At 68.8% G+C, this 56829-nt stretch carries 47 protein-coding genes and 2 tRNA genes (1 of these 49 only partly in view); 27 read left to right on the top strand and 22 right to left on the bottom strand.

Features of this window, described 5'->3' with window-relative positions; all coding sequences use genetic code 11:
• The 11 genes from ACTHN1_RS01875 to ACTHN1_RS01825 all read left to right on the top strand — a co-directional run.
• On the top strand, window positions 1-459 hold the end of the coding sequence (locus tag ACTHN1_RS01875) for a TonB-dependent receptor (RefSeq protein WP_440469276.1). Its footprint begins 2130 nt before the window's first position; 459 of the gene's 2589 nt are visible here — the last part of the coding sequence; the start codon falls outside the window, past its left edge; it ends in the stop codon at window positions 457-459.
• A 123-nt stretch (window positions 460-582) separates the two neighbouring features.
• The gene (locus tag ACTHN1_RS01870) at window positions 583-1086 is read left to right on the top strand and encodes a CinA family protein (RefSeq protein WP_440469275.1); all 504 of its coding nucleotides are present in this window, start codon (window positions 583-585) and stop codon (window positions 1084-1086) included.
• A gap of 31 nt (window positions 1087-1117) precedes the next feature.
• A complete protein-coding gene (locus ACTHN1_RS01865; RefSeq protein ID WP_440469274.1) occupies window positions 1118-2803 on the top strand; it encodes an ABC1 kinase family protein in 1686 nt (561 codons plus the stop codon).
• 108 nt (window positions 2804-2911) lie between these two features.
• Window positions 2912-3553 carry a transcriptional repressor LexA gene (gene lexA, locus ACTHN1_RS01860; RefSeq protein ID WP_440469273.1) on the top strand — a complete coding sequence of 214 codons (642 nt, stop codon included), beginning with the start codon at window positions 2912-2914 and terminating at the stop codon, window positions 3551-3553.
• A 168-nt stretch (window positions 3554-3721) separates the two neighbouring features.
• Window positions 3722-4759: a recombinase RecA gene (gene recA / locus ACTHN1_RS01855; RefSeq protein ID WP_440469272.1), complete on the top strand. Its 1038-nt coding sequence runs from the start codon at window positions 3722-3724 to the stop codon at window positions 4757-4759.
• Window positions 4760-4821: 62 nt separating this feature from the next.
• Window positions 4822-5316, top strand: coding sequence for a recombination regulator RecX (recX, locus tag ACTHN1_RS01850; RefSeq protein WP_440469271.1), 495 nt, complete (start codon window positions 4822-4824; stop codon window positions 5314-5316).
• Window positions 5317-5423: 107 nt separating this feature from the next.
• Window positions 5424-8072, top strand: a complete 2649-nt coding sequence (alaS, locus tag ACTHN1_RS01845; protein ID WP_440469270.1) for an alanine--tRNA ligase — start codon at window positions 5424-5426, stop codon at window positions 8070-8072.
• A 148-nt stretch (window positions 8073-8220) separates the two neighbouring features.
• Complete coding sequence (csrA, locus tag ACTHN1_RS01840) at window positions 8221-8430, top strand: carbon storage regulator CsrA (protein ID WP_141453448.1); 210 nt, start codon at window positions 8221-8223, stop codon at window positions 8428-8430.
• A gap of 75 nt (window positions 8431-8505) precedes the next feature.
• Window positions 8506-8598 (top strand) — tRNA-Ser (locus ACTHN1_RS01835).
• 324 nt (window positions 8599-8922) lie between these two features.
• Entirely contained in the window at window positions 8923-9309 is a 387-nt protein-coding gene (locus tag ACTHN1_RS01830; protein WP_440469269.1) for a BlaI/MecI/CopY family transcriptional regulator, read from the top strand.
• A 3-nt stretch (window positions 9310-9312) separates the two neighbouring features.
• Complete coding sequence (locus tag ACTHN1_RS01825; protein ID WP_440469268.1) at window positions 9313-11172, top strand: M56 family metallopeptidase; 1860 nt, start codon at window positions 9313-9315, stop codon at window positions 11170-11172.
• A gap of 223 nt (window positions 11173-11395) precedes the next feature.
• Here ACTHN1_RS01825 and ACTHN1_RS01820 read toward each other — a convergent pair.
• Window positions 11396-11472 (bottom strand) — tRNA-Arg (locus tag ACTHN1_RS01820).
• Between the two features lie 256 nt (window positions 11473-11728).
• On the opposite strand from ACTHN1_RS01820, the gene ACTHN1_RS01815 reads away from it, so the two are divergent.
• Both ACTHN1_RS01815 and ACTHN1_RS01810 read left to right on the top strand, forming a co-directional pair.
• The gene (locus ACTHN1_RS01815; RefSeq protein ID WP_440469267.1) at window positions 11729-13279 is read left to right on the top strand and encodes a hypothetical protein; all 1551 of its coding nucleotides are present in this window, start codon (window positions 11729-11731) and stop codon (window positions 13277-13279) included.
• A 364-nt stretch (window positions 13280-13643) separates the two neighbouring features.
• Window positions 13644-15041 (top strand): TIGR03013 family XrtA/PEP-CTERM system glycosyltransferase, encoded by a 1398-nt coding sequence (locus tag ACTHN1_RS01810; RefSeq protein WP_440469266.1) that lies wholly within the window; start codon window positions 13644-13646, stop codon window positions 15039-15041.
• 28 nt (window positions 15042-15069) lie between these two features.
• On the opposite strand, the gene ACTHN1_RS01805 is transcribed toward ACTHN1_RS01810, so the two are convergent.
• Window positions 15070-15984 carry a glycosyltransferase gene (locus ACTHN1_RS01805; RefSeq protein WP_440469265.1) on the bottom strand — a complete coding sequence of 305 codons (915 nt, stop codon included), beginning with the start codon at window positions 15982-15984 and terminating at the stop codon, window positions 15070-15072.
• Here ACTHN1_RS01805 and ACTHN1_RS01800 point away from each other — a divergent pair.
• On the top strand, window positions 15983-17005 hold the full coding sequence (locus ACTHN1_RS01800) for a polysaccharide deacetylase family protein (RefSeq protein ID WP_440469264.1): 1023 nt from the start codon (window positions 15983-15985) through the stop codon (window positions 17003-17005). The two genes, ACTHN1_RS01805 and ACTHN1_RS01800, sit on opposite strands and share 2 nt — an antisense overlap.
• A 16-nt stretch (window positions 17006-17021) precedes the next feature.
• Here the strand turns inward: ACTHN1_RS01800 and ACTHN1_RS01795 are convergent, their stop codons facing one another.
• The 4 genes from ACTHN1_RS01795 to ACTHN1_RS01780 are packed head-to-tail and all read right to left on the bottom strand — an operon-like array spanning window position 17022 to window position 20822.
• Window positions 17022-18074 (bottom strand): hypothetical protein, encoded by a 1053-nt coding sequence (locus ACTHN1_RS01795; protein WP_440469263.1) that lies wholly within the window; start codon window positions 18072-18074, stop codon window positions 17022-17024.
• A gap of 3 nt (window positions 18075-18077) precedes the next feature.
• Window positions 18078-19058 carry an NAD(+) synthase gene (nadE, locus tag ACTHN1_RS01790; protein ID WP_440469262.1) on the bottom strand — a complete coding sequence of 327 codons (981 nt, stop codon included), beginning with the start codon at window positions 19056-19058 and terminating at the stop codon, window positions 18078-18080.
• The gene (locus ACTHN1_RS01785) at window positions 19055-20563 is read right to left on the bottom strand and encodes a class I adenylate-forming enzyme family protein (RefSeq protein WP_440469261.1); all 1509 of its coding nucleotides are present in this window, start codon (window positions 20561-20563) and stop codon (window positions 19055-19057) included. The genes nadE and ACTHN1_RS01785 overlap by 4 nt, the downstream gene beginning before the upstream one ends.
• A 10-nt stretch (window positions 20564-20573) precedes the next feature.
• Window positions 20574-20822, bottom strand: a complete 249-nt coding sequence (locus ACTHN1_RS01780; RefSeq protein WP_440469260.1) for an acyl carrier protein — start codon at window positions 20820-20822, stop codon at window positions 20574-20576.
• A gap of 139 nt (window positions 20823-20961) precedes the next feature.
• On the opposite strand from ACTHN1_RS01780, the gene ACTHN1_RS01775 reads away from it, so the two are divergent.
• Window positions 20962-22155 carry a PQQ-dependent sugar dehydrogenase gene (locus ACTHN1_RS01775; protein ID WP_440469259.1) on the top strand — a complete coding sequence of 398 codons (1194 nt, stop codon included), beginning with the start codon at window positions 20962-20964 and terminating at the stop codon, window positions 22153-22155.
• Here the strand turns inward: ACTHN1_RS01775 and ACTHN1_RS01770 are convergent.
• From ACTHN1_RS01770 to ACTHN1_RS01760, 3 genes are read right to left on the bottom strand one after another with little or no spacing between them, the layout of a single operon-like run.
• Entirely contained in the window at window positions 22152-23114 is a 963-nt protein-coding gene (locus ACTHN1_RS01770) for a class I SAM-dependent methyltransferase (RefSeq protein ID WP_440469258.1), read from the bottom strand. The genes ACTHN1_RS01775 and ACTHN1_RS01770 overlap by 4 nt on opposite strands.
• Window positions 23115-23141: 27 nt before the next feature.
• Window positions 23142-25136, bottom strand: coding sequence for an asparagine synthase (glutamine-hydrolyzing) (gene asnB / locus ACTHN1_RS01765; protein ID WP_440469257.1), 1995 nt, complete (start codon window positions 25134-25136; stop codon window positions 23142-23144).
• A 24-nt stretch (window positions 25137-25160) separates the two neighbouring features.
• Window positions 25161-26345 (bottom strand): glycosyltransferase, encoded by a 1185-nt coding sequence (locus tag ACTHN1_RS01760; protein ID WP_440469256.1) that lies wholly within the window; start codon window positions 26343-26345, stop codon window positions 25161-25163.
• A gap of 94 nt (window positions 26346-26439) precedes the next feature.
• On the opposite strand from ACTHN1_RS01760, the gene ACTHN1_RS01755 reads away from it, so the two are divergent.
• From ACTHN1_RS01755 to ACTHN1_RS01745, 3 genes are all read left to right on the top strand, one after another.
• Window positions 26440-27471: an acyltransferase family protein gene (locus tag ACTHN1_RS01755; protein ID WP_440469255.1), complete on the top strand. Its 1032-nt coding sequence runs from the start codon at window positions 26440-26442 to the stop codon at window positions 27469-27471.
• A gap of 43 nt (window positions 27472-27514) precedes the next feature.
• A complete protein-coding gene (locus tag ACTHN1_RS01750; protein ID WP_440469254.1) occupies window positions 27515-28987 on the top strand; it encodes an oligosaccharide flippase family protein in 1473 nt (490 codons plus the stop codon).
• 80 nt (window positions 28988-29067) lie between these two features.
• Entirely contained in the window at window positions 29068-29697 is a 630-nt protein-coding gene (locus ACTHN1_RS01745; RefSeq protein WP_440469253.1) for a hypothetical protein, read from the top strand.
• 53 nt (window positions 29698-29750) lie between these two features.
• On the opposite strand, the gene ACTHN1_RS01740 is transcribed toward ACTHN1_RS01745, so the two are convergent.
• The 6 genes from ACTHN1_RS01740 to ACTHN1_RS01715 form a co-directional block, all read right to left on the bottom strand.
• Window positions 29751-30851: a GNAT family N-acetyltransferase gene (locus ACTHN1_RS01740; RefSeq protein WP_440469252.1), complete on the bottom strand. Its 1101-nt coding sequence runs from the start codon at window positions 30849-30851 to the stop codon at window positions 29751-29753.
• The gene (locus ACTHN1_RS01735; protein ID WP_440469251.1) at window positions 30848-31975 is read right to left on the bottom strand and encodes a GNAT family N-acetyltransferase; all 1128 of its coding nucleotides are present in this window, start codon (window positions 31973-31975) and stop codon (window positions 30848-30850) included. Before ACTHN1_RS01735 ends, ACTHN1_RS01740 begins: the two co-directional genes overlap by 4 nt.
• Before the next feature lie 135 nt (window positions 31976-32110).
• Entirely contained in the window at window positions 32111-34171 is a 2061-nt protein-coding gene (locus ACTHN1_RS01730; protein WP_440469250.1) for an NAD-dependent epimerase/dehydratase family protein, read from the bottom strand.
• 17 nt (window positions 34172-34188) lie between these two features.
• Window positions 34189-35376, bottom strand: a complete 1188-nt coding sequence (locus ACTHN1_RS01725) for a glycosyltransferase (RefSeq protein WP_440469249.1) — start codon at window positions 35374-35376, stop codon at window positions 34189-34191.
• Window positions 35369-35980 carry a class I SAM-dependent methyltransferase gene (locus tag ACTHN1_RS01720; RefSeq protein ID WP_440469248.1) on the bottom strand — a complete coding sequence of 204 codons (612 nt, stop codon included), beginning with the start codon at window positions 35978-35980 and terminating at the stop codon, window positions 35369-35371. The genes ACTHN1_RS01725 and ACTHN1_RS01720 overlap by 8 nt, the downstream gene beginning before the upstream one ends.
• Window positions 35981-36007: 27 nt before the next feature.
• Window positions 36008-36757: a hypothetical protein gene (locus ACTHN1_RS01715; RefSeq protein WP_440469247.1), complete on the bottom strand. Its 750-nt coding sequence runs from the start codon at window positions 36755-36757 to the stop codon at window positions 36008-36010.
• A gap of 168 nt (window positions 36758-36925) precedes the next feature.
• Here ACTHN1_RS01715 and ACTHN1_RS01710 point away from each other — a divergent pair, with 168 nt between their 5' ends.
• The 9 genes from ACTHN1_RS01710 (at window position 36926) to ACTHN1_RS01670 (ending at window position 47116) form a co-directional block, all read left to right on the top strand.
• Window positions 36926-38008: a polysaccharide deacetylase family protein gene (locus ACTHN1_RS01710; protein ID WP_440469246.1), complete on the top strand. Its 1083-nt coding sequence runs from the start codon at window positions 36926-36928 to the stop codon at window positions 38006-38008.
• A gap of 22 nt (window positions 38009-38030) precedes the next feature.
• The gene (locus ACTHN1_RS01705; RefSeq protein ID WP_440469245.1) at window positions 38031-39326 is read left to right on the top strand and encodes an O-antigen ligase family protein; all 1296 of its coding nucleotides are present in this window, start codon (window positions 38031-38033) and stop codon (window positions 39324-39326) included.
• Window positions 39323-40876 carry an oligosaccharide flippase family protein gene (locus ACTHN1_RS01700; RefSeq protein WP_440469244.1) on the top strand — a complete coding sequence of 518 codons (1554 nt, stop codon included), beginning with the start codon at window positions 39323-39325 and terminating at the stop codon, window positions 40874-40876. The genes ACTHN1_RS01705 and ACTHN1_RS01700 overlap by 4 nt, the downstream gene beginning before the upstream one ends.
• On the top strand, window positions 40873-42216 hold the full coding sequence (locus tag ACTHN1_RS01695) for a phenylacetate--CoA ligase family protein (protein ID WP_440469243.1): 1344 nt from the start codon (window positions 40873-40875) through the stop codon (window positions 42214-42216). The genes ACTHN1_RS01700 and ACTHN1_RS01695 overlap by 4 nt, the downstream gene beginning before the upstream one ends.
• A complete protein-coding gene (locus ACTHN1_RS01690; protein WP_440469242.1) occupies window positions 42213-43367 on the top strand; it encodes a glycosyltransferase in 1155 nt (384 codons plus the stop codon). Before ACTHN1_RS01695 ends, ACTHN1_RS01690 begins: the two co-directional genes overlap by 4 nt.
• 115 nt (window positions 43368-43482) lie before the next feature.
• Window positions 43483-44121, top strand: coding sequence for a polysaccharide deacetylase family protein (locus tag ACTHN1_RS01685; RefSeq protein ID WP_440469241.1), 639 nt, complete (start codon window positions 43483-43485; stop codon window positions 44119-44121).
• Between the two features lie 121 nt (window positions 44122-44242).
• Complete coding sequence (locus ACTHN1_RS01680) at window positions 44243-45424, top strand: hypothetical protein (protein WP_440469240.1); 1182 nt, start codon at window positions 44243-44245, stop codon at window positions 45422-45424.
• Entirely contained in the window at window positions 45421-46209 is a 789-nt protein-coding gene (locus ACTHN1_RS01675) for a glycosyltransferase family 2 protein (RefSeq protein WP_440469239.1), read from the top strand. The genes ACTHN1_RS01680 and ACTHN1_RS01675 overlap by 4 nt, the downstream gene beginning before the upstream one ends.
• Before the next feature lie 7 nt (window positions 46210-46216).
• Window positions 46217-47116 carry a glycosyltransferase family 2 protein gene (locus ACTHN1_RS01670; protein ID WP_440469238.1) on the top strand — a complete coding sequence of 300 codons (900 nt, stop codon included), beginning with the start codon at window positions 46217-46219 and terminating at the stop codon, window positions 47114-47116.
• A gap of 30 nt (window positions 47117-47146) precedes the next feature.
• Here ACTHN1_RS01670 and ACTHN1_RS01665 read toward each other — a convergent pair whose 3' ends face one another.
• From ACTHN1_RS01665 to ACTHN1_RS01635, 7 genes are all read right to left on the bottom strand, one after another.
• Window positions 47147-49114, bottom strand: a complete 1968-nt coding sequence (locus ACTHN1_RS01665; protein ID WP_440469237.1) for a hypothetical protein — start codon at window positions 49112-49114, stop codon at window positions 47147-47149.
• 251 nt (window positions 49115-49365) lie between these two features.
• Window positions 49366-51234: a hypothetical protein gene (locus ACTHN1_RS01660; RefSeq protein ID WP_440469236.1), complete on the bottom strand. Its 1869-nt coding sequence runs from the start codon at window positions 51232-51234 to the stop codon at window positions 49366-49368.
• Between the two features lie 16 nt (window positions 51235-51250).
• Complete coding sequence (locus ACTHN1_RS01655; protein ID WP_440469235.1) at window positions 51251-52558, bottom strand: hypothetical protein; 1308 nt, start codon at window positions 52556-52558, stop codon at window positions 51251-51253.
• An 18-nt stretch (window positions 52559-52576) separates the two neighbouring features.
• A complete protein-coding gene (locus tag ACTHN1_RS01650) occupies window positions 52577-53341 on the bottom strand; it encodes a polysaccharide biosynthesis protein (protein ID WP_440469234.1) in 765 nt (254 codons plus the stop codon).
• A 10-nt stretch (window positions 53342-53351) separates the two neighbouring features.
• Window positions 53352-54947 carry an XrtA system polysaccharide chain length determinant gene (locus ACTHN1_RS01645; RefSeq protein WP_440469233.1) on the bottom strand — a complete coding sequence of 532 codons (1596 nt, stop codon included), beginning with the start codon at window positions 54945-54947 and terminating at the stop codon, window positions 53352-53354.
• Entirely contained in the window at window positions 54947-55570 is a 624-nt protein-coding gene (locus ACTHN1_RS01640) for an XrtA/PEP-CTERM system exopolysaccharide export protein (protein ID WP_440469232.1), read from the bottom strand. Before ACTHN1_RS01640 ends, ACTHN1_RS01645 begins: the two co-directional genes overlap by 1 nt.
• Before the next feature lie 73 nt (window positions 55571-55643).
• Window positions 55644-56651 carry an NAD-dependent epimerase gene (locus ACTHN1_RS01635; protein WP_440469231.1) on the bottom strand — a complete coding sequence of 336 codons (1008 nt, stop codon included), beginning with the start codon at window positions 56649-56651 and terminating at the stop codon, window positions 55644-55646.
• Between the last annotated feature and the right edge of the window lie 178 nt (window positions 56652-56829).

Below are 56829 nucleotides of genomic sequence, written 5' to 3'. Positions count from 1 at the left end.
TACGCCGACACCCGCTATGGCAACGACAAGCCGACATCCGAATTCGTGGCGCCCGGCGGCACGCTATACAAGCTGCCGGGCAACCACATCAGCTTCGCGCCGCTGTGGTCGGGTTCGGCATCGGTGACCTATCAGTGGGATTTCGGCAACAGCCTGATCGGTCGCTTCAACGTCGGCGCCAAATACATATCCGAACACAATACCGGTTCGGACATGGACATCGAGAAGACCCAGGAAGGGTACACGCTGGTCAACGCCCGGATCGGCTTCGGTGCGAAGAACAAGCGCTGGATGGTGGAGCTGTGGGGACAGAACCTGACCGACGAGACCTATCAGCAGGTCGGTTTCGACGCCCCGCTGCAGAACTTCTCGCCAACCCCGGGTGATCCGACCAACTCGTTCAACGCGTTCCTTGGCGCGCCGCGCACCTATGGCGTGACCTTCCGCGTGACGTACTGAGCCGCCGCACCACCGACGGCATGGCGCGTGCATCCGCCCCCTCGGGGGCGGATGACGCCGATGGCGGCAGACAGGAAGACCGAATTGGGCTAAAACGGGGACTCCTTCCCCCGAGCTGACCCGATGTCGACCGTGGCTGCGATTCCCTCCGATGCCGAACTGCGCGCGCAGGCCGAGCTGATCGGTACCCGTCTGCGCGCCGAGCATGATCACCTGGTGACCGCGGAAAGCTGTACCGGTGGCTGGATCGCCAAGACGGTGACCGACATCGCCGGTTCCTCGGACTGGTTCGACAGCGGCATGGTGGCCTACAGCTACGAAGCGAAACAGGCCCTGCTGGGGGTGCGTCCGCAGACCTTGGAAACCCACGGCGCGGTCAGCCGCGAGACCGTCATCGAAATGGTGTCCGGCGCGCTGGTGAATTCCGGTGCGAGCGTGGCCGTCGCGGTGACCGGCATCGCCGGCCCGGGCGGCGGCAGTGAGGGCAAGCCGGTCGGAACGGTCTGGATCGGCTGGAAGCGCCGCGGCGGCTATGCGCGCGCGGAAGTCTTCCTGTTCGATGGCGATCGCGACGCCGTCCGGCGCCAGACGGTGGCGGCCGCGCTGCACGGATTGGAACGGCTGTGACGATGCGGACCGGAAGCAAAGGGCGACGCTGATGTGGGAGACCCTGGGAGCGGTACGTGATCTGGGGCGACTGCAGGAAATCGCCTCGGTCCTGATCCGCAACGGCTTCGGTGACATGGTCCGGCGCATCGGCTTGGCCGGCGCGCTGGAACGGGCCGGCCGGCTCCTGCACTGGCAGCACGCGGAAGACGCGCTTCGGATGGAGCCGCCCGAGCGACTGCGGCGCGCGCTGGAAACGCTGGGACCGACCTTCGTCAAACTCGGCCAGGTGCTGGCCACGCGCATCGACCTGCTGCCGCCGGAATGGATCGCGGAGTTGAGCCGGCTGCAGAACGCGGTGCCGGCGGTGCCTTACGAGGTGATCCGCCCACAGCTGATCGAAGATCTCGGCGACCTTCCGGAGAACATCTTTGCCCGCTTGGACCCGGAACCGCTGGCCGCCGCTTCGCTGGCGCAGGCGCATCGCGCCTGGCTGGAAGACGGTCGCGCGGTGGTGCTGAAAGTGCGGCGGCCCGGAATCCGCGAAGTGGTCGAGGCGGACCTGCGCCTGCTGGCGCGATTGGCCGAAATCATCCAGACCCAGGTGCCGGATCTGCGCCGATACCATCCCATCGGCATCGCCCAGCAATTCGCCGCCTCGCTGCGCGCGGAACTGGATTTCGCCGGCGAGTGCCGCAACGCCGAACGCATCGCCTTCAATTTCCAGGACCATCCGGAAGTCCTGATTCCCGCCGTGCACTGGCAATGGACCAGCGAGCGCCTGAGCGTGCAGGACTGGGTGGATGGCATCCCCGGTTGCGATCTCGCGGCGGTGGATGCGGCGGGGCTGGATCGCCATGAACTGGCCCGGACCGGCGCGGCGATCGTGTTGAAGATGGTGCTGGTGGACGGCCTGTTCCACGCCGATCCGCATCCGGGCAACATCTTCTACCTGCGCGACGGGCGCATCGGCCTGATCGATTTCGGCATGGTCGGCGGCGTCTCCGAACAACGCCGCTTCCAGGTCGCCCGGCTGCTCAATGGCCTGGTCGGCGAGGATCCCGAGGCCGTCACCGACATCCTGCTCGATTGGACCGAAGGCGACACGTCGGTGGACGAAACGCGCCTGCAGGCTGACGTGGGGGTATTCACCGACCGCTATCGCGGGGTGCCGCTGAAACAGTTGCGGATGGGCGCCATGCTCACCGACGTGGCGGCGCTGCTGCGTCGGCACGGCCTCAGCCTGCCGCCGGATCTGGCGCTGATGATCAAGGCGTTCCTGACCCTGGAGGGACTGGGCCGGCAACTGGATCCGGACTTCGACATGGCCAGCGAGGCGCGGCCCTATCTGGAACGCGCGATTCTGGAACGCTATTCGCCGCGCGCGGTTGCCCGCCGCGGGCGCCGCAGCCTGTCAGGCGCGCTGGATCTGGTGGGGGACATGCCGCGCGATTTGCGCCGGCTGCTGCAGGCGGCGCGGCGCGGGCGCCTGCGCGGCCAGCTCGACATCACTTCCTTGAGGGCCTTCGGCGACCAGCTCAACAGCGCCGCCAACCGGCTCACCATCGGCGTGGTGACCGCCGCGCTGATCATCGGCTCGTCCATCGTGATGAACAGCGTCGGTGGCGGCATCTCCAATCGCTGGCTGATGGCGATGGGTGTGCTGGGTTTCGTGTTCGCCGCGATGACCGGGGTCTGGATCGTCCTGTCGATCTGGCGGAGCGGACGCAAGCGCTGAGCCGCCGGGACAGGGACGCAATCGCCTCCAGCGGGCGGCAATGCGGGAGGCGCGCCGCGGAGAGCCGGGTATTGCCAAACCGGTTTGTTAGTAGTAATACTACTAACCATGGACCTGACCGATACCCAGCAAGCCATCCTCGCCCTCATCGCCGAGCGCATCGAAACCGAGGGTGTTCCCCCGTCCCAGACCGAGATCGCCCGCGCTTTCGGCTTCAAGGGCGTGCGGGCGGCGCAGTACCACCTGGAGGCACTGGAGCAGGCCGGCGCCATCGAGCGGCTGCCGGGCCGGGCCCGGGGCATCCGCCTGCTGAAGGCGCCGGTGCAGGCCCAGCCCGAACTGGCGTTCCCGTCCGCCAACGACGATGGGCTGCGGGTGCCGGTGCTCGGGCAGGTGGCCGCGGGCGCGCCGATTGGCGCCGACGCCGGTCATCACGACTACGTCCTGCTGGATCGGGCCTTCTTCGCCCCGGCGCCGGATTACCTGCTGCGGGTCAAGGGAGACTCGATGCGGGACGAAGGCATCTTCGACGGTGATCTGATCGGCGTCCATCGCACCCGTGACGCGCTTTCGGGGCAGATCGTGGTGGCCCGCATCGACGACGAAATCACGGTCAAGCTGCTGAAGGTCGGCAAGGACCGGATCCGGCTTCTGCCGCGCAATCCGGACTATTCCCCCATCGAGGTGCAGCCCGATCAGGATTTCGCGATCGAAGGGCTGTACTGCGGCCTGGTGAGGCCGAACCGGTGACGGGCCGACGCGTTTCCGAGGGTTTGTCCGATGCGGTCATGCCGGATTTCCCGATGGTCGAGCCGTGGTCGCCGGCCTTAATTTCAGATTTCCCGGGACAGTCGCAGCCTGTGCGATCCGCCCCCCGTAGCCTTGCATTCAACGATTGATTCTTCTGAGGAACCGATGATGGACGAGAACAAGAAGCGCGCCCTTTCCGTGGCCCTGACCCAGATCGAGCGCCAGTTCGGCAAGGGCTCGGTGATGCGCATGGGTGACCGCGTGATCGAACCCGTGGAAGTGATTCCGACCGGCTCGCTGATGCTGGACATCGCCCTCGGCATCGGCGGCCTGCCCAAGGGCCGCGTGGTGGAAATCTACGGACCGGAATCCTCGGGCAAGACCACGTTGACCCTGCAGGCCATCGCCGAGTGCCAGAAACAGGGTGGCACCGCGGCCTTCATCGACGCCGAGCATGCGCTGGATCCCATCTACGCCGCCAAGCTGGGCGTCAACGTGGACGACCTGCTGGTGTCGCAGCCGGATACGGGCGAACAAGCGCTGGAAATCGCCGACATGCTGGTGCGCTCCGGTTCCATCGACATCGTCGTCATCGACTCGGTCGCGGCGCTGACCCCGAAGGCGGAAATCGAGGGCGAGATGGGCGATCAGCTGCCGGGTCTGCAGGCCCGCCTGATGAGCCAGGCGCTGCGCAAGCTGACCGGCAACATCAAGCGCTCCAACACCCTGGTGGTCTTCATCAACCAGTTGCGCATGAAGATCGGCGTGATGATGCCCGGCCAGAGCCCGGAAACGACCACTGGCGGCAACGCGCTCAAGTTCTACGCCTCCGTGCGCCTGGACATCCGCCGCATCGGCGCGATCAAGAAGGGTGACGAGATCATCGGCAACCAGACCAAGATCAAGGTGGTCAAGAACAAGTTGGCGCCTCCGTTCAAGCAGGTCGTCACCGAGATCCTTTACGGCGAAGGCATCAGCCGAGAGGGCGAGCTGATCGACATGGGCGTGGAAGCCAAGCTGGTCGAGAAGGCCGGTGCCTGGTACAGCTACGGCAGCGAGCGTATCGGTCAGGGCAAGGACAATTCGCGGACCTTCCTGCGCGAGAACCCGCAGATCGCCGCCAAGCTGGAGAGCGAACTGCGCGAGAAGTTCCAGCCGGCCGAGGCCTCGCGTGGCGAGGACGACAACGCGGATCAGGATGACTGAGCCATTGGGCACAGGGCATCGGCTGGAACGGAAGCCGGCCACCCGGTTCGGTGGATGGAACGATGAGCAGGGATGAGGAACCAGGCTCGCCGCGACGGCGGCGGCCCCGGGCCGAGCAGACCCCGGTCCAGCGGGCGCTGGGTCTGCTGACCCGCAGGGAGCACTCTCGGCGGGAGCTGGAACGCAAACTGACCTCCCGGGGTGTGGCCAGGGAAGAGGCCAGGGCGACAGTGGACAGGCTGGCCGGCGAAGGCTGGCAGGATGACCGACGGTTTGCCGAATTGCTGGTCCGCAGCCGGGCCGGCAGCGGTTATGGGCCGCTCCGCATACGCGCGGAGCTGGCTACCCATGGACTGGACCGCGAAGCCATCGCGGCGGCCATGGACACTTTTGATGGCGACTGGACCGAAACGGCGCGCGACCTCGTCCGCCGCCGTTTCGGTCCGGGCGGCTTGACTGACCTGGAGGGGCGGCGCAAGGCCGCCGACTTCCTCATCCGGCGGGGATTCGACGGCGGCAGCGTTCGAGCCGCGACCCGGCTGGACTGGGAGGACTGAACCCGTCGGGCCTGTTAATCTAGGGCATTGGGTTGCTTCGGCGAGCCCGCGCCCGCATTTGTGGGGGACGCGGCGTCCGGATGCGCCCGTCAGCCAATGCCAGCCAGATGACCAGCGCCCCCAAAATCAGCACCCGCCAGATCCGCCAGGATTTCCTCGATTTCTTCCACAGCAAGGGCCATACCATCGTGCCATCGGCGCCGCTGGTGCCGGGCAATGATCCGACCCTGCTGTTCACCAATTCGGGCATGGTCCAGTTCAAGGACGTGTTCCTGGGCGCGGAGAAGCGCAGCTACGTGCGCGCGGCGGACGTGCAGCGCTGCCTGCGGGCCGGCGGCAAGCACAACGACCTGGATTCGGTCGGCTATACCGCGCGTCACCACACCTTCTTCGAAATGCTGGGTAACTGGTCGTTCGGCGACTATTTCAAGAAGGACGCCATCGCCTGGGCCTGGGAACTGCTGACCGGGGTCTGGAAGCTGCCGAAAGATCGCCTGCTGGTCACGGTCTACCACACCGACGACGAAGCCTTCGAGATCTGGAACAAGGACATCGGCATTCCGGCCGAACGGATTGTCCGCATCGGCGACAACAAGGGCGCACCGTTCGCGTCGGACAATTTCTGGCAGATGGCCGATACCGGCCCCTGCGGGCCCTGCACCGAGATCTTCTACGACCATGGCGACCACATTGCCGGTGGTCCGCCGGGCTCGCCCGATGAGGACGGCGATCGCTTCATCGAGATCTGGAACCTGGTGTTCATGCAGTTCGATCGTCAGCCCGACGGCACCCTGGTACCGCTGCCGGCGCCATGCGTGGATACCGGCATGGGCCTGGAACGCCTGACCGCGATCCTGCAGCACGTCCACAGCAACTACGAGATCGATCTGTTCCAGGCCTTGATCGAGAAGGCCGCCGAACTGACCGGTACCGAGGACCGCGAGAACAAGTCGCTGCGCGTCATCGCCGATCACATCCGCGCCTGCAGCTTCCTGATCGTGGATGGCGTACTGCCTTCCAATGAAGGCCGCGGCTACGTGCTGCGCCGGATCATCCGCCGCGCCCTGCGCCATGGCTGGATGCTCGGCGTGCGCCAGCCGTTCTTCCACCGGATGGTGGGGACGCTCTCCGATCTGATGGGCGAGGCCTATCCCGAACTGCCCGCCGCGCGCGAGCTCGTCGAGCGCGCGCTGAAGGCCGAGGAAGAGCGCTTCGCCGAGACCCTGGATTCGGGCATGCGCATCTTCGATGACATTGCCGCGAAGGCACAGGGCGTGATTCCCGGCGTCGAGGCTTTCCGTCTGTACGACACCTATGGCTTCCCGGTGGATCTCACCGCCGACATCGCGCGCGAGCGCGGCCTGACCGTGGACATGGCCGGTTTCGAGGCGGCGATGGAGCAGCAGCGCGAAACCGCGCGCGCAGCCGGCAAATTCGCATCCAGCGCGAGCCTTCCTGCCGACCTGGTGGCGCAGCTGCAGCCGACCGGATTCCTGGGGTACGAGCAACTGGATGCGGGCGATCTGGCCGTCGTCGCGCTGTTGAAGGACGGCCGTCCGGTCGAGTCGGTTGGCCATGGCGATGAGGCGGTGGTCATCCTGGATCGCACGCCGTTCTACGCCGAATCCGGTGGCCAGGTCGGCGACGTCGGCCGGCTGAGCGGACCGCAGGCGGAATTCGCGGTGTCCGACACGCAGAAGCTTGCGGGCCAGTTCCATGGCCACGTGGGTCGGGTGACCCGCGGCAGCCTCAAGGTCGGTGACCGCCTTGCCGGATCCGTGGATGCGCAGCGTCGCGCCGCCACCATCCTCAATCACTCGGCGACCCACCTGCTGCACGCCGCCCTGCGCGAAGTGCTGGGCACCCATGTGCAGCAGAAGGGTTCGCTGGTGGCGCCGGATCGCCTGCGTTTCGACTTCTCGCATTTCCAGGCGATCACCGCGCAGGAACTGGCCGAGGTCGAGCGCCGGGTGAATGCGCAGGTTCGTGCCAACCACGAGGCCGAAGTGCATCATATGGGCATGCAGGAAGCGCTGGATTTTGGCGCGATGGCGCTGTTTGGCGAGAAGTACGGCGAAAACGTCCGCGTGCTGCGCATGGGTGATTATTCGACCGAACTGTGCGGCGGCACGCACGTGGGCCGGACCGGCGACATCGGACTGTTCAAGATCGTCAGCGAAGGTGGCGTGTCCGCCGGCGTGCGCCGGATCGAGGCGGTGACCGGGCAGGGCGCGCTGGATCATGTCGATGCCGAGGAGCGTCGACTGGAGCAGGCGGCCGAACTGCTGGGCGGCAACGCCCATGATGTGGTCGAGAAGATCCGCGCCCTTACCGAACGGCAGAAGAAGCTCGAGCGTGAAGTGGAAGCGCTCAAGGCCAAGGCGGCCTCGGGCGCCACCGCCGATCTGGCGGGCTCGGCGCAGGACGTCAATGGAGTCCGCGTGCTGGCGTCGCGGCTGGAGGGTTTCGACGCCAAGGCGTTGCGCGATGCGATCGATCGGCTCAAGCAGCAACTCGGCGACGCGGTGATCGTCCTGGCCGGCACCAGCGAAGGCAAGGCCACCCTGGTGGCGGGGGTAAGCGGCGCTGCCGCCGGCAAGGTCAAGGCCGGGGAACTTCTGTCCCACGTCGCCAGTCAGATCGGCGGCAAGGGCGGCGGTCGCCCGGATCTCGCCCAGGGTGGTGGCGAGGACGGGCCCGCCCTTGTGTCTGCCCTCAAGGGCGTGAACGACTGGGTCGCCCAGCGCCTGCAATGAACCGCCAGGCGGCGCGCCCGTGCTTGCGGGCGCGTGCTCCGGCCCGTACCATGATTCACGACGATGAACCTATCTGGAAGCTTCCTCGCGTCCAGCGCTGCAGGAACGCTGCCCCGGCTTTAATCTTGCCGGATTCAGGAGAAGAAACATGCTGATTTTGACCCGCCGAGTCGGCGAAACCTTGATGATCGGTGATTCGGTCACGGTGACTGTGCTCGGCGTGAAGGGCAACCAGGTGCGCATCGGCATCACCGCGCCGAAGGACGTTGCCGTGCATCGCGAAGAGATCTACCAGCGCATCCAGCGCGGCGAAGAAGCGGGCTCCGCTTCCCACAACGACGATTCGTCCTCGAGCTGATTTCCGTTTGCCGCGGAACCGGTCTGCCGTTATCCTATGCGGCCGCCGCGATTCCATCGCGGCGGAACATTTCCCGGAGTGATGCCCGAGAGGCCGAAGGGGCTCCCCTGCTAAGGGAGTATAGGGTCAAAAGCCTTATCGAGGGTTCGAATCCCTCTCACTCCGCCAGTCGTACCAGGACCCCGCTTCGGCGGGGTTTTTGGTTTCTGCGGTCCTCGTGGAGGAGGTTTTCGCGGAGGCGCCGGGCGGGTATCACGCGTCACCGTGCCGGCATCGATCATCGGGCGAATCGCCTGCGGCCCCTCCTTGCGATGGAGGTATCGACCCACTCCGCAGGGTCGTATCACCACGCCCACGAACGCCTTCCCCGCGCCGACCGCCTGGGACGCTCCCGAGGCTATCGCCAGCCCCCCCCTGCCATTGGTCAGGCTTGACTACAGGTGTAGTCAGATCTAGCTTGACTACATCTGTAGTCATCCCGTGGAGGGGACCATGGCACGCAAGAGCATCGGGGACCAGGAACTGGCCCTGCTTCAGTACGTCGGGCAGCAGGGGGACGCCTCGGTGGGCGAGGTGGCCTCGGGTTTTGGCGAGACGCAGGGACTGGCGCGTTCGACCGTGCTGACCATGATGGAACGGTTGCGCGCCAAGGGTTATCTGAAACGGCGCCATGCGGGCGGCGTCTACCGCTATTCGGCGACCGCCGGCGAGGACGACGTGGTGCAGGGAGCCGTGGGGGCGTTCGTGGAAAAGACCCTGCGCGGCTCGGTCAGTCCTTTCGTGGCCTGGATGTCCAAGCGCGGCGAGGTCAGCGACGAGGAACTGGCCGAACTGGAAGCGCTGGTCGCGCGCCTGCAGTCCAAGCGGCAGGAGGACTGAGCCATGGAGAGCTTCATCGCGTCGTGCCTCGAACGCCTGGTCGCGACCAGCGCGCAGACCGTGGTGCTGGTGGCCCTGGTCTGGGCGGTCTGCCGGCTGGTGCCGCGATTGCCGTCGGGCACGCAGTGCTGGCTGTGGTGGCTGGTGGCCCTGCAGGCGCTGCTGGGGCTGGTTGCGCCTCCGCTCGAACTGCCCTGGCTGGCGGCGCAGGTGTCCGCTCCGGTGACGATCATCGATGCCGGTCCGGTGGCGGCAACCGGCGCGACGGAGGCTCCGCTGCGCGTCGCTTCCTCGCCCGTCGTGACGGCGTTTTCCTGGCAGACGGGCCTGGTGGCGCTGTGGCTGGCCGGCGTGCTGGTCATGGCAGGCGTGACGTTTCGCGACTGGCGGCGCAGCCGTGAGCTCCTGAGCCAGGCCGCGCCCTGTACCGACGAAGCGCTGGCGCGGGCATTGGCGCTGGCGGCCGAGGCCCATGGTCTCCGTCGCGCTCCCCGGTTGCGGGTTTCCGATCGAATCGATTCCCCCCAACTGGTCGGGCCGTGGCGTCCCGTCCTGCTGCTGCCCGCGAACCGCGTGCTCAGCGGTGACGACCTGGACATGGCGCTGACGCATGAACTGGTGCACCTGCATCGCCGCGATCTGTGGTGGGGATGGGGGCCGACGCTGGCCCGACACCTGTTCTTCTTCCATCCACTGATCCATCTGGCGGTGCGCGAGTACGGCATCGCCCGCGAGGCCGCCTGCGATGCGGCGGTCGTGGCCGGGGATCGTCGCTGCCGCCACGACTACGGCCGGTTGCTGCTGCGGCTGGGCACGTCGTCCTCCCTTCGCACCGGCCTGGCCAGTGCTTCTCCCACCTTCCTCAGCCTCAAAAGGAGATTGACCATGCTGCAGAACACCGCATCCTTCCCGCGCGCCGGTTCCTTCGTGCTGCTGGCACTGGTCGCCGTCGCCGGCGTGGCGCCGGTGCGGCTGGTGGCCGCTTCCAGCGATGACGTCATCACCACGGCACCGGTCGCCGCGATGGTGGCCGCGCCCGCACCGGCTCCAGCACCCGCACCCGCATCCGCATCCGCATCCGCATCCGCGGCGGCGTCGGTGCCGGTGCCGGTGCCGGCGCCCGCGACGGCCGCCGTACCCGCCGCCGTGTCGACACCCGCGCCCGCGCTCGCCACCGTGGCCGAGCCAGTCGCGGCAAGTCCAGCCACCGTGGTCCAGACCACCACTTCGATGATCAGCATGGAAAGCGCGGACGACGGGGTTTCAGGGCAGATCCATGTGTCCGATTCCGGGCCGGACCAGGCCTACGTGCGTCTCCAGGGTGACGGCAAGCGCACGGTCATGAACGGTTCCACCCATGACCTGGAAGAGGCGCGCCGTGCCGTCGGCGGACAGGGGCAGGCGTTGTGGGTACGCCAGGGAAGCGCGCGCTATCTGATCCGGGATCCGGGGACATTGCAGCGCTTCGACGCATTGATTGATCCCATCCGTCAGCTGGGTGAGCAGCAAGGACAACTGGGAACGCGTCAGGGCCAATTGGGCCTGCAGCAGGGCAAGTTGGGACAGGAGCAGGGAGAACTGGGGCAGCGCCAGGCGCGCGTCGCGCTGGCGGCGGCGCAGCGTTCGTTGAACGGTGGCGGTGAATCCGCCAGCGAATCGCGCGAGCAGGCGGACCTGGACGCGCGGCAGAAGGATCTCGGGCGACGCCAGGAGGCCCTGAGCCGTCAGCAGGCTGCGCTGAGCGAGCAACAGGCCGCGCTTGCCGAACGCCAGGCGGAGGCGACCCGGCGCGCCGACGCCGGTTTGAAGCGGTTGCTGGACGGCGCGCTCTCCAGCCAGGTGGCGCAGCGCATCCAGCCCTGAGCAGGGTGGATGCCCGTGGCCGGGCGTCGAGAGAGACGCTCCGGCCCGTTGCGACCTCAAGCCAATGAACGCGCGCCGCTGGTGGGCGTGCATGACGCCAACGGGATCCTGAAACGCAAAAAGCCACCCGAGGGTGGCTTTTGCTTCCGTACCGAAGAGCAGGTCATCAGTGACGGGGAGTAATGTCGGCATCCATGCGATGTCTGCCAGCATTACCGCTAAGTGGCGCGCCCGGAGAGATTCGAACTCCCGACCGCCTGGTTCGTAGCCAGGTACTCTATCCAGCTGAGCTACGGGCGCGTTGCGTTAGAGGCGGAATTCTGCACGATTCGATTTCGGTCGTCAATCATTTTTCCGTAACGAATTTCCCGGGCCGATGCCGGACCGGTGCAGGCATCGGCGTCCGCGACCCGCACCGCGGACGGGGATGACAACCCGGTCGCAGTTCGGAACGATGCCCGGGGCACGGGTGGCGCGGTTAGCGGGACTTTCACGTCCCGCCCGCGACAATACCGGCCACAGGGGGAACAACCAGAATTCCGGGAGTTCCAAATCAATGCGTTTTTCCAAACCCCTGCTCGGCCTGGGGCTGCTTGCGGCTGTCCCGCTGAGCGCGGTGGCCGCCACCTACACGGTCGGTCCCTCCGGGCGGCAGTACACCCAGTTGTCCACGCTTTTCCGCAGCGTCAACCTGGCTCCTGGCGACATCGTCGAGGTGGACGGCAATGCCACCTACAGCGGCGACATCGTGATCGGGGACGATGACAGCGGCACCGAAGCCAATCCGGTCACCATCCGCTGGCGGCGGGTGGCCGGCGCCAGCCGTCCCATCCTCAGCGGGGGCACCCACACCCTCAAGTTCGAGCAGTCCAACCACGTGGTGCTGGAGGGTTTCGAAATCACCGGTGGTTCGAGCAGCTGCGTTTTCAGCGAAGCGCACAACGTCACCGTGCGCGATGCCTACGTCCATGACTGCCCGTCGCACGGCATCCTCGGCGCCGACCAGAATTCCGGGTCGTTCACCCTCGAATACAGCGAGGTGGCGCGCGCCGGCCAGGGCGATCGGCGCCATGCCATCTATATGCAGTCGGACGAGGTCGCCTATCCGGACACGGTGTTCCGGATGCGCCACAACTACGTCCACGACGCGACCGGCGGCGTGCTGGTGCGCGTGCGTCACCAGCGGGCGGAGATCTATTACAACTGGATCGAAGGCTCCGATCTTCACGAAGTGGAATTGATCGGCCCGGACTGCGAAACCCAGAAAGCCGGATGGAGCGCGGATCTGCGTCGCGAGGATGCGGACGTGGTCGGCAACGTGATCATCCATCGCGCCAGCAGCCGTTCCGGCAACGCGTTCCGCATCGGCGGTGATCTCAACGGCCGCAACCAGGGCCGCACCCGCCTGGTCAACAACACGATCATCCTGGACCGCGGCGGCAACGCCAACGCGGTGCTGGTGCAGTTGGGCCAGGGTTCGCTGGAGATGCACAACAACGCCATCTACCAGAACGGCGGCAGCGCCCCGGCGATCGTGCGCGAGAATCCGGCCAGCGACGTGGCCGCGCCTTATTGCGGACCGTCGAGCCGGGAGCCGTGGTCGAACGGACGCCAGGTCGCCGGCAGCAACAACTGGGTGCAGTCCGGCGCGATCCTGGTGCCGGCGGAATGGAGCGGCACCGTGCGCGGCGCGGATCCGATGCTGACCGACATCGCCCAGCGCAGCCTGCGTCCCCGCGCCGGCAGCCCGCTGCTGGCGGCGGGCAACAACGCCCCGGCGACCCCGGCGGCGTTTCCGTTCCCGTCGCCGCAGTCGCTGCCGGCCTATGACCCGCCGCTGCGGACCAAGCTGGCCATCGGCGATGCGCATGCACGCCTGGTGCCCACCCGGATCGCCATCGGCGCGCTGGAACAGAGCGACATCGACAACCGCATCCGGGTCAACGGCGCGCAGCCGCTGATTCCGGGCCAGGGGGCCGCTTCGGCGCCTCCGAGCGCGGGCGCGCAGGCGCAGCCGGTGTCCGGCGGACGCGGGGTGTACGTGGGACGCTCGCCGTACCGGCAGACGCCGGTGGCGCGGTACCGGCGTTCGGTGGTCAAGCCCTGACGCCGGGGGAGGGCCTGGGCCCTCCCGCCCGTTCGTCACGAAACAGACAGGCCGGGGCAACCCGGCCTTTTTCGTGGGCGCGTGGGAGCCCCGGGACGCATGCGCTCGCGCGCTTCCGTCCGAAGTGGCGGCATGCATGGCCGGGTACCGGCTGAAGTCGCGTTGATACCCATGTTGCCAATGCAAGCACGGGCCGTGGGTATCCGCGAATGACCTTAGTACAGGCAGGCCGCAGGAACGCCAGGGAACCGGGGGCCAGGACAGGGGGAAACATGCAGGACGGGTTTAATGCGTGCAGCGGGCGCTGCGCGACGCAAGGGCCGCTCATCGGCCGGGCGCGTGCGCCGCTGGCAAGGGTGATGCCATGAAGTCCAGCCAGGCCAGCCGCAAGGCGCGTGCGGCCCGCATCCTGTGGATCGCGGAAGTCATCGTGCTGGTGGCCGCGGTGATGGCCGCGGCGTGGATCCGTTTCCACAACGAACCCGAGTATCACGTCGTCTTCGCCGAGCAGGCGCCGATCCGGGCGGTGCTGGTGGCGATGTTCCTGACCGGCGCGATGGCCGCGTTCGGCCTGTACCAGGTACACGTCCGTCATACGCGACTGGATTTCATCCTGCGGCTGACGCTCTCGTTCGCGTTCGGCGGCATCGGCCTGGTGGTGCTGTACTACCTCATTCCGGCCACCTATATCGGCCGTGGCGTGCAGGCGATGTCGCTGGCGCTGGGCCTGGTCGGGGTCTGCCTGGTCCGGCTGGCCTGGATGCACATCTTCGGTTCGGACGTGCTCAAGCAGCGGGTGCTGATCTTCGGCGCCGGCAAGAACGCGGATCTGATCAACTCGCGCATGCGGCGTAAATCCGATCGCCGCTCGTTCCTGGTGGTCGGTTTCGTGCCGGTCCCCGGCCAACCGGTGCTGGTCCAGGAGGAATTGCTGGTGCGTCCGGGCGAGGAAGGCCTGTCCGAACTGGTCGAGCGCATGCAGATCGACGAGATGGTCATCGCCCCGGACGAGCGCCGTGGCGGCCTGCCGATGGAAGAGATGCTGCTGTGCGTGCAGCGCGGCGTGTCGGTGGTGGACCTGTCCAGTTTCTTCGAGCGCGAGGCCGGCATGGTCCAGCTCAACGTGGTCGATCCGTCGTGGCTGGTGTTCTCAGGTGGCTTCGACTATTCGACGCCGCGCCGGCTGAGCAAGCGCTTCTTCGACCTGGCCGCCGCGCTCGCGCTGCTGGCGATCGCCTGGCCGCTGATGCTGCTGGTGGCGCTGGCGGTGTGGGTGGAGTCGGGCGGACCGATTTTCTACAGCCAGACGCGGGTGGGCGAGCGTGGCCGTCATTTCACCCTGACCAAGTTCCGCAGCATGCGGGTGGACGCGGAGAAGGACGGCGTGGCGGTGTGGGCGAGCAAGGACGACGATCGCAGCACGCGCGTCGGCAAGTTCATCCGCAAGACCCGTCTGGACGAGCTGCCGCAGCTGGTGGCGGTGATCCGCGGCGACATGAGCTTCGTCGGCCCGCGTCCGGAGCGTCCGCATTTCGTCGACATGCTCAACGACGAGATCCGCTACTACGGCGTCCGCCACAGCGTGAAGCCGGGCCTGACCGGCTGGGCGCAGTTGCGCTATCCCTACGGCGCCTCGGTGCGCGACGCCGAGGAGAAGCTGAAGTTCGATCTGTTCTACGTGAAGAACCACGGCCTGGTGTTCGACCTGATGATCCTGCTGCAGACGGTCGAGGTCGTGCTGTTTGGACGTGGCGCGCGCTGAGCGCGTTCCCGGAATGCGGGAACGCGGCTCATCCGGGGAGCAGGCGCCTCACCGCGCGACGCGCGGCGAACGGCGCCAGCCGCAGCAGTTCGCGGCGGATCGCCGGGTCCGGGGTCAGGCGCCAGGCGGCACGCGCCAGCTGCCAGCCATCGCGCCAGCGGCCCCGGATCAGCATGCCGCGCGCATTGCGCGCATAGGTGCCGGCCAGGGCGCGATCCAGTTCCTCGTCGGCGACCTCGCCGCGCGCGGCCCGCACCGCGCGTTCGACCACGCGCACGTAGTCGTCATAGGTGCTGGCTTCGGCCGACAGGCCATCGTGGCCACGCATGGCGCGCACCAGCGATTGCTCGACCACGCCGATCGGCCAACGCTGGGCGATGCGCAGGTGGAAGTCGATGTCCTCGGCGGTGCGCAGGCTTTCGTCGAAGCCGCCGACATCCTCGAACACCTCGCGGCGCAGGATGGCCGAAGCCGGCGCCAGCGCGGGATTGTGGATCACCCAGCGCAGCACCCGGCCATCCTCGCGGATCACCTCGCGGCGGCGGAACACGTCGATCAACCGGCCTTCGCTGTCGACCCGCTCGACATCGCACAGGACCATGCCGGCGTCCGGATGCGCCTCCAGCCAGGCCACCTGCCGCGCGGTCTTTTCCGGCAGCCATTCGTCGTCGCTGTCGAGCAGGGCGAGGTAACGCCCGCGCGCCAGGCGCATGCCGTGATTGCGCGCGGCGGACACGCCGGCGTTGGCCTGCCAGACGTAGCGGATGCGATCGCCGTAGCGTGCGGCCAGATGTTCACCGGTGCCGTCGGTGGAGCCGTCGTCGACGACGATGATTTCATCGACGACGCGGGTCTGTGCGAGCACCGTGTCGATCGCGCGCACCACCAGGTCCCGCCGGTTGTAGGTGGGTATAATCGTTGAAACCTCGATAGCTGGCGCCATGCTGAAGGATCTCTCCAAGAAGCTTCTATACGTCAGTGGTCTGCTGGGCCTGTACCATCGCGTGCGCAACGCGGACAGCCTGACCGTGGTGATGTTCCATCGTACCTTGAGCCCGGAGGATCCGCGCTGGCGGACCTGCGATCCGGACTACACCCTGGCCACGCACTGGCTGGCCGATTCGCTGGCCTTCTTCCGCAAGCATTACCACGTGGTGTCGCTGGAGCAGGTGCTGGCTTCGCGTCGCACCGGCACGCCGCTGCCGCCACGCGCGCTGTTGATCACCTTCGACGATGGCTGGGCGGACAACGCCGATTACGCGCTGCCCGAACTGCGCAAGGCGGAGCTGCCGGCGCTGATGTTCGTGGTGTCCGACGCGGTCGGCACGCGCCAGCCGTTCTTCCAGGAGCGCCTGATCGCCGCGATGCGGCGCGGCGCGCTGAAGCTGGCGGATCTGGCCGACGCGATGCAGCCCCATCTGGATGCGCCGTGGCGCCCGCGCGACGAATCGCTGGGCGAACTGCGCGAGGCCATCGCGCGCCTGGAGCGGATGCCGGCGGAACATCGCGACGCGGTGCTGGCGCCGTTCATGGCCGCGCTGGACGACGGCCAGCGGCACATGGTGACCACCGAGGAACTGCACCGGCTCGTCGCCGGTGGCGTGGCGCTGGGGCTGCATGGCAAGACCCATACGCCGATGAAGCACGCGCCGGATCTGGACGCGGAACTGTCCGGTGCGCGCGCCGCGCTGGCGGGGCACCTGGGACAGCCGGCGCCGAGCGCCGAATCGATGTCGTTCCCGCACGGTTCCTTCGACGATGCGATCGCGCAACGCGCGCGCGGCGCCGGTTACGAACTGATCTTCACCAGCGTGCCGGTGCTCAATCCGGTCGGTGGCGGCGTGGGCTGGTTGCTTGGCCGCACCGGTTTCGAGACCGATGCGGTGGTCGATGCGCGCGGACGGTTCCGTCCGGACTGGCTGGCGCTCTATCTGTTCCGCAAACCGGCGCAGCGGCTGGCCTGAGGCCACGCCGCGCCGGTTATTCGTCTTCATCCGCCGAGGTCAGGAACCAGACCGGTTCGGTGCCGTTGGCGAGATTCCAGCGCACGAACACCGGGCGGCGGCCGCGCTCGCTGAAACCGGCTTCGCGCCAACCCTGCAGTTGGCCGTCCGGGCCGGTGATCTCCACCGAGACCGAACCATGGCCGGCCGCGCGGGCGGCGGCGAGCAGGGCCAGCACATAGGATTGCGGGAGTCCGTGGGCGCCGTTGTCGGACCAGAAATCGCGCACGTGCAGCGCGCTGTCCTCGACCTGCACCGCGAACCACGCCTTGAGCTCGTTGCCGCGGGGCGAGGTGATCCAGAGATAGCGCGTGGTCGCCAGCGGCGAATCGTCGAAGCGCCATTTGGCGTGCGCGCTGTCGCGCACCGCGAGCACGCAGTCGCCCTGAGAGGATGCGGCCCACAGGGCATCCATGCGCGGATCGGCGCGGTTGCCCCATTCGGTGCGCAGGCGCGGACCGTGCCAGCGGCGCCAGCCATCGCGGACTGCCACCGCGACATCGAGCAGCCAGCCCGCGGGCGTGGCCAGCCAGGCGACCGGCAGGCGCGAACGCAGGTAGCGCGCGTGACGCAGCACGCGCGCATGGCGCACCAGGTCGGTCGGATGCTGGTAGCCCATGCGCTTGAACACCGCCGCGGCTTTCGGATTGGGAAATCCGTACAGCACGTCGACCTGATCCTTGCCGGCGTCGATCAAGCCCTGTTGCAGGATCAGTGCGGGACCGAGCGAGCGGTGCTCGGGCAGCACCGCCAGATCCACCAGCACGCCGGCGCTCAGGTCGCGGCCGCGCTGGCGCATCCGGCGCCGGCCCGCGCAGGCGGTGCCGACCCATTGCCCGGTGGTGGTTTCCTGCAGCAGCTGCAGCAGCGGCGCGCCGTGCGGACCGCCCAGGTAGAACCAGTCGTACTTGGCGGCGATGCGGTCGGTGCGGCCCAGATTGCCCCACCAGATCGACAGCACGGTGTCCCGATCGCGCAGCGGGTCACCGCTGCGGACAAGATACTGGGGGGAGGGCGGGGCCTGGTTCACGGATCAGTCCAGTTCGGGTACGTCGCCGGCCAGCACGGGCGGCATGTGCAGATAGCGGGTGGTGCGGCGCTTGTTGCGGATGTCCTCGTAGACCGCTTCGGCCTGCGCCGGGGTCAGGTCCAGCGCGGTCGCCAGTTCGCTGGCCGGGCGGCCGTGGTTGAGCGCCCACAGCGCCAGGTCCATCTGCTGGTAGGGCAGGGCGAAATAGAACTCGTCCTGGCCCTGGCTGAGGCTGTAGGTGTCGGTGGTGGGAATGGCGGCGCACACGCGCTCGGGCAGGCCGAGGTGACGCGCCATGCCATACACCTGGGACTTGTACAGGTGGGCGATCGGCTTGACGTCGGCGGAGCCGTCGCCGTTCTTGACGAAGAAGCCCTGGTCGTACTCGACCCGGTTGGGCGTGCCGACCACGCCGTAGTTGAGGCGATCGGCGTGGAAGTACTCCAGCGTCTTGCGGATGCGCTGCTTGAAGTTGGTGGCGGCCACGATGGTCAGGTAATCGGCCAGGGCCAGCTCGCGCTCGTGGCGCTGACCCACCGGCGATTCGGCGATCAGGCGGAAGCGGTTGATGCGCCCCTCGGTACCGCCGTCGATGACGATCTTGAATTTCCAGCCTTCGCCGTATTCGGGCAGTGTGTTGCGCACCGCCTGGTCGCGCGCGCGGTAGCAGCCGATGGCTTCCAGCGCCGGGGCGATGTCGACCGTCTCGGTGCGCACGCCCAGGTGTTCGGCCAGCAGGCGCGCGCGCACCGCGCTGTCGTCGGAGGAATCGCGCTCCGGCAGGATCAGGGTGAACACGCGATCCGGCCCGAGCGCGCGCACCGCCAGCGCGGCACTGACCGAGCTGTCGATGCCGCCGGAAATGGCCACGACCAGGCCACGCCGGTGCAGTTGCCGCGCGGTGATTTCGCGCAGCCGCGCGGCGATGCGGTCGGCTTCCTGTTCGTAGTCGATGTCGAGGACGTGGCGATCGAGGCTGCTCATGGCGTTGCGGTCTGCTCCATCAGTTGGAAACGCCGCACCTTGCCCGAAGCGGTCCGGGGCAGGGTGTCGACGAAGGTGACTTGGCGGGGAATCTTGTAGGGGGCGAGGCGGGCGCGGCAGTGCGCCTTGATGCGGTCCTCGGCGCGCGGCGGCAGTTCGCCGGCGGCGACGACGAAGGCGCGGATGACCTGGCCCATCACTTCGTCGTCCACGCCGACCACCGCCACTTCGCGGACGACCGGCAGTTCGGCGATGACTTCCTCGACGTCGGTGGGATGCACGCGGTGCGCACCGGTCTTGATCATGTCGCTGCGGCGGCCCTGCAGGAACAGGAAGCCGTCGGCGTCCAGGTGGCCGATGTCGCCGGTGTGCAGCCAGCCGTCGCGCAGCACCTGCGCGGTGGCCTCGGGATTGTTCCAGTAACCGGCCATCACGTTGGGGCCGCGCACGCAGACCTCGCCGCTTTCGCCGGGCGCGGCGGTGCTGCCGTCCTCGCGCTGGATCCGCCACTGCACGCCGGCCACGGGAATGCCGACCGAGCCGAGCTTGTCGTCCAGTCGTTCCGGCGGCAGCCAGCTGATCCGCGAAGTGGCCTCGGTCTGTCCGTACATCACGTACAGGCGCGGCGTGGGCAGCCGTTCGCGCAGTTGGCCGGTCAGCGCGGGCGACATCGCGCCGCCGGCCTGGGTGAGATAGCGCAGCGAGGCCAGCGGGCGCCCGTGTCGCGCCAGCGGTTCCAGCAGCAGGGCGAAGGTGGACGGCACGCCGGAGAAACCGGTGGCCTCGTGCTGTTCGATCGCCTCCAGCACCAGCTGCGGAAACATCAGGCTGGGACCGAGAATCACGCAGGCGCCGCTGATGAGATGGGTATGCAGCACCGACGCGCCGTAGGCGTAATAGAACGGCAGCACGCTGAGCACGCGATCCGAAGCGTCCAGCCGCAGGTAGTCGACGACGGCGCGCGCGTTGGCCAGCAGGTTGGCGTGGGTGAGCATCACCCCCTTGGGCGCGCCGGTGGTGCCGGAGGTGTACAGGAGCACCGCCAGTTCGGAGGCCTCGGGCAGCAGCGCGGCCGGCAACGGATCACCGGACTCGTCATCCGGCAGGGACCGACCGTCCTCCAGCACTGTGCATTCGGGCGCCGAGGGCAACTGCGCGATCGCTTCGGCGGCGTCGCGGTGCGCGGCTTCGTACACCACATGGCGGGCGCCGCAGTGCCGCAGCCACGGCAGGAAGTCGCGCACGCGCGCCTGCACGTTCAACGGCACCACCACGCCGCCGGCCAGCCAGACGCCGTAGCAGGCGACCGCCGCCTCGATCCGGTTGGGCAGGATGAGCGCCACCCGATCGCCGCTCTGCAGGCCGCCGTCGCGCAGGCGCGCGGCGAACCGGCGCGCCTGCCGCCAGAAGCCGGCGTAGTCGATGCGGCGTTCGCCGTCGATCAGGGCCAGGCGGGCGGGCGCATCGCGTGCGACGCGTTCGACCCGGGTGCAGAGGGTTTCCATCGGCGCGGGATCAGCCGGCCCGCTTGCGGGTGACGAAATCGTCGACCGTCTGGATGGTGTCGAAATTGGCCGGGGTCATCTCCTCCGGCACGATCTGCAGCTTGAACTGATCCTCCAGGAAGAAGATCAGCTCGTGGATGCCGGTCGAATCGATGATGCCGCCGCGGATGAGCGAGTCCTGGTCCCCGATGGCGGCGGGATCATCCGAGAACAGGAAGTTCTCCAGGATGAACTGTTTGATCTGTTGCTTCTGCTGCATGGGGATCCCCTGTGGCGATTTCGCTTGCTGTCATTGAAAACGCAAGCCCGGTGGGCATCCGGCCAGTCCGTACGCCGGCGTTGGTGGCGCGGGGGGCGGTGTTACCATCGCGGCCGTCGTCACACCGGGGAAGCCCACGATGCGTCGCCTGTCACTGGTCCTGCTGCTGGGATTGGCGGCCTGCCGCCAGCAAGCGCCGACACCCGCCGTGCAGCCGCACGTGGTCCACGATGCGTCGCCGGTGCGGTACGCATCCGAGAAGGGCGCTTACGCCGTGACCGAACTGGTGACCGGCCTGGAACACCCCTGGGCGCTGGCCTTCCTGCCCGATGGTGGCCTGCTGGTCACCGAGCGCCCGGGGCGCCTGCGCCGGATTGGCGCGGATGGCCAGGTGTCGGCGCCGATCGCCGGTTTGCCGGAAATCTTCGTCGATGGCCAGGCCGGCCTGCTGGACGTGGCGCTGTCGCCGCAGTTCGCCCGCGACAAGCGGGTTTACCTGGCGTTCGCCGAACCGACCTTCCGCGGCAACAAGGCCGGCACCGCGGTGGCGCGCGGGCGGCTGGAGGGCGATGCGCTGAAGGACGTGGAAGTGGTGTACCGGCAGGAGCCCAAGCTCTCGCACGGCACCCACGTCGGCGCGCGGCTGGTGTTCGACGACGCCGGTCATCTGTTCGTCACCCAGGGCGACAACCGGGTGGCCGCGGCCGCCGCGCAGGAACTGGACAAGCTGCAGGGCAAGCTGGTGCGGATCTGGCCGGACGGGCGGATTCCGGACGACAACCCGTTCGTGGGCAAGGCCGGCGCGCGGCCGGAAATCTGGTCCTACGGCCATCGCAACATGCAGGGCGCGGCGCTGCATCCGGTCACCCGCGCGCTGTGGACCAGCGAGCACGGTCCGCAGGGCGGCGACGAGATCAACCTGCCGCGGCCGGGCGCCAATTACGGTTGGCCGCTGGCCACCCATGGCATCGACTACAGCGGCAAGCCGGTGGCGGGCGCGCGCGGACGCAGCGTGCCGGGGATGGAGGATCCGCATTACGTCTGGGAGAAGTCGCCGGCGGTCAGCGGAATGACGTTCTACACCGGCGGCCTGTTCCCGCAGTGGCAGGGCAACCTGTTCCTGGGGGCATTGGCGGCCAAGCAGCTGATCCGGCTGGAACTGGACGGCGACAAGGTCGTGCACGAGGAACGGCTGCTGGGCGAACGCAACCAGCGCATCCGCGACGTGCGCCAGGGACCGGACGGCGCGCTGTACGTGCTGGTGGACGCGCCGGACGGCAAGCTGCTGCGGATCGCGCCGCCGGCGGGCGCCACGGGCGCGCCGGGCGGCTAGACCGCGGCCGCCACCGCGGGCGCCGCCGTCGCGGCGGGTTTGCGCGCGATGAAATCCACGCTGGTGATGCACAGTTGTTCCGGCGGAATGCCGGCGAACTGCGGGTGCACCGGCGTCGCCGCCAGCTGGCGCAGGCGTTCCGGGCGCGCGTTGGAGGTGTCCAGGACGATCGCGAATCCGCTGTCGCGGGCGTCATCGACGAAGCGGTGCGCGCGCAGCCGGTTCTGGTACAGGAAGGCGTTGTTCCAGCGCCGCCACTGCCGATCCGAATAACGCAGGTAGTGCAGCTGGTGGATCTCGCGATCCACATAGGCGTAGTGATCGCCGCAGTTGACCGAATGGAACATGATCCCGCCCGGCGCCAGGATCCGCATCGCCTCGCGGTACATCGCGCCGATCACTTCCGGCGGCACGTGCTCCAGCACGCTGTTGGAGAACACCACGTCGACTTCGCCTTCGCCCAGGGCGGTGCGGGTGGCGTCGGCCGGCGCGCGGTACCGGATCACGCCGTCGGTGGCCGCTTCCAGCGAGTCGCCGGCCAGCAGGCGGTTGCGCAGGCGCAGGTAGCGCTCGCGCACCGCGTGCGGATCCGCGCCGCCGGCTTCGGCGATGCGCGGCAGGAACTTCTCCAGGGTGGCGGCGCAGCGCTCGGTCAGATCGCGGCGCAGATGGGTGTTCAGATCGTAGGTGGTGACGCGCGCCGCGCCGGCCAGGTAGCAGGCGAACGGAAAGGTGGGATACCAGCCGGTGCCGATCTCGAACCCGCGCATGCCGGCGAAGGGATGGCCGGCGTCGCGCAGGTGGCCGGCCATGATCGCCCAGTCGTCGATCTTCACCGACAGTTCGCGCTCGAAGTCCTGCAGGCCGCCGAACTGGCGCTGCAGGTGGAAATGCAGGGTATGGCCGCCGGGCAGGTATCCCAGCACCTTCTGGACCATTCCTTTGACTCGCCAGTGCATGTCGGCTCCGTGATCGGGTGGGTGCGCTCAGGCCGCGGGGACCGCCAGCGGCGCGTCGGCGTCGCGGATGGCGGGGGAGGCGGAACGCGCTTCGTTGAGCTGGCGATGCACCAGCTGGGTCGAGAGGATGCCGACGAAGGCCTGGTTGTCGGCGAAACCGGTGGCGCGGCCCTGGCGGCATTTTTCCACCAGCCGCGAGACCGCCTGCGGTTCGAAATAGCCGGCGTCGCGGATGGACGCGGGTGCGAGCAGCTCGGCGACATAGTCCAGCGGCTGGCCGTCGAAGAAGAAGCTCTGGCTGTCGGGCGCGCGATAGGGCTGCTTGGTCCGCTGCACGATGTCGGCCGGCAGCAGATCGGCGAGCGCGCGGCGCAGCAGGTATTTCTCGGTCATGCCGCGGATCTTGAAACTCGGCGGCAGCCGGTTGGCGAATTCGATGACCCGGTGATCCAGGTACGGGAAGCGTCCTTCGATGGAGTTCGCCATCGCCACCCGGTCGCCCTGCGAGGACAGCAGGTAGCCGGCCAGCAGCGACTTGGCCTCCACGTACTGATCGCGCGCCAGCGGACTCCAGTCCATGATGCCCGGCGGCAGGGTCTGCTCGTAGGCGTCCAGCGGATCCCAGCTGGCGGCGGCGGCGCGCAGATCCGGCGACAGGAACGCCAGCGCGCGCTGCGAGGTGGTCCAGCGCGGCACGTGCGCGAACACCGGCCGGTGCAGGTGCTCCATGCCCTGGCCGAAGAACGACTGGGCGAAACCGGGATGGCTGACCGGCGAATTGCGCAGGTAGCCGTACAGGCGCTCCAGCAGGCGCGGACGCAGGCGCGAATCCGGCTGCCGCGCCCAGAACCGGCGCACCTTGGCCTCCTTGAACAGGTCGTAGCCGCCGAACACCTCGTCGGCGCCTTCGCCGGTCAGCACCACCTTGTAGCCGTGCTCGCGCACGCTGCCGGCCAGCAGCATCAACGGCACCGGCGCGGTGCGCAGCACCGGCGTCTCGGTGTGGCGGATCAGGCGCGGGAAGGCTTCGCCGATGTCGCGGCGGGTGCAGCGCAGGGTGGTGTGGTCGGTGCCCAGGTGGCGGACCATCGCCTGCTGGTGTTCGCTCTCGTCGAACTCGCCGTCCTCGAACGCGACCGAGAAGGTGCGTACCGGCGTGTCGGTGAATCCCTTGATCAACGCGACGATGCCGGAGGAATCCAGGCCGCCGCTGAGGTAGGCGCCGACCGGCACGTCGGCGCGCAGTTGCAGGCGCACCGCGTCGACCAGCAATCCGCGCAGTTCATCGGTGGCCTGTTCCACCGTCAGCGGATAGCGCGATGGCGCTGTTTCGGCGGCGTCGGGAAATTCCCAGTTCCAGTAGGCGCGCAGGTGCTGGCTGCCGTCGGCCTCGATGCTCAGCAGGCAGCCCGGCGGCAGGCTCTGCACGCCTTCGTACAGGGTGTCCGGATCCACCGGTGCCCAGTAGGTGAGGGTCTGCATGAGCGCGCGCGGATTGAGCTGCGCGCATTCGGGCAGCACCGCCAGCAGCGATTTCACTTCCGAGGCGAACCATACCCGGCCATGCCGATGCGCGTGATAGAGCGGGCGGATGCCGGCGCGATCCCGGGCCAGCACCAGCCGGCGGCGCTCGCCGTCCCACAGCGCGATGGCGAACTGGCCGTTGAGGTGCTGGACGAAATCATCGCCGTAGCGGTCGTACAAATGCACGATCACTTCGGTGTCGGAATGGGTGTAGAAACGGTGGCCGCGCGCTTCCAGATCCCGGCGCAGTTCCACGTAGTTGAAGATCTCGCCGTTGAACACCGTCCACGCGGTCCGGCGCTCGTTGTGGATCGGCTGGTCGCCGGTGGCCAGATCGATGATCGACAGCCGCGCATGCGCCAGCGCCGCGCCGGGCTCGGCGTGGAAGCCGAAGCCGTCCGGGCCGCGATGGGCCAGCGGGTGGATCATCCGCTCCAGCGTGGCGCGCGCGCCGTCGGGCCTGACATCCGCGCCGCTGAAGCCTGCGATTCCGCACATCGTCCGGGTCTCCTTGGGGCGGGATCAGGTGGACCCGGCGGCGTACAGCGCACGCTCGCCACGGGCTTCGGCCAGCACTTCCTCGCAGGCCAGCAGGGTGTCCTGGGCCACCTGGCGCCAGTCGCGCGAGAACCGGCGGGCCAGCGCAGCCTCGTCCCAGTCGCGCTCCAGCGCCTGGTCCAGCCCTTCGGCCAGCGCGGCGGGATCGCGCGCCGGCACCAGCACGCCGCTGGCGGCGTCGACCACCTCGGGAATGCCGCCGACCGGGGTGGCGACCACCGGCCGGCCGCAGGCCAGCGCCTCGACCAGCACGTTGGGATGACCCTCGGAATAGCTCGGCAGGGTGACCAGGTCGGAGGCGCACATCCAGCGCGCGACCTCCGCCGGCGGGCGGGTGCCGGCGAAACGCACCGGCAGATCGCCGGCCGCGGCCAGCGCCGCCAGTTCCGCATGCATCGGGCCTTCGCCCACCAGCACCAGTTGCAGGCGCGGCCGGGAGGCGCGCAACTGGCCGGCGGCGATCAGCAGTTCGCGCAGGCCCTTTTCCGGCACCAGCCGGCCCACGTAGGTGACCACTTCCGCGTCCGCCGGCAGGTCCAGGGCCTGGCGCGCCTCGGCGCGGTCGGCCGGATGGAAAATGGCGGCGTCGCAGCCGTTGGGGATGGCGCGGATGCGATCCGGATCGGCGCCATAGTCGCGCTCGGCGACCCGGCCCAGGTCCTCGCTGACCACCAGCAGGCGGCGGGCGGCATGCAGCACCGGGCGGGTCAGGCGGCGGCTGACGGCGTCGCGCACGCGCAGGTCCGAGCCGCGCGCGCCGACCACCAGCGGCGCGCCGATCCGGCGCGCGGCCAGCATCGCGCCGTAGGCGTCCGGATACAGCCAGTAGGACAGCACCAGGTCCGGGGCGAAGGCGCGCATGGGGGCGGCGATGGCGCGCGCGCACAGGCGGCCGTTGAAGGGGCGGCTGACCGCCGGCAGGGCGGGGTAGCGCACGTACTCCACGTCGCAGCCGGGCACGCTGTGGTGTTCGTCCGAGGCGCGGTACAGGTAGCTGCGCGGCTGCGCCCAGCGCGGGTAGCTGGCGACCGGGCTGATCACCCGCACCTGCGCCAGCCGCGAGAGCTCGCGCACGGTCTGGTAGATCGGGCGGCCGCGATTGGGTTCGCCGGCAATCGGGAACTGCGAAGTGACGATCAGCAGCCGCATGCCGCCCCGCCTTGGCCGGAGGCCGGGCACTGGCCTGTTGCGGGACTCGCTAGCGTTATATCGACCATGCAGTGAACCGGTTCCGGGAGTTGAAGTGGTCCGCGAAAATTCGCCTTCCGTGCGCGTGGTGGAGCTGGATGCCCTGCGGGGCATCGCCGCCGTGGCCGTGATGGCTTACCACTACACAACGCGGTACACGGAGCAGATAGGCCATGCGGGGGGGATGCCGCTGGACCTGCTGGCCGGCAAGTACGGCGTGCAGCTGTTCTTCCTGATCAGCGGCTTCGTCATCTTCATGACCCTGGAGCGGACCCGCACCGCGATGGATTTCGTGGTCTCGCGTTTCTCCCGGCTGTTCCCCGGTTACTGGGCGGCGCTGGCCATCACCAGCCTGGTGGTCTATTCGATCGGCCTGCCGCTGCAGCAGCTGCCACTGCACGACTGGGCGCTGAACCTGACGATGGTGCAGGAGTTCCTCGGCGGCGAGCATCTGGACGGCTCCTACTGGACCCTGCAGATCGAACTGTTCTTCTACGCGCAGATGCTGCTCTGGTACATGCTCGGCCTGCTGAAGCGGATCCACTGGATCATCGCCGGCTGGCTGGTGCTGGCCGCCATCGAGGGCGTGTTCGAAAAGCACGGCTGGCATTTTTCCTACGTGCTGCGCGAGCTGCTGATCCTGCGGTTCATCCCGTTCTTCGCGATGGGCATCCTGTTCTACCGGATCCGCCAGCATCCCGGCGAGCGGCCCTTGAACATCGCGATGATCGCGTTGTGCCTGTTCGCGATCGGAATCGGCGAGCGCCCGGTGTTCCTGCTGGTGGGCACGGTCTGCTGCGCGATCTTCATCGCCTTCACCCTGGGCTGGCTGCGTTTTCTCAACGTGCGCTTCTTCGCCTGGCTGGGCACGCTGTCCTATTCGCTGTACCTGATCCACCAGGCCATCGGGTTCGCGGTGATCTACCGGCTGGAGCAGCTGGGCGTGCCGAGCCTGGCCGCCTGCGCGGCGGCGGTGGCGGTGGCGTTCGGCCTGGCCATGCTGCTGAGCTACGGGGTGGAGCGGCCGGCGATGCGCTGGATCCGTTCTGAGTGGAAGCGCCGCGGCATGCGCCTGGAGACCGCGTGAGCACGTACGATGTGGCCCGCACGCGGCGTGGCGGGGAGCGGGTTTGAAGGACAGGCACAAGATCATTTCCGCGGCGGCGTGGAGCATCGGCGCGGGCCTGGCCGGGCGCGCGGTGGGCCTGCTGGGCACCCTGCTGATCGCGCGCCACCTGAGCCCGGACATCGTGGCCGAGGTGACGGTGGCGACGGTGATCGCGCTGACCGGCAACTGGATCGGCGCGTGGGGCTGCGGCCAGTACGTGATGGTGCGTGGCGGGGAAGGACGCGAGGCGATCTTCACCGCCAGCGTGTTCTACCTGCTGGCCGGCTCGCTGGTGATCGCGGTCACCTGGTGGGCGACGCCATGGCTGGCGATCTGGCTGCAGGCGCCCAACCTGGTGGCGTATCTGCCCGGCGCGTTGCTGGGCATCGCCATCCGCCGGCTGGGCGCGATACCGGACAAGCTGCTGGCGCGCGAACTGCGCTTCGGGCGCATCGCCATCGCCACCGCACTGGGCGACGTGGCCTACGCCGCGGTCGCGGTGACCCTGGTGAGCACCACCGATCTCGGCGGACGCGCGATGATCCTGGGCTTCATCGCCCAGTCCTGCGTGATCGCCGGCGTGACCATCACCGGCACCGGCTGGCGCAGCTGGCTGGCGCCGGCGCGGCTGCGCTGGGAACGGGTGCGCGACATCTTCCGTTTCGGCGCGCCGATCACCGGCGAGATCACCCTCGCCGAAGGCGGGCGCTACTGGGACAAGCCGATGATGCTGCGGCTGGTCGGCGCGCACGACGCCGGCGCCTACGGCATGGCCTTCAATCTGGCGCAGTTGCCGGCGGTCTACGTCGGCGGCCACATCGGCACGGTGATGGTGCCGGCGATCGTGCGCGCGGAACCGGCCGCGCGCGCGCCGCTGATCGTCAACGCGCTGGTGGTCGCGGCGGTGCTGCTGTGCCCGATGGCGACGGGACTGGCGGTGGTCGCGTCGACCCTGGTCGCCGCGCTGCTGCCGCCGAGCTGGGCGCTGGTCGCGCCGCTGTTGAGCATCCTGGCCTTCATGCTGCTGCTCGGCCCGGGCAGCTACATCCTGTCCTCGTTCCTGACCTCGCTCGGGCGCAACGCGGTCCTGATGTGGATCGAGGTGGCGACGATGGTGGCGCTGTTGGCCGCGTTCGCCGTGCTGGCCCGTTGGGGAGTGATGGCGGCGGCCTTCGCGGTCGGCGTGGCGATGCTGGTGCAGTGGGTGCTGACGGTCCAGGCCTGCCACCGCGACGGCGTGCGGCTGGGCCGGCTGTGGTCGCCGCTGGCGCGGGTGGCGCTGGCCTGCGCGGTGATGGCGCTGGCGGTGTGGGGACTGAGACGGCTGCTTGCCGGCCAGGTGCCGGCGCCGGCGCAGTTGTTGCTGGAAGTCGGCGTCGGCGTGCTGGTCTACCCGGTGGCGCTGGGGATCTGCGGGGGAGGACTGCTGGGGAACCTGCTGCAGTCGGCGGGTCTGGGGCGATTGCCGCTGCTGGGGCGCTGGCTGCGCGGTTGAGTGTCGGGGACGGCGCGGAGCGTTGCGCTCCGCCCGTGTGGAATCATGGCTCCCGCGGGAGCCCAGGGGGAAGGAAGGGAATGTTCGATTTCAATGCCATCGTGCTGCTGCGACGCGAGGCGGGCCACGCGGGTGGCCTGGCGCCGACGCCGGAACAGCATTTCATCGAGCTGAAGATGGGCGACGAGGCGCGGCTGTCGAAGGTCTACCGCCAGCAGGGACGCACCGGCGATCCGGCGCGCCTGCGCCTGCGCTTCGAGCGGGGGTTCCGTTGCTTCGCGATGGAGGAGGACGGGGAACTGATCGCCTGGTTCTGGGCCCTGCACGGGATACCGCGTTACTTCGACGAGATGGGCTGGCTGTTCCCGCTGGACAAGACCCAGGTCTGGCTGCGCGACGCCTTCGTGGTGCCGAAGCGGCGTGGCCGCCGCCTGCTGTCGTCGATGATGACGATCGGCAGCACGGTGGAATCGGCGCCGCTGGAGTACCTGTCGGACGTCAGCTGCATCAACCGGCCCTCGCTGCGCGCGCACAGCACGATGGGCTTCAAGCCGTTCGCCACCGTGTACGGATTGATGCTCGGCCGCCGGCTGCTGTGGCGGAGCCTGCCGCCGACGCTGTTGCCGGCGCCCACCGCGCTGCATCCGCACAAGCGGCTGTTGTGGTTGAACGAGGAAGAGCGCGCCTGGCACCGCACCCAGATTGCCTGATCGGCTCGCCCGGGCGGTGGCATCCGAATCGCGACGCGCCGTGATTCAGTGGTTCAGTCGTCGTGGCCGAGCCGGTAGGCGAGCGGCCGCAGCACGCGCGCGGCCGACAGCCAGCGATTGGCTGCCACGCCGGCGGCCAACACGCCGGACACCATGACCTGGTGATCCGGCAGCAACTCGGCCAGATACGAGTTTTCCTGCGCCTGGCTGTCGAACTGGCGCAACCGCGGCCAGCGCGCATGCATGGCTTCGAACAATTGCCATTCGTTGATCCGGCCGGGGCTGGACTGGCGGTATTCGGGATCCCAGCCGGTCTTGAAGCCGCTGAGCACCTGGCCGGACATCAGGTTGCTGGTGGAGGCGATCACCCGGCCCGCGCACAGCGTCTCGACGAACACCAGCGCGCCGGTCGGCGCCAGCCGCGCCGCCATCTCCAGGAAGAATCCGCGCTGCGCCGGACTGGCGTGCAGCGAACTGCCGGCATCGCCTTTCCAGCCGGCGTGTTCGAGCGCGAGGTGCCGCTCGGCGGCGGCCTGATCGGCGTCGGCGCCCTGCAGGATGCGGGTGGTGACTTCGCCCTGGTCCTGCAGGCGACGCAGGCGCCGGCGCAGATCCTTGAGCACCGAACCGCGCATGCGCGCGGCGGTGGACACGCCTGCGCGGGTGCGCAGCACCGGGCGATGGAAGCGCCGGGTTTCGTGCCATTGCAGGCGCGGATCGCGGGTGGCCCACAGCGCCGCCGACAGCGGGCATTCGGCCACCAGGTTGTGCAGCAGCAACACCGGCGCGGGCGAATTCCGCTGCGCCATCAGATCGATCACCGCGGCGGCGACCGTGTCGGCGTTGCCGGGCGCGTGCAGCAGGCCGGACTGGAATGCATGCGCGTGCCGATAACCGCGCCAGTGCGGCAGCGGCACGAACAGGTTGGGGCGGCGACGTTCCAGGCAGGCCAGGCCGATCAGTTCGCCATCGCCGGCGCGCACGCGCAGCAGCGAAGGTGGCGCCTGCGGGGTCAGCCAGCGCGCGGCGGCCTGCACGAAGCCCGGCGCCAGGAACGGATTGGAGGCTTCGCTGGCGTGGGCCAGCGCTTCCCATTCGGCGAAGTCGGCGGCGCGCAGATGCGTCCAGTGATCGAGGGTGACCGTGGCGGTCATGCCGGCACCGTGCCGTGCCGGCGACCGCGCAGCGTGTCCATCAGGCGCGTGCGCAGGCCCAGGCGATCCACCGACAGCCAGGCCATGCGGCCTTCGGCCATCGCCAGCACGCGCTTGTAGTCCATCTCGCCGGCCATCAGTTCATAACGCCGGTGGCCTTCCTGGATGGCGTTCTGCACCGCCTCGGTCAACAGCAGCAGGCCGGGGCTGCCGCAGTCGCCGATGCGCGGATAGTCGATGCCCGCCTGGTAGAAGCAGACCACGCCGCGCGAAACCAGGTGGTAGAGATAGCCCACCACGTGTCCGCCGGCCTCGAAGCGCAGCAGTTGCGCGCCGTGGCCGGGTTCGGAAACGGTGATCAACTGGCGGTGGAAGGCGACGACGCGCGGATCGGCGAACGCGCCCTGTTCGCCGGCCTCGGCGGTCCAGTGTGCCTGGTGCAGGGCGACCAGGCCGTCGAAGTACGCCAGGCGTTCCTCCGGCGTGCCGGCCACGTCGATTTTCAGTTCGCCCCAGCGCTCGCCCAGCTTGCGGGCGGTGCGGCGCACGCGGGCGCGGGTGTTGCGTCCCAGCACGCTGGACAGATACAGGCCGTGGTCCTCGCGCAGGCCGGTCAGATCGATGTAGGGCGTCGGTCGCTTGAACATGCGCAGGCGCAGGTTGGGCGCGCGCAGTTGTTCCAGCGGGATGCGATCGACCTCGATGCCGGGCAGGAACAGGGTGAGCCAATGGCGTTCGTGGCGATTGAGATGATCCACGAACGCCACCAGCGTTTCGCTTTCCAGCCCGGTCTCGCTGAGCAGTCCGTTGAACTCGATGGTCAGGCTGTCGAGCACGCGATCGCCGACCTGGTGCAGGCGCAGATGGGTGGGACCCAATCCGAAGAAGCGCCGGCGCGCGGTGACGATGCCCAGGCCGACCAGCCGCTTGTTGAGATAGACCGAGGCCAGGCGCGCGGTCTTGCGCGGGCAGATCGTCGCCAGCCAGGTGCCGATCCAGATCCAGCTGAGGAACACGCTGCAGCGCGAGCGGCTTTCCAGTTCCTCCCAGCGCAGGCGCAGGAGATCGAGATCCGGCAGTGGTTCCAGGCGAACTTCGAAGGAGCGGGTGGCGGGCGAGAGCATTGAGGGTTTCTCGTATCCGTGGGCAGGCATGTTCACCATGACCCCGCGCGGTCGCGCGGGATCAGGGCGGAGGATGCAAGAGCTGTGCCACGCGGGCATGCATCGATGGCGGGAGCGGGACGGAGGGCGACATGATCAACCGAAGGTCGCATCCAGCCCTTGCTCCACGCCCACGCGCGGCGTCCAGCCCAGCTGTTCGCGCGCGGCGGTGGTGTCGAAATTGGCCAGCGGGCGCAGCGAGCGCACCCGGTAGCGGGTCAGCGGCACGTCGCGTTTGAGCAGCTTGCCCAGCAGCTCAACGCCCCAGCCCAGCAGCAGGAAGGTCCAGGTCGGCACGCGGACCCGCTTCAATTCGCCGCCCAGCTTGCGCTGCGCGCGTTGCAGGTAGGCTTCCTGGGTGATCGCGGACGTGTCCACGATGTTGAACAGTCCGCCCCCCGCCTGCGGCGCGTCGGCCGCCTGCACCAGCGCGTCGACCACGTCGTCGATGTACACCAGCGGCAGGGTCTGCGTGCCGCTGCCCACCGCCACCCAGCGGCCGGCCAGGCCGATGACGCCGTTGGGCGTGACCTTCTCCGCGCCGGGCCCGAAGATCTGGCCGGGGCGCAGGATCACCGCGGGCAGGCCACGCTGTTCGATCGCGTCGCGCACGTGGCGCTCGGCGTTCAACTTGGTCTGGGTATAAGCGCCGCGCCATTCCGGATGCGGTTCGTAGGCCGAGGCTTCGGTCATCACCGCGTCCGGCGCGCGGCCGGCGTGATCGAACACGCTCATCGAGCTGACGTAGACCAGGCGGCGGTTGCCGTGCTTCAGGCAGGCGTCGACCACGTTGCGCGTGCCCCACACGGTGCCGGCTTCGAAATCGCGCGGACCGCCGCGCATGGCGGCGCCGACGTGATAGACCACGCCCACGCCCTGGACCGCGTGATCGACGATGCGCGGATCGCCCAGATCGCCGATCACCGTCTGGATGCCGGCGTCCTGCGCATACGCGGCGACCGGGCGGCGCACCAGCACGCGCACGCTGCGGCCTTCGGCGCGCAGGCGCGCGACCAGGCGGCGGCCGAGGAAACCGGCGGCGCCGGTCACCAGCGCGTCGGCCGGCGGCAGGTCGGCGTAGCGGCTTTCCAGCAGCGCCAGGCGCTGGCGATCCGGCTCGGCGCACAGCGGTTCCAGCAGGCGGGCGATGCGCAGCGCGTCCTCGCCGGTGAACGGCGGCGCGGCGCCATCGCGCGCGGCCTGCGCGAACGCCTGCGCGCCGTGCTGGATGCCGGGCGAGGGCTTGAGCATGCCGGTGGCGAAGCGCACCACGTTCCAGGGCACGCGGAACACGTCCTTGAGCGCGCTGAAGAACGCGTTGGCGACGATGCCGATGAACTTCGGGCCGGGCAGCACGCGGTGGATGCGGCAGGTCTGCAGGAAGCGATCGACCTCGATGGTGCCGCGGGTGCCGCGCACGAACACGCGGTTCTCCATCGGCCGCGCGTTCCAGGACAGCAGCAGGCGGCCCACGCCGCGCGCGGCCTGGATGTGCGCCTGCCATTCGTCGAAGTGCAGGTTGGGATCGGTGCCGCGCGACTGGAACGCGACTTCGGCATGGCCGATTTCACCCAGGAACGCCTCCAGCGTGTACAGGCCGTGCACGCCCAGATCGCGGAACGGATACGAGCCCTGGGTCACCGCGCCGGGCAGCGGGCCGCCGGCGTAGGGCGGATATTCCGAATTGCGGATGATGTCGACCGACACCACTTCGCCGATGCGGCCGTCGCGCACCGCCTGCAGCGCCTGCATCAGCACCGGATCGAACAGATCCGAATGGTTGACGCCGAGCAGGCGGCCCCGCGCCTGCGCGCGGGCGATCATCGCTTCGCAATCGGCCACGCTGTCGGCCATCGGCTTCTCGACCAGCACGTGGCAGCCCATGTCCAGCGCGGCCAGGGCGATGGCCGGATGCGAGGAGGGCGGGGTGAGCACGTACACGGCCTGCGGCAAGGCGTCGGCCAGTTCCTCCAGCCGCGCGACCGCGCGCGCGACGCCGAAGCGCTTGGCCAGCGCCTGCGCCGCCGGCAGCTGGCTGTCGCAGATGCCGACCACGTCGACGAAATCCAGGCGCTTGAGCGCGGACAGGTGGTGGGTGGCGACATAGCCGGCGCCGACGATGGCGACGCGCAGCCGGGTGGAAGCGGAAGCGGGCATGGGGGTATTGAGCATGATCAGGAAAGGGGGCGTTGGCGTTGCAGGGCCTGCGCGACCGTGTCCAGCACGGTCTCCACGCGGTGATCCCAGGTCTGGTCGGCGACCGCGGCGATCCGCTCGGCGGCGGCCTGCGGACTGTCTTCGGCCAGCGCGGTCTCCAGCGCCTGCAGGTAGCCCTCGCGGTCGTGGGCGATGCGCACCCAGCGCGAGAACTTCTCGATTTCGGGGTTGTGCACGCTCACCACCGGTTTGCCGGTGGCGAGGTACTCGCGCAGCTTGAGCGGATTGGCGTTGGCGACCTGGCGGTTCATCCGGTACGGGATGATCGCCACGTCGAAGGCCTTGGCCCATTGCGGCAGGCTGGCGTAGGGCTGCGCGCCGGCCAGGCGCACGTTGGGCAGCGCGCGCAGTTCGCTCACGTCGGCGGCGGCGTGGCCGACCAGCAGGAAGGTCCATTGCGGGCGCTGGCGCGCCAGCCAGGCGATCAGGTCCAGGTCGATCCACTCGTGCAGCGATCCGATGTAACCGACCACCGGTCCCGGCAGATCGCGCGCGGCGGCGGGAATCTCGGTGGCGGCCTCGCCGGCGCGACGGAACAGCGCCACGTCCACGCCGTGGGGGGAATAGAAGGTCTGCGGGTTCAGTTCGCGCTTGCGTTCCAGCAGCGCCGGCGGCGCGACGAACTGCAGATCGGCGGTGCGGCTGAGCGCTTCGTCGCGCCGGCCGATCAGTTCCGGATCGACGCCCGGATGCGCGGCATAGTCGTCGATGCAGTAGTACACGCACAGCTCCTCGCCCAGGCGGCCGGCCAGGAAGCCCGGATGCGGGACGACGAACCAGGAAATGCGCCGCTGGATGCCGACCGCGCGCAGCGCGCGGCGCACGGCCCAGCGGCCGAACAGGCGGTTGAACGCGTCGACGCCGGGAATCCGCCGGAACGGCATCTGCGGCACGGTGCAGCGCCAGAAGCCGTCGCGGATGCGTTCGGGCCGGCGCAGCGCCGCGCTGAGCTTGCGCCACGCCTTCTTCAGATCGCGGCCGGAGGCGTTGGGCGCGCGCATGCCCGGCGAGTCCACGTACAGCACCGGCATGCGTTCGGCCAGGCGGGTGGCGACATGGTGGCTGCTGGTGCGGTTCTCCGCGTTCCAGTCATTGCCGAAATAGACCACGCCCAGCCCCTGCAGGGTCGCGTTGGCGTCAGCCATCGCGCCACCACGCGATCAGCCAGGCGGTGCCGCCGTGGTGGATCCAGTCCTTGTGCACGCCGGGGATGGTTTCCACGTGCGGGCCGATCCGGCCGCAGGCCGGGGCGAAGAAGGTCACCAGGCCGTTGCGGCCCAGGTGGCGCATGCGCGCCACTGTCGCGGCGGGGTCGCTCAGGTAGTAGAGCACCTCGCAGGCGGTGACCAGATCGAAGCGGTGGCGCTGTTCGCCCCACGGCTGGTGGAACAGATCCACCGCGGCGAAATGCGCCCGCGGCAACCGCGCCTGTGCGCGTTCCACCGCGTGCGGGCTGACGTCCAGGCCGTACTGCTCGTCGCTGAGGCGGGCCAGGTATTCGGTCTGGTGGCCTTCGCCGCAGCCGATTTCCAGCACGCTGCCGACCCGGCCGAAGGCCTGTTCGATGACCCGGTTGGTGGCCTCGAAGCGGGTCCGCTCCATGGCCGAATCCATGTTCCAGGGATCTTCCATGCGATAGGCCAGATCCAGCCGCGCATGGTTGTCGCTGCCGCCGACGCCGCGCAGCGCGTACTTCATCCACAGGCGTCGCTGCGCCTTCTTCAGCAGTCCGGCGGTGCCAGCAAACATCTCACTTCCCCCTGAATCCATCTTCCTTCAGCAGTGCGGCACCTCCGCGGTGGCCGCATGCGCGCTTTCCTCGTCCACTTTCAACGGCCGCAGCGGCGAGCTGTACCAGCCGGTGACCTTGCCGCAGCGGAACTCGACCCACGAGGGGCCGTAGTCCCAGCGCGCGGCGTGCTCGCTCTCGGGGTCGCCGAGGATGCGCCGTGCCTGCGGGTGGTCCATGCCGACCGCGAGCCGCAGGCTCAGGTCCGGCGCGCCCAGTCCCGGCGAAACCGCATCCCCCGGACCAGCGGGATCCAGCGACGGCGTCGAGGTCTTCTGCGCACCCCACCAGTACAGCGCCAGCGCAAGCAGGGCCAACATCAGCAGGTAACGGCGACGACGGGGAAATCCGGTCACCGGCGCGGGGCCGGCGTCGATCTCGATGTCGTTGGCCGATTCGGATTCACGCGTCCAGGCGCGTCCGGGCGTGACGAACGCCGGCGTCGGGGCGGGGGCGAGCGTGTCCACGAACGGCGTCGCGCCGGCGTCTTCGTCCGCCGCGGCCGGGGTCGGGCGCGAGGCGCCGGGCAGGCGCCCGTGCGTGCGATGGAAATCCAGCGCCGCCGCGTACATGCGGTTGAGCCGCTGCAGGCGCGCGACATCGGCGGGCTGGCGCTGGTGGTCTGGGTGCAACTGCATGACCCGGCGCCGGTAGGCGTGCTTGAAATGCAGCATGCTGCATTCCGCGTCCAGTCCCAATTCGTTGTACAACGCGACAAAGTCGGTATCGTCCGACATGCAGAACACGCCCCTGGCAATCTTGGTTCACGGTAGCGCAGCGCGCCCGGATTCGCCTGCCAGACGACAAACCGGCGCGGATGCGGCCATCGTCCGCGGCGGTGGCCGGATTTGCCGGCAATCCACGTATTCAGGGCATCGGGCATGGTTGCCGGATGCGGATGGATGATGGCCAGGGGAGCATCGAAACAGGCAAGGGAACGCGCGGGGCGCAGGCAACTGCTGGCACGCTGGTGCCACCGTGCCGGCGTGCTGCCGTTGCTGGGCAGGATGCGGCTGGGCTCGGGCGACGCGGTGCGGGTGCTGGCGTATCACCGCGTGCTGGAATCGGCCGAGCCGGACGATTTCAGTTTCGACACCGACCTCATCAGCGCCTCGGCCGATGCATTCCGCGAGCAGATGGCTTACCTGAAGCGCCACTTCGCGCCGATGACCTTCGCCCAGGTGCTGGATCACCTGGACCAGGGCAGGCGGCTGCCGCGCGGGGCGGTGCTGGTGACCTTCGACGACGGCTACGACGACAACTACCGGGTCGCGTTCCCGATCCTGCGCGAACTGGGCATGTCGGCGATGTTCTTCGTGTCCACCGGCCATATCGATTCCGGCCGCCCGTATGCGTATGACTGGCTGGTGCACATGGTGTGTTCCACCGCGGCCACCCGCCTGCAGGCGCCGGAACTGGGCCTGGACTGGACGCTGGGCCCGGACCTGGGCCAGCGCCGCGCGCAGGCCTCGGATCTGCTGGACCGGCTCAAGGTGCTGGACGACGAAGGCCAGTGCGCGCTGATCGCGCGGCTGGAGCGGGAATGGAACCTGCCGCGTTCGGAGGGACATTCCGATTGCCGGCCGATGACCTGGGACCAGCTGCGCGAGATGCGCGCGGCGGGCATGGAAATCGGCTCGCACGGCGTGGATCACCGGATGCTGGCCAAGCTGCCGCGGGATCGGATGATCGCCGAGGTGCAGGGATCCAAGCAGGCGCTGGAACGCGAACTCGGCGCGCCGGTCGCGGTGCTGTCCTATCCGGTCGGCGGACCGGACGCGTTCGACGGCGACACGGTCGAGGCGGTGCGGGCGGCGGGCTTCCGGATGGCCTGCAGCTACGTGGCCGGCACCCGCGCGATCGAGGCCACCACGCTGTACTCGGTGCCGCGCCTGCCGGTGGAGCGACAGATGGACCGGGAGTGGTTCGAGGCGATGGTGGCGGTGCCGGAGATGTTCAGCTACACATCAAGGTTGCGCACAGGTTGAACGAGCGGAGCGACAGGGGCTGATGTTCTTTTTCTTGTTGGTGTATCTGGCGCTGGTGATCATCCGGCCCCAGGATTATCCGGCGATTGCCGAAAACCCCGGACCGCCGTTGCAGTCGATCGCGCTGCTGGCGGCGGCCGGCCTGTGGGTGTTCTCCGCGCGCAAGTCGTTCTCGGCGCCGCAGTACCTGCTGATTCCCTGCTTCCTGGTCGTGGCCATGTTCTCCAAGGTGGTGAACGGCTGGCCGGGCGGCGCGCTGTTCGTGTTCTTCATCTTCGCCCCGGTGCTGCTGGCCTACGTGCTGCTGGCCAACGCCGCGAATACCCGCGAGCGGCTGGAAACGGTGATGGCGGTGCTGACGATCTGCGCCGGCGTGCTGGCGCTGCACGGCGTGGAGCAGGCGACGATCGGCATCGGCTGGACCGGGGTGGAGCTGTCGCAGGGCACCCGCATCCAGTACGTCGGCATCTTCAACGATCCCAACGATCTGGGCCTGCTGTTCGTGATGTGCCTGCCGATGGCGCTCTACCTGAGCGCGCGCGGCGGGCTGATGGGACTGCGCCGGCTGTTCTGGCTGCTGGTGGCCGGCCTGCTGGTCTACGGCTGCTACCTGACCAATTCGCGCGGTACCCTGCTGGCGCTGGTCGCGCTGCTGGGCGTGTACGTGTGGCGCAAGCGCGGCATCTTCACCGCCGGCCTGCTCGGGGTGGCGGCGCTGGGCGGCCTGATGATGCTGCCTTCGCGCCTGCAGGAGATGGAAGTCTCCGAAGCCTCGGCGATGGGCCGGGTGGATTCCTGGTACGAAGGCATCCAGATGTTCATCGGCAATCCGGTGTTCGGCATCGGTGCCGGCGGCTATTCGGACCTGCACGAACTGACCGCGCACAACTCCTTCGTGCTGGTGCTGGCCGAACTGGGCATCATCGGTTTCACCCTGTGGCTGGCCATCGTCGGCTACAGCTTCCGGATGATGCTGGCGCCGCTGCGGCGCGGCGACGACATCATCAACGACGTGCCGCCGGAAGTGCCGGATGACGTGGCGCTGGCCGAGTGGCACAAGGACCGGGCCCTGACCCTGACCCTGCTGATGTCGCTGAGCGGCTTCATCACCGCCGCGTTCTTCCTCAGCCGCAGCTACGTGATCATCCTATACCTGTTGATCGCCATCGTGGTCGCCCATTACACCCGCCTGCGCGAGATCTACCCGAGCCTGCCGGTATTCAGCCTGGACAAGGACCTGCTGCGCTGGCCGATTTATGCCGTAATCGGCGTTATCGGCCTGTACGTGATGGTCAAGGTCCTCCTGGCGATGGCATGAACAGTCGGTCGCGCACCCTCAGCAACACCCTGTTCTCCTCGGTGGGCACGTACACCGAGTACGTGCTGGGCATGCTCACCTCGATCGTCATCGCCCGGCACCTGGGGCCGGACGGTTTCGGCACCTACAGCCTGGTGATCTGGCTGGTGGCGATGGGCGTGGCGATCACCAACTCCGGCACCGCGAGCGCGGCGATCAAGTTCGTGGCCGAACTGCGCGGCACCGACCGCGTGGAGATGGTGCCCTACCTGCTGGACTACCTGCGCAAGGCGCAGCGGATCTTCCTGCTGGTGGTGCTGCTGGCCGGCGCCGCGGTGTTCATCTTCGGCGGCGACCACATCGCGCCCGGCATGAACCACAAGCTGCTGCTGGGCTTCCTGGTGGTGGCGGTGGCGCTGCGCTCGTCCTACATGTTCAACATCGGCGTGGCCAAGGGCTTCGAGAATTTCCGCGCCACCGCCACGGTGGCGCTGGTGTCCACGCCGATCAACCTGCTGCTGGTGATCCTGGCCTGGCGGCTGGACGCGCCGGTGGAATGGCTGCTGGCGGTGTTCGTCATTTCCAGTTTCGTGTTCTTCGGCATGTCGTTCCGCCAGATCGCGCCGCTGGTGCCGGCGCGCCAGCCCGGGGTGCAACTCCCGGCGCCGTTGCTGGCGCGGGTGCGGCGGCACATGGGCTGGACCGCGCTGACGGTGTCGGTCGGCTTCATGGCCGCCAGCGAAGTGGAAGTGATGTTCCTCAACATGTACGCCGACAGCCACGCTGCCGGACAGTTCAAGGTCGCCTACCAGCTGGCCACCGGCGCGGCGATGCTGGTGCCGGGCGTGTTCGGCGCGCTGCTGCTGCCGATGATGGCCAACGCGCTGAGCCGCGGGCGCGAAATCGCCGCCCAGCGCTTCGTCGCCACCACCGGCTACCTGGTGCTGCTGGCCGCGCCGCTGGCGGCGTTCGGCGTGGTGTTCTGCGACGACGTCATCCACCTGCTGTACGGCCGCGAGTACTACGCGGCCGGTCCGGTGTTCGCGGTGTGCCTGGTCGCCGCCTGCCTGACCGCGATGACCCAGGGCGGTTCCAGCCTGTTGGTCAGTGCCGATCGCCAGCGCAGCATCCTGGTGCTGGTGATCATCTGCGCGTTGCTGAAGGTGGTGCTGGACGCGGTGCTGATCGCCCACTTCGCGCTGAAGGGCGCGGTGGTCGCCTACATCACCGTGGCCACGATCAACGCCGCCGTCTACATGACCCTGGCGACCCGGGTCAGCCACGCCCATCCGGAGTGGGCGCGGCTGGCGCGCATCCTGCTGGCCGCCGCGCTGGCCGGCCTGCTGGCCTGGCCGCTGCGCGGACTGCTGCCGATCGCCTCGGTGCTGGCCGGCGGCGCGGTCCTGGTGCTGGCCTACATTCCGTTGACCCTGTTGCTGGGCTGCTGGAGCCGCGGCGACATCGAACACCTGCAACACCTGCACCAGCGCTTCGCCGCGGGCCGTCCGCGGCTGGGCGCACGCTTCCTGGCCTGGGCTTACCAGCGCGCGCCGGGGGAGGGAACGCCATGAGCAGCCTGTACGCGCCGTTGTTCCGGCGGGTGCTGTTCCCGCTGTACGAGTCCGGCCTGCGCGGACGCAAGACCCTGCGCTATCTGGCCGAGTACGAACGCAACCTGGCCCTGGACGAGGAGGCCCTGCGCGCGCTGCAGTGGCGGAAACTCCAGCGCCTGCTGCGCCATTGCTGGGAACAGGTGCCGTACTACCGGCGGACCTGGGCCGAACAGGGCATCGCGTCGCCCGAGGACATCCGCGACCTGAGCGACTATGCCCGCCTGCCGGCGCTGGACAAGCCGACCATCCGCGCCAATTTCCAGGACCTGGTCGCCGCCAACCAGCGCGAGGGCCTGCTGTACAAGACCACCGGCGGCTCCACCGGCGAACCGCTGAAGTTCGGCTACACCCGCGAAAGCTACGAGCGCCGGCTGGCGATCATGTGGCGCGGCTACAGTTGGTCGGGCGCGCGCCTGGGCCAGCGCACGCTGTACCTGTGGGGCGTCCCGGTGGGGGCGCAGAAACGCAAGGACCGCCTGTACCACGCGGCATTCAACCGCCACATGCTCAGCGCGTTCGAGATGAGCGAGGCGCGCATGGCCGAGTACGCCGACGCCTTCGACCGGTTCCGTCCCGAAACGGTGGTGTCCTATGTGGCGCCGATCGTGAAGATGGCCGAATGGCTGATCGCCAACGGTCGCAAGGTGCACCGGCCGCAGCGGATCCTCGGCGCCGCCGAAACCCTGCATGAAAGCCAGCGCGCGCTGATCGAAAAGGCCTTCGGCTGTCCCGCCTACAATACCTATGGTTGCCGCGAGTTCATGCTGATCGCGGCCGAATGCGAACACCGCAAGGGCCTGCATCTGAACATGGATCATCTGCACGTCGAACTGGGCGCGGGCGTCGGCAACGATGCCGCCGGGCCACGCGAAATCATCGTCACCGACCTGCACAACCTCGGCATGCCGTTGCTGCGCTACGTCAATGGCGATCTGGCGACACCGGGGCAGGGGCGCTGCAGCTGCGGCCGCGCGCTGCCGCTGCTGGCAAGCGTCGACGGCCGCAAGCTGGACGCGCTGCGCACGCCGGACGGGCGCTATGTTCCCGGCGAGTTCATCGTGTACGCCTTCCTGGGCGCGAGCGGCATCCGCCGCTACCAGGTGGTGCAGAAGCGCCTCGATGCCTTCGAGATCACCCTCGTGCGCGATCACGACTTCACCCCGGCGGTCGTCGACCACGTGGGCGCGGAACTGCGCAAGGTGGTCGGCCAGGACGTCGCCCTGGATTTCCGCTTCGCCGACGAGATTCCGCTGACCGCCACCGGCAAGCAGCGCGTGACGGTATCCGAACTGACATGAAGCGCATGCAAGTCATCCATTTTGTCGAGAACCTGGAGCGTGGCGGGCTTGAACGCACCGTCATCGATCTGATCGCGGCCCAGCGCGACGCCGGCCATGCCTGCCGGGTGATCTGCCTGTTCGAGCCCGGCCAGCTGGCGGACGAACTGACCGGGCAGGGCGTGGAAGTGACCGCCTGCCACAAGCGGCAGGGGCTGGACTGGGCGGCGATCCGCCGCGCGCGCGCGCTGCTGCGGCGCCATCCCGGCGCGGTGCTGCACACCCACAACGCCGCCGCGCACTATCACGCGGTGCTGGCGGCGTGGGGCCTGCCGCTGGCACGGGTGATCAATACCCGCCACAGCATGGGCGCGCCTCATCCCGGCAGCCGCAAGGAATGGTTGTATCGCCGCAGCATGCGCCTGACCGACTACGTGGCCGGCGTGTGCGAGGCCGCGCGCCAGTGTTTCGTCGACCAGGGCGTGCGTCCGCGCCACGCGCTGCTGTCGGTGCCCAACGGCATCCGCCTGGAGCGCTTTCACGCCGCCGACGCCACTGGGCGCGCGGCGCTGGCGGCGGAGCTGGGCTGGCCCGCGGACAGCCGCATCATCGGCACGGTCGGCCGCCTGCAGCCGGTCAAGAACCAGCAGGCGCTGCTGCGCGCGTTCGCCCGGGTGCGCGCGACGATGCCGCAGGCGGTGCTGGCGATGGTCGGCGATGGCAGCCTGCGCGCGTCGCTGGAGCGACTGGCCGGCGAACTGGCGCTGGGAGACGCGGTGCGTTTCCTCGGGGATCGCGGCGACGTGCCGCGACTGCTCGCCGGGATGGACGTGTTCACGCTGCCGTCGCTGAGCGAGGGCTATTCCATCGCGTTGCTGGAAGCCTGCGCCGCAGCGCTGCCGATCGTGGCGACCGACGTCGGCGGCAACCGCGAAATCGTCCACGACGGCCGCAATGGACGGTTGGTTCCCGCGGGCGATGTCGACGCCCTGGCCGACGCGCTGCTCGCGTTGCTGGCCGCACCGGCGGAGGCGGCGCGGATGGGGCAGGCCGGACGCGACTGGGTGCTGGCCGAAGGCTCGTTCCGGACCATGGCCCTGCGCTACGAGCGCCTGTACGCCGGCGACCCGGTGGGCCTGGGTGAACTCGCCGCGCGCACGGAAATCGCCTGATGCACGCGATCGCGCACGCCGTCATCCCGAGCGGGCATGATCCGCATGCGTCCGCGCGCCGCCGCGCGCCCGCCGCCTCGCGCGAATTCCCCCACGACTCCGGATCCCCCGCCGCATGAATCCCCGGCCGCGCCGACTGAAAGTCCTGCAATGGATGCCCAACGCCTGGCTGACCACGGCCGGGCCCGCGCAGGAGCGCAGCCTGTACCTGACGTTCGACGACGGGCCGCATCCCGAGCACACCGCGCCCTTGCTGGACCTGCTGGCCGAGCACGACGCCAAGGCCAGTTTCTTCCTGATCGGGCAGCAGATCGAACGGCATCCGGAGCTGGCCCGGCGGATCGCCGCGGAAGGGCACATGCTGGGCAACCATTCGTTCTCCCACCCGCGCTTCGAAACCCTTTCGCTGCGGGAGCAGTTCGAGGAAATCCGCCGCACGGATCGGCTGCTGACCGAAATCAACGGTCGCGAGCGCCATGGCTTCCGTCCACCGCGCGGCGTCCTGTCGCTGCCGATGATTGCCCGCTGCATCCGCGAACGCCGGCGCATCCTGTACTGGTCCTACGACAGCATGGACTACAGCCGGCGGCCGGCCACCGAACTGCTGGACGCCATCGGCCGGCATCCGGTGCGGGCCGGCGAGATCGTGCTGATGCACGATGACAGCCGGCTCTCGCTGGATCTCCTGCGGGATCTGATTCCGCGCTGGAAGGCGGCCGGTTTCATCCTGCGCGCGCTGCCCTCGCCGGGCTGAGCCGGCGCGGGCATCCGGCGCTGGCCGGATGCGCCCCCATACCGCGTTGTTGGAAGTGGCGGCAGACGCCGGACCACGGGCAACGACAGGGGGAAGCTTGAACGTTCTGATTGGATTGGCCGTGCTGGCAGCCATCGCGGCGGTCGGCGCCTTCGCGATCTGGCGCCTGCTGCGTGCGCGCAACATGGAAATCTGGATCGGCAGCTATCTGCGCCGCAAGCTGCCGCGGGTCACCGACCGGCCGGTCCATGTGATGTTCTGCTTCGTCGACCATTTCGAGCCGATGTGGCGCGGCGCGGACCTGCCCACCCAGCGCAACCGGGTGGACCGCTGGTGCCGCGAGTACCGCGACATGGCCGCGCGCCACCGCGACGCGGACGGGCGCCCGCCGCAGCACAGCTTCTTCTATCCGGAGGAAGAGTACGCCCCGGAACACCTGGAGAAACTGGCCGACCTGTGCGCCGACGGCTACGGCGAGATCGAGGTCCACCTGCACCACGACAACGACACCGAGGCCAACTTCCGCCAGAGCATCACCCGGTTCTGCCACATCCTGCACGAGCGGCACGGCGCGCTGCCGCGTGATCCGGCCAGCGGCGAACTGCGCTTCGGCTTCATCCATGGCAACTGGTGCCTGGACAACTCCCGGCCCGACGGCCGCTGGTGCGGCATCGACAACGAACTGATCCTGCTGCGCGAGCTGGGCTGCTACGCCGACTTCACCATGCCCTCCGCGCCCAGCGACACCCAGACCCGGATCATCAATTCGATCTACTACGCCACCGACGATCCGCATGCGCCCAAATCGCATGACGACGGCACGCCGGTGCGCGTGGGCGGAAAGCCGAGCGGCGACCTGATGCTGATCCAGGGGCCGCTGGGCCTGAACTGGCGCGACCGCCGGATGGGCATCATCCCGCGCATCGAGAACGCCGACGTGCGCGGCGGACAGCCGCCGACCCCCGCCCGCGTGGATGCCTGGGTACGCACCGGCGTGCACGTCGAAGGCCGCCCGGACTGGGTGTTCATCAAGATCCACACCCACGGCACCCAGGAAGCGGACATGGACACGCTGCTCGGCGCGCCGGTGGATGCCATGCACACGCATCTGGAAACCGCCTACAACGACGGCAAGCGCTTCGTGCTGCATTACGTCAGCGCGCGCGAGGCCTACAACATCGCCAAGGCCGCCGAGGCCGGGCGTGAAGGCAATCCCAACGACTACCGCGATTTCGTGCTGCCGGCGCCGCGTTCGTCGTGGGCCGGCTCGGGTCGCAACCGTGACGCGCAGGCCGCCGCGTGAACGCCCCGTCCGCCACGCCGGCGCAGGCGGACGACACGCTGGTCAGCGTGATCATGCCGGTCTACAACGCCGAGCGGACCCTGCGTCGTTCGGCCGAGTCGGTGCTGGCGCAGAGCTTCGGACAGGTCGAGCTGATTCTGATCGACGACGGTTCGCGCGACGGCTCGGCGGCGCTCATCGCCGAACTGGCCGCGGGCGATGGGCGCGTGGTCGCGCTGCGCCAGGCCAACGCCGGCGTCGCGGCGGCGCGCAATGCCGGCCTGCGCGCCGCGCGCGGCACCCATATCGCGTTCCTGGACAGTGACGACTGGTGGGAGCCACGCAAGCTGGAACTGCAGCTGGCACGGATGCGGGAGAGTGGCGCGCAGGTCTGCTACGCCAGCTACCAGCGCGTGGCCGAGGACGGCCGCCTGCTGTCGAAGGTGTCGCCGCCGCTTTCGGTGGACTACCGCCGGATGCTGGGCAGCAACCATATCGGCAACCTCACCGGCATCTACGATCGCCGCCTGGGCGACGCCTCGTTCCAGCGGATGGGGCACGAGGACTATGTCTTCTGGCTGGAACGCGTGCGTCGCGCCGGCACCGCGGTGCGGGTGGAAGACGACGCGCCGCTGGCCTACTACCTGGTGCGCAACGGCTCGGTGTCGGCGAACAAACTGCGCGCCGCCGGCTGGCAGTGGCGCATCTATCGGCAGGTCGAGGGACTGAGCGCGCCGCGCGCGGCCTGGTACATGCTCCACTACATCCGGCATGCGCTGTGGAAGCGCAAACCGATGGCAACCTGATTCCCCCATGACGAACCGCCCCGAAGCAGAAACCAGTACCTACGCCGTCGTGATTCCCGCCTACAACGCCGCCGCGACCATCGCGACGGCGCTGGACAGCGTGTTCGCCCAGACCGTGCCGGCCGCGCAGGTGATCGTGGTCGACGACGGCTCCGCCGACGGCGCGCAGCTGGCCGCCGTGCTGGCGGCCTACGGCGATCGCGTGCGCCTGGTGCGGCAGGCCAATGCCGGCCCCGCCGCGGCGCGCAATACCGGCGCGCGCCTGTGCGACAGCGAGTGGATCGCCTTCCTCGACGCGGACGACAGCTGGCTGCCGCACAAGCTGGAGCGGCAACTGGAACTGGGCCGGGATCCGCGCGCCGGGCTGCTGCATGGCAATGCCCGCGAACGGCGGCCGGCGCCGCCGCGCGAAATGGATTTCGCCACGCTGTGGGAGTGCAACCGCATCTGCACCTCGATGACCGTGGTGCGGCGGCGGGCGTTCGAGGCGTTGGGCGGCTTCGACGAGTCGGCGGACCTGGTGGGCGCCGAGGATTACCACCTGTGGCTGCGCATCGCCCACGCCGGCTGGCGCGTGCTGGCCTGCCAGGAACTGATTGGCCACTACACGCCGGCCTACGGCAGCATCACCAGCCGCATCGAACGCTGCGCGCGCGCCGAGCTGTACAACGCGACCACGCTCGGCGAACGCCTGCGCGTGCCGCAGGCGCAGGTCGAGGCCAAGACGCGCGCCATCCGCACCGACTTCGGCCAGCACCTGCTGCACGCGCGCAGGATGCCGGAGGCGCGGCACCTGCTGACCCAGGCGCTGGCCAGCCGGATGTCGCTGCGTGGCCTGGGATTGTGGTCGGCGACCTTCGTGCCGGCCCCGCTGCTGGATCTGCGCCGTCGCCTGCGCAACGGCTGAGCGTCGCGCAGGCGGCCGCGGCGGCCCGGATCAGATCTCGCTCAGTTCCACCACGTAGCCGGTGGTCCCGCCGGTCACGTCGATGCGATAGCGGGCGCCGTCCTCGACGTACTTGCCCGAGCTGAAATTGCTGTTGATGGTGGCGTTGGCCGGTTCAAGCACGCGCACCCGCAGGCGTCCGGCGGTGGCCTCGCGGCTGTTCACCAGGGTCGGCGCCACCGGCACGTTGACCTGGAAGGTCGCGGTGGTGCCGCTGGTGACGGCGAACTGATCGCGCACGGTCAGGCGACGGTTGGCGAAGGTGAACTGGCGCTGCCAGGACGTCACCGCGGTGTTGTCGCAGAACGAGGGCGTCAGGTCGGCGTTGGCGGTGAACGAACCGCCGGCGCCCGGACTGACGTCGAGGGTGGAGGCGCGGGTGCTCGATTCGCACTGGCGCGCGACCGTGCCGTTGCGGGCGAACCGCACCAGGTTGTGCACGTCGGTGCCCTGGTTGATGCCGCTGCCGCTCCAGATGTTGGCGGTGACCGCCAGCCAGTCACCGGCGAACAGGGTGAACGAACCCTGGTCCTGGTGCGCATGGCTTTCGTTGTACGGCCCGGCCACGATCGCCACCCACATCGCGCTCCGGTCCCAGCCGGTGCGGGCGAACAGATGGCCCACGCCCTTGGCGTGGTAGACCAGTTCGGTGGGCTGCACCGGAGTGGTGCCCACCGGCAGCAGGTCGTAGCGGTAGTTGAAACCGGAGGTCATCTGCGACACCGAGATGTTGCGCAGCCACCAGGTCGCGATGTTGCGGGCGTCTTCGCTGACAGCCAGATCGCGCGCTTCCAGCATCAGCCGGCGATGGTAGTCGTACAGCTCGGGAATCGAGTTGCGCGCCTGGTCGCCGATGGGCGCGAAGCGATCCATGGTCGGCACGGTGGCGTTCACCCAGTAGTAGATGCTGTCCGTCGCATGCGGACTGGCCAGGGCCAGGTTCGAGCCGGTGGCGTCGCGCCAGACCTCGTACAGCCAGAACAGCCGCATGTGCGAGGTGCCGTAGCCGGTGCCTTCGCTGCTGCCGCCGCCGGGCAGGCGGGAGAAGTAGTCGCGCAGCGCGGGCAGCTTGTTGTTCTGCAGGAACGACATCCAGGTGCTGCTCTTGCTGGCCAGCGCCCAGTACATGGTCGCTTCCAGGAAGCTGTAGTAGTAGTTGTTGCCCGGGTTGCTGGTGGACCAGCCCGACCACGGGAACGAACGTCCACCCCATTGCGCGCTGCCGTAGTTCCAGATGTTCCAGACGGCCTGTTCGGCGTAGGCGGACCAGCGGCTGCGCTGGCTGGCGGTCAGGAAGCTGCCGCAGGTGTCCAGCGTGGTCGCCACGTCGGCGATCATGGTGCCGACTTCCAGGTATGAATCGTTCGACACGGCCGGACGGCCGCCGCCGGCGATGGCCGTTTCCGCCGCCGTCACCTGGCGTTCGGTGACGTTGATGGCCAGCGTGCAGTACCGGGTTTCCGGCGACAGCTGGTACATCATCACCGCCTCGCTGGCGGTGAACCCGTAGCCGGTGCCGCCGTTGCCGACCGCGGCGTCGACCCAGTTCTTGAAGCGGGTGTAGGCGGCCGAACCGCGATCGGCGTACAGCCGCGCCGAGGGCAGGGCGACCAGGCGCGGTTGCGAGGAATTCTGCGAGCTCGCGCCGCCGCCCGTGGTCGGACCGGTCGGAGTCGTGGGCGTGGTGGGCCGGCTCGGGGCGCCGCCGCTGGCCGGCTTGCGGCCGGTGAGGCTGACGAAACGGCTGCGGGCGAAGCTGCCGGTCTGCGCGGCGACCGCGCGCACGTCCTGCCAGGCGCGGAGCGTGGTCCATTGGGCGCGTTGGCCCAGCAGGCCGGCGGCGCTGGCGGCGCCAAGCCCGCACAGCAGCGCGGCGGCGATGACAAGGGAAACAAGGAAACGGCGCCGACGGACGGACCGCGGCAGGCGGGGGAAACCGGAAAACGGGATGCGCGACAAGGGGATCTCCTGGCAAGGAAACCGCGCGCAGATGAGAAAATCACGACCTGTGTAGATCGCCCGCTGCGGCTCCCCCTAGCCACATCGACCCGCGCAACGGCGTGCGCATCATAGCCGCATAACGGACTCGGCCGTTTGCGGCGGCCTCGGCTGAACAGGTTCGTTCAGGTTCGAGCGGGGTTGGTGGTGAAGGCGTGAGGACGAGGGGCCGGCTCAGCGGCGCGGCCCCCGCAAAACTGTGACGGACGGCATTACTGCTCGCTCAGTTCGACCAGATAGCCGTTCTGGCCGCCTTCCACGTCCAGGCGCCAGCCGCTGCGGAATTCCTGTGCGTCCACGCTGCTCCAGTCGTGCGCGCGCAGGGTGGCGCCGGCCGGTTCCAGCACCCGGATCTTCAGCCGCCCGGCCTGCGCTTCGTTGCCCTGGATGCGCGGCTTCTCCGGCACGTTGACCTGGAAGATCGCGCGGGTGCCCGCGCCAAGCCTGAAGGTGTCGCGCACCAGCAGCTTGCGGCCGCCGAAATCGATGCGGCGCTGCCAGCTGTCCAATGCGGGATTGCCGCGATAGACCGGGGTGAGGTCGGCGGTGGCGGTGAGGCCGCCGTCGGGATTGCGGGTGAGCTGGAGTCTGGAGCGCGACTGCTGCGATTCGCACTGGTGTACGACCACGTCGCCGCGCGGGGCCGCGCACTGCTGCGCGCCGGCGTTGGCGCGTTCGAACCGCACCACGTTGTGGACCGGCGTGCCCTGCTGGATGCCGCTGTGGCTCCAGATGTTCTCGCTCACCGCCAGCCAGTCGCGCGCGAACAGGGTGAACGATCCCTGGTCCTGGTGGGCGTGGCTTTCGTTGTAGGGGCCGGCCACGAACGCCAGCCACATCGCGTCCTTGTCCCAGCTGCTGCGGGCGAACAGATGCCCGGCGCCTTCGGCCAGGTAGATCAGATCGGTCGGCGCGGCGCCGCCTTCGCCGGCCGGCAGCAGGTCGTAGCGGCTGTTGAAGCCCTGGCTCATCCGCGGCACCGAGATGTTGCCCAGCCACCACGACGACATGGCCAGCGCGGCCGGCTCCCGGGTCAGCTGGCGCGCTTCCAGCACCAGCCGGCGGTGATAGTCGAACAGTTCCGGAATCGAGTTGCGCGCCTGATCGCCGATGGGCGCGAAGCGATCCAGGGTCGGCACGGTGGCATGCACCCAGTAGGCGATGCTGTCGTGCGCATGCGGGTTCGCGTTGGCCAGATCCTCGCCGGTGCTGTCGCGCCACAGCCGATACAGGCCGAACAGCCGCATCTGCGCCGCGCCATAGCCGGTGCCCTCGCGGCTGCCGCCGCCGGGCAACCCGGCGAAGTACGCCTGCAACGGCGGCAGGCGGCGCTCGCGCAGTTCCTTCATCCAGACCGGATTGCCGCTGACCAGCGCCCAGTACATGGTCGCTTCCAGGAAGCTGTAGTAGTAGTTGTTGCCGGGGTTGTCGATCGACCAGCCGCTCCACGGGTGCGACTTCCCGCCCCACTGCGCCTGCGCCGGATGCCACACGTTCCAGACCGCCTGTTCGGCGTAATCGGACCAGCGCTTGCGTTGCGCGGCGTCGATCCTGGCCGGGCAGGCGTGCAGGGTCATCGCCAGATCGGCCAGGTGCGGGCCGACTTCCAGATAGGAGTCGCCGGAGATCGCGGGACGGCCGCCGGACGCGATGGTCGCCTCCGCCTCGCCGACCTGCTGTTCGACCATGCGCACGGCCAGGTCGCAGTATTTGGCGCCATCGCTCAGCAGGAACATCAGCGCCGCGTCGCCGGCGGCGAACGCATAGCCGGGACTGCCGGCGACCGCGCTGTCGACCCAGCCGCGGAAGCGGGAATAGGCCGCAGAACGCCGGTCCACGCGCGCCAGTTCGAGATTGAGGGTGTCCTTGCCGGGATCCGCCGCGGCGGCCGGCGCCATGGCCACCGCCGGCTCGGCGGCCGGCGTGGGCGTGGCGGTTCCCTTCTGCTCGGGCAGGCCGGCGCCGGTTTCGCTGCATTGGCCCATCGCCGCCGCCATCAGGGCCAGGCCCAGCAGGAACATGCTGGGCAGGCCGTGGGTCTTCAACCGTGAAGCCCGCGGGGCCGGGGGCGAAGGAGGCATGCGCATGGCGGATTCCTCAGCGGTTGGTGTAGGACACGCTCAGGTAGACGATGTTCTGCGAGACATCCTGGCCCAGGTCGGTGCTTTCGCGCTTGTAGCGCTCCCACAGCAGGCCCATGCTCCAGTGCCGCGACCACTCGTAGCGCAGGGTGGCGCCCAGGCGGGTGGTCTTGTCCTCCCGGTTGAGCACCGTGTACTCGAGCTTCTCGTGGGTGGCGTAGGTGCCCAGGGTCAGCGACTGCCGGACCAGCCAGTGCAGATCGAAGCGCGCGCCGCGGTTCTTCTGGTCGAACTCGTTGGAGTCCACGTAGTTGCGCTTCTGCACGTACGGCGAAATCGAGAAGTTGGTGCGGGTGCTGGTGAACTGGTAACCCAGGTCCAGGCTGCGCACCTCGTACGGCGAGGCGTTGACGATGGCGTCGCCGGTCAGGACGTGATCGGGCACCGTGACCGGCGCGTCGGCCTCGATGCCGCGCAGCGCGTCGGTGGCGGTATCGGAGAACTGGCTGGCGATGGCGGCGGTGAACTGGCTGCGCGAGGTCGGGTTCCACTCGGCATCCAGCCGGATCAGCGGATCCGAGCGGCTTTCGCCGCGGCGGTAGTCGATGCGCGAGTAGCCCAGGTCCGCGCCCAGCTCGAAGTGCGCCAGCGTGCGCGAGTAGCGGGCGAACAGGTCGTAGCGGTTGTAGTCGCGGGCGACGATGTCGTCGTCGAAATCGACCCGCTGCGCCTGGAAGTTGGCCGACATCCGGCTGGTCGCCGAGAACTCCTTGATCGCGCGCAGCGCCGCGGCGATGCGCTGGGAGTTGAATTCGTCGGTGATCTCGGCGTCGCTGTTGACGTAGCGCAGTTCGGCCTGGCCGCGCAGCGCCGGGCTCCAGTGGAACAGCAGGGTCGGGCCCATCGAGAACACGTTGACCTGCTGGCGGTTGCCTGGCGCATCCGGGGCCAGCGCGTTCACCGGCTGCACCGACAGGTTGTCCTCGACGGTGAAGAACAGGCGCTCGGGAATGGCGACCCAGTTCATCCGCCCGTTGAGGGTGCCGTCGACGGTGTCCTTGAACACGTCGTCCTCGTAGTTGCGGTATTCCACCCGGCCGCCCAGGCTCAGCTGCAGCGCGGACAGGTTCTCGGTGACGGTGAAGCCGAGGCCGCCGCGCAGGTAGCGCTGCTGGATCGGATCGAACGGCGCGAGGGTGACGTTGTCGTTGTCCTCCACGCCCAGGTCGATCGTGTAATCGACCCGTGCGGCCCAGGCGTCGGCGGAGATCCCGGCGAGCGTGGCGGCGGTGATGACCGAGGCTCCCACATACTTCATCGGCATGCGCCTGCTCCTTGCGTGTCAGGGAATCTGGTTGAAGACCACGCCGGCGACCTTTTCATGCGGGAAGCTGGCCACGGCCTTTTCGATGCTCTCGGGAGTGACCAGGCCATAGCCGGCGACCAGCACGACCAGATCCGCCAGTTCGGACAGGATGCGCGCGTCCGGCGAACCCAGCACCGAAGGGCTGTCGAGGATCAGGTAGCGATCCGGATAGCGGCTGCGCAGCGAATCGACCATCGCCCGCATCTTGAACGAGCTGTAGGCCTCGCCGCTGGTCTCGCGCTGCGGGCCGCTGGGAATCAGGCGCAGGCGGGGCACGCCGGTGCGGTAGATGATCCGCGCCAGGTCGCCCTCGCTGTTTTCCAGGTAGTCCATCAGTCCGCCGTGGCTGGCGTCGATGCGCAGGGCGTTGTGCTGGGTGGGATGCAGCGCGTCGCAGTCGATCAGCAGGGCGGACTTGCTGTCGTCGAAGGCGAACGCCGCGGCCAGGTTGCGGGCGACGAAACTGCCGCCGCAGCCGTGGCTGATCGGCGCGACCAGGGTGACGAAGTTGCGCTCGCCGCCCAGCGCCAGCAGGCGCGTGCGCAGTTCGCGGAACGCGTCGGCCTGTTCGCGCACCGAATCGTTGCGGTGGATGACCCGGCGTTCCTCGAGTTCACGAGGCGTCAGCGCCTTGGGTTCATCCATGAGGGCCAGGGAGCGGGCGGTGTCGGCGCGGTTGGGCACGCCTTGCGAACGTTCGTTGTCCGGGGTCACGAGCGGTTCCAGAGTGGCTTGTTGCATGGCATCGTCCTCAGGCAGCGGCCATCTGCTTCAGCCCGAAGGCCAGAGCGTAGGCAAGGACGACGACGACGAGCATGCCGATGCTCAGCGCATTGCGCTTGAGCTGCAGGCGGCGATCGTGCGGCGACGCGTAGGCCGGCACCGAGGTCAGCAGCATCAGGCCGGTGGCCTTCTGCAACTGGCGGGCCGAGCGGATGCGCGGATCGAAGCGGGCGCGCAGGAACAGCAGGCCGATCGGCAGCGCGACCGCCACCAGCAGGCCGGCGATGGCGAAGTGCATGAAGCGCAGGCCGGTCGGGCGCAGCGGCATCGTCGCCGGATCCTGCACGCGCAGGGTCAGGCCGCGCTTCTCGCGATCCAGTTCCATCGACACGCGGGCGTTCTCGCGCCGGCGCAGCAGGTCCTGGTAGATGTCGCGGTTGACCTCGTAGTCGCGGGTCAGCTCGGCCAGCGCGCTCTCCGATTCGGCGATGCGGCGGCTGCGGTTGAGTTCATCGCTGAGCATCGACTCGGCGATCGCCATGCGCGACTGCGTGGCCGCCACTTCGCGCCGGGTCTGCGCCTGCTGGCTGCGCAGTTCCTGGTACAGCGGGTTCATCTGGGTATCGTCGAACGGGCTGTTGCCCTGCGGCGCCTGCGCGCGGCGCTGCTGTTCGTTGGTCATGGCCTGCTGCAGGTCGGCCATCTGGTGGCGGATGCGGACCACGTCCGGATGCTGTTCGGTGTAGCTGAGCAGCAGCCGATCCAGCTGGCCCTGCAGTTCAAGCAGCTGGGCGCGGTACAGGCTTTCGCGGGTGGCCACCGCGGTCACCGCCGATTCGCCCGACAGCTGCGAGGCGATCGCGCCTTCGCGCGAGCGCTGCTCCAGCAGCGACATCCGGGTCTGTTCGACCTGGGTGCGCAGGGCGCTGATGCGGGTGTTGGCGTCGGTGGCGCTGCCGGGCTGCGCGTCGGCGTTGGCCGAGCGGTAATCACGCAGCTTGTTCTCCGCTTCCATCAGCTTGGCGTGGTAGTCGGTGACCTGGCTGTCGATGAACTCGTAGGCCTCGCGGCTCTCGCGTTCCTTGGCGGCCAGGCTTTCCTGGATGAACAGCGCGCCCAGTCGCTCGGTGACGTCGTAGGTGCGCTTGGCGTCGGTGTCGCGATAGGCGATCTGGACCAGGTTCGGGCGCGGGCTGGTGATGGCGATGCGGCCCTTGATCTGTTCCATCAGCCGGTCCTGTTCCACCGGCGAGGGCTTGCTCTCCAGCCAGCCGCCGACCTTGAGGGCTTCTTCCAGCACCTTGCGGCTGTAGATGACCTGGCGGGCGATGCCGGCGCGATCCACCACTTCGGTGGCCACCGCGCGGCCTTCCAGCAGCGGCTGGATGATGTCGCTCTCCTGGGCCAGGATGGTGGTCGAGGCGGTGTAGTTCTTGGGCAGCACCAGCAGACCGACGACGAGCGTCAGCAGGGCGATGGCGGCGAAGATCGCGGCCATCGCCAGGCGGTTGCGCTTGGCCTCTTCCAGCAGGATCGGGACCAGTTCGTTCGGGGTCAGCGTGGTGGCGGCGGCCTGCGGCGCGGTGACCGCGCGGCGGGGGGCGGGAAGGGCATTGTTGCTCATCAGAACGTCCGCTCGGGCACGGTGATCACGTCGCCGGGGGAGACGGGATAGTTGGTGCTCAGGTCACCCCGGTTGAGGATGCGGTCCAGCCGCACGGCGTAGGTGCGGGTTTCCTCGGCGTTCTTGCGGTGCAGGTCCGAGCGGTCCGGCGCGGCGAATTCGGTGATGCCGCCGGCCGCCAGCACGGCGTCCAGCACGGTCATGCCGGGACGGTAGGGCAGCGATACCGGCTGGCGCACGGCGCCGGTGACGCGGACGCGGGAGAGGTATTCATGGCTGCGCAGGTCGGTGAGGATCACCGCCACCTGCGGATCGCGCACGAAGGTGGCCAGCTTGTCCTGGATGTCCTTGGCCACTTCCTGCGGGGTGCGGCCACCGGCGGAGACATCGCCCACCAGCGGCACGGAGATCATGCCGTCCGGGCGGACCGGCACGGTGATGCCGAGTTCCGGATTGCGCCACACCGAGACCTGGACGATGTCGTCGACGCCGATGTGGTAGGCGTCGGTGGCCAGCGTGCTGGTGACGGCCGGTGGCGGCGCGTCGCTGCCCGAGGTGGTGGCGCACGCGGCGAGCAGTAGCGAAAGACCTGCGGCAGCAAGGCCGGCAAGGGCGCGTCTCATCGGAAGTTTCCCCTGTGGTGTGGATTACCCGGGAAAACGCGGCGGACGGCCGAAACCGGCCACGCGAAGGCGGTCAGACCCGGTAGAAATCCCGGTACCAGTTGACGAAACGGCGCACGCCGGTCTCGATCGGCGTGGACGGCGCGTAGCCGGTGTCCCGGCTGAGCGCGCTGACGTCGGCGTATGTGTCCGGCACGTCGCCCGGCTGCAGCGGCAGCAGGTTGCGCTCGGCCTTGCGGCCCAGGCAATCCTCCAGCACCTCGATGTAGCGCAGCAGCTCGACCGGCTGGTGGTTGCCGATGTTGTAGACCCGGTACGGCGCGCTGGAGGTCGCCGGGCTGGGCAGGAGCGGATCGTAGGCCGGGTCCGGGCCGGGCACCCGGTCCAGGGTCCGGATCACGCCCTCGACGATGTCGTCGATGTAGGTGAAATCGCGGGTATGGCGGCCGTGGTTGAACACGTCGATCGGCTCGCCGGACAGGATTTTGCGGGTGAACAGGAACAGCGCCATGTCCGGCCGGCCCCAGGGGCCGTAGACGGTGAAGAAGCGCAGGCCGGTGGTGGGCAGATCGAACAGGTGGCTGTAGGTGTGCGCCATCAGCTCGTTGGCCTTCTTGCTGGCCGCGTACAGGCTGACCGGGTGGTCCACGCTGTCCTCGACCGCGAACGGCAGCTTGCGGTTGGCGCCGTAGACCGAACTGGACGACGCGTACACCAGGTGCTCGACCCGGCGATGGCGGCAGGCTTCCAGGATGTTGGTGAAGCCGACGATGTTGCTGTCGATGTAGGCGTGCGGATTCTCCAGCGAATAGCGCACGCCGGCCTGCGCGGCCAGGTTGACCACCCGCTGCGGGCGGAAGCCGTCGAAGGCCTGCTCCAGCGCGGTGCGATCTTCCAGCGCCGCGTTCACGAACCGGAAGCCCGGCTGCGGCAGCAGCCGGTCCAGGCGCGCCTGTTTCAGGCGCGGGTCGTAATACGGATTGAGGTTGTCGTAGCCGAGCACCTCGTCGCCGCGGTCGAGCAGGCGGTGGGCCAGGGTCGAACCGATGAAGCCGGCCGCGCCCGTGATGAGAATTCGCATTTGGAAAACTCCCTAATCCATTGCGCAGGAACGGAAATTCGTTCCCGCTCCGCGGCGCTGCAGCGCCGGCAGGACGGTGCGCATGATAGTCCTTCGCCGTGTGCCCGCGGCGCTCAGAGGCGCTCGTCGACCTCGTCGCGGGCGAACAGGTTCTTGACGTCGAACAGCACGGCGCCCG

The sequence above is a fragment of the Pseudoxanthomonas sp. genome, from assembly GCF_051953815.1.
Taxonomy (GTDB): Bacteria; Pseudomonadota; Gammaproteobacteria; order Xanthomonadales; family Xanthomonadaceae; genus Pseudoxanthomonas_A.
Note: the sequence above shows the minus strand (reverse complement) of the source record. Positions and strands in the feature narration are given on the sequence as shown.

What these genes read in the sequence shown, in the direction of transcription:
- ACTHN1_RS01690 (WP_440469242.1), top strand. Translation starts at nt 42,213, where the DNA reads ATGAAGCGCATGCAAGTCATCCATTTTGTCGAGAACCTGGAGCGTGGC.
- ACTHN1_RS01745 (WP_440469253.1), top strand. Translation starts at nt 29,068, where the DNA reads ATGTTCGATTTCAATGCCATCGTGCTGCTGCGACGCGAGGCGGGCCAC.
- ACTHN1_RS01730 (WP_440469250.1), bottom strand. Translation starts at nt 34,171, where the DNA reads ATGCCCGCTTCCGCTTCCACCCGGCTGCGCGTCGCCATCGTCGGCGCC.
- ACTHN1_RS01770 (WP_440469258.1), bottom strand. Translation starts at nt 23,114, where the DNA reads ATGCACTGGCGAGTCAAAGGAATGGTCCAGAAGGTGCTGGGATACCTG.
- ACTHN1_RS01805 (WP_440469265.1), bottom strand. Translation starts at nt 15,984, where the DNA reads ATGGCGCCAGCTATCGAGGTTTCAACGATTATACCCACCTACAACCGG.
- alaS (WP_440469270.1), top strand. Translation starts at nt 5,424, where the DNA reads ATGACCAGCGCCCCCAAAATCAGCACCCGCCAGATCCGCCAGGATTTC.
- ACTHN1_RS01810 (WP_440469266.1), top strand. Translation starts at nt 13,644, where the DNA reads ATGAAGTCCAGCCAGGCCAGCCGCAAGGCGCGTGCGGCCCGCATCCTG.
- recA (WP_440469272.1), top strand. Translation starts at nt 3,722, where the DNA reads ATGGACGAGAACAAGAAGCGCGCCCTTTCCGTGGCCCTGACCCAGATC.
- ACTHN1_RS01655 (WP_440469235.1), bottom strand. Translation starts at nt 52,558, where the DNA reads ATGCCGATGAAGTATGTGGGAGCCTCGGTCATCACCGCCGCCACGCTC.
- ACTHN1_RS01800 (WP_440469264.1), top strand. Translation starts at nt 15,983, where the DNA reads ATGCTGAAGGATCTCTCCAAGAAGCTTCTATACGTCAGTGGTCTGCTG.
- nadE (WP_440469262.1), bottom strand. Translation starts at nt 19,058, where the DNA reads ATGAGCAGCCTCGATCGCCACGTCCTCGACATCGACTACGAACAGGAA.
- ACTHN1_RS01830 (WP_440469269.1), top strand. Translation starts at nt 8,923, where the DNA reads ATGGCACGCAAGAGCATCGGGGACCAGGAACTGGCCCTGCTTCAGTAC.
- asnB (WP_440469257.1), bottom strand. Translation starts at nt 25,136, where the DNA reads ATGTGCGGAATCGCAGGCTTCAGCGGCGCGGATGTCAGGCCCGACGGC.
- ACTHN1_RS01715 (WP_440469247.1), bottom strand. Translation starts at nt 36,757, where the DNA reads ATGTCGGACGATACCGACTTTGTCGCGTTGTACAACGAATTGGGACTG.
- ACTHN1_RS01725 (WP_440469249.1), bottom strand. Translation starts at nt 35,376, where the DNA reads ATGGCTGACGCCAACGCGACCCTGCAGGGGCTGGGCGTGGTCTATTTC.
- ACTHN1_RS01700 (WP_440469244.1), top strand. Translation starts at nt 39,323, where the DNA reads ATGAACAGTCGGTCGCGCACCCTCAGCAACACCCTGTTCTCCTCGGTG.
- ACTHN1_RS01740 (WP_440469252.1), bottom strand. Translation starts at nt 30,851, where the DNA reads ATGACCGCCACGGTCACCCTCGATCACTGGACGCATCTGCGCGCCGCC.
- ACTHN1_RS01640 (WP_440469232.1), bottom strand. Translation starts at nt 55,570, where the DNA reads ATGAGACGCGCCCTTGCCGGCCTTGCTGCCGCAGGTCTTTCGCTACTG.
- ACTHN1_RS01685 (WP_440469241.1), top strand. Translation starts at nt 43,483, where the DNA reads ATGAATCCCCGGCCGCGCCGACTGAAAGTCCTGCAATGGATGCCCAAC.
- ACTHN1_RS01710 (WP_440469246.1), top strand. Translation starts at nt 36,926, where the DNA reads ATGGCCAGGGGAGCATCGAAACAGGCAAGGGAACGCGCGGGGCGCAGG.
- ACTHN1_RS01785 (WP_440469261.1), bottom strand. Translation starts at nt 20,563, where the DNA reads ATGGAAACCCTCTGCACCCGGGTCGAACGCGTCGCACGCGATGCGCCC.
- ACTHN1_RS01865 (WP_440469274.1), top strand. Translation starts at nt 1,118, where the DNA reads ATGTGGGAGACCCTGGGAGCGGTACGTGATCTGGGGCGACTGCAGGAA.
- ACTHN1_RS01825 (WP_440469268.1), top strand. Translation starts at nt 9,313, where the DNA reads ATGGAGAGCTTCATCGCGTCGTGCCTCGAACGCCTGGTCGCGACCAGC.
- ACTHN1_RS01870 (WP_440469275.1), top strand. Translation starts at nt 583, where the DNA reads ATGTCGACCGTGGCTGCGATTCCCTCCGATGCCGAACTGCGCGCGCAG.
- ACTHN1_RS01635 (WP_440469231.1), bottom strand. Translation starts at nt 56,651, where the DNA reads ATGCGAATTCTCATCACGGGCGCGGCCGGCTTCATCGGTTCGACCCTG.
- ACTHN1_RS01735 (WP_440469251.1), bottom strand. Translation starts at nt 31,975, where the DNA reads ATGCTCTCGCCCGCCACCCGCTCCTTCGAAGTTCGCCTGGAACCACTG.
- ACTHN1_RS01775 (WP_440469259.1), top strand. Translation starts at nt 20,962, where the DNA reads ATGCGTCGCCTGTCACTGGTCCTGCTGCTGGGATTGGCGGCCTGCCGC.
- ACTHN1_RS01780 (WP_440469260.1), bottom strand. Translation starts at nt 20,822, where the DNA reads ATGCAGCAGAAGCAACAGATCAAACAGTTCATCCTGGAGAACTTCCTG.
- ACTHN1_RS01705 (WP_440469245.1), top strand. Translation starts at nt 38,031, where the DNA reads ATGTTCTTTTTCTTGTTGGTGTATCTGGCGCTGGTGATCATCCGGCCC.
- ACTHN1_RS01660 (WP_440469236.1), bottom strand. Translation starts at nt 51,234, where the DNA reads ATGCCTCCTTCGCCCCCGGCCCCGCGGGCTTCACGGTTGAAGACCCAC.
- ACTHN1_RS01695 (WP_440469243.1), top strand. Translation starts at nt 40,873, where the DNA reads ATGAGCAGCCTGTACGCGCCGTTGTTCCGGCGGGTGCTGTTCCCGCTG.
- ACTHN1_RS01645 (WP_440469233.1), bottom strand. Translation starts at nt 54,947, where the DNA reads ATGAGCAACAATGCCCTTCCCGCCCCCCGCCGCGCGGTCACCGCGCCG.
- csrA (WP_141453448.1), top strand. Translation starts at nt 8,221, where the DNA reads ATGCTGATTTTGACCCGCCGAGTCGGCGAAACCTTGATGATCGGTGAT.
- ACTHN1_RS01670 (WP_440469238.1), top strand. Translation starts at nt 46,217, where the DNA reads ATGACGAACCGCCCCGAAGCAGAAACCAGTACCTACGCCGTCGTGATT.
- ACTHN1_RS01720 (WP_440469248.1), bottom strand. Translation starts at nt 35,980, where the DNA reads ATGTTTGCTGGCACCGCCGGACTGCTGAAGAAGGCGCAGCGACGCCTG.
- recX (WP_440469271.1), top strand. Translation starts at nt 4,822, where the DNA reads ATGAGCAGGGATGAGGAACCAGGCTCGCCGCGACGGCGGCGGCCCCGG.
- ACTHN1_RS01815 (WP_440469267.1), top strand. Translation starts at nt 11,729, where the DNA reads ATGCGTTTTTCCAAACCCCTGCTCGGCCTGGGGCTGCTTGCGGCTGTC.
- ACTHN1_RS01650 (WP_440469234.1), bottom strand. Translation starts at nt 53,341, where the DNA reads ATGCAACAAGCCACTCTGGAACCGCTCGTGACCCCGGACAACGAACGT.
- lexA (WP_440469273.1), top strand. Translation starts at nt 2,912, where the DNA reads ATGGACCTGACCGATACCCAGCAAGCCATCCTCGCCCTCATCGCCGAG.
- ACTHN1_RS01760 (WP_440469256.1), bottom strand. Translation starts at nt 26,345, where the DNA reads ATGCGGCTGCTGATCGTCACTTCGCAGTTCCCGATTGCCGGCGAACCC.